We start from the raw sequence: 56,132 nt of genomic DNA on the forward strand, positions 1-56,132 counted from the left end.
CGACAGCGGCTCGATCGCGGTGGGCATCGTCAGTTCGGCCACGTATTTCGCGCCCAAACTGCTCGCGATGTATTCGCATATCTACCCGAAGGTAGACGTGCACTTCTCGGTCGGGAATCGCGACGCGCTATTGCGCCTCCTGCAGGACAACGCGATCGACCTCGCGATCATGGGACGCCCGCCGCCCGAGCTCGACACCACAAGCGAGCCGCTCGCATGGCATCCGCAAGTGGTGATCGCGCCGGTGGATCATCCGCTCGCCGGGGCGCGGCGCTTCGACTTGCAGGAGTTGCGCGGCGACACGTTTCTTCTGCGCGAGCCGGGCTCAGGCACGCGCATGGCCGCCGAGGAGATGTTCCGGCAGCATCTTTTCACGCCCGCGAAAGTGGTCACGCTAGGCAGCAACGAAACGATCAAGCAGGCGGTGATAGCGGGTATGGGTGTAAGCCTCATTTCGCTGCATACGTTGCTGCTTGAATTGCGTACGAAGGAACTCGCACTGCTCGATGTCAACGGCACGCCGATCGAGCGCACCTGGCAGATCGTGCATTTGCGCGCCAAGCAGCTCTCGCCGACCTGCATGATCTTCCGCCAATTTCTGCTCGAAGAGGCCGCTGCTTATCTGGAGCGCGAGTATGCGGTGTTCGTGACGTCGCCCGGCAAGTCCTCCAAGGCTCTGCTGAAGGCGGTCGACGATGCATCCGCGTGAAGCGGTTTTTTCCGGCGGCGCAGCGTGTGCCCGCCATAGGAGATTGCACCGATGGGTTCCAGCGAACAGCTTCAGGACTGGCGTCTGCACGCGCTGCAAGTCGAAGAGGAAGTCGCGAGCGCCGTGATCGGCCAGCAGCAGGTCATCCGGCTCATCACCGTTGCGCTGTTCGCGCGCGGCCATGTGCTGCTCGAAGGCGGCGTGGGCGTCGGCAAGACGACCGTGTTGCGCGCGTTCGCGCGTGTCGTGGGCGGCGAGTTCGAGCGGGTGGAAGGCACCATCGATCTGATGCCGGGCGACCTCGTCTATCACACGTATGTCGACGCGGAAGGCCGGCCGCGTATCGATCCCGGACCGCTCTTGCGGCACGGCGAGCGGCTCACCACGTTCTTCTTCAACGAGATCAACCGTGCGCGTCCGCAGGTTCAGTCGCTGCTCCTGCGCGCGATGGCCGAGCGTTCGGTATGGGCGTTCGACCGCGAATACCGCTTTCCGCACATGACCGTGTTCGCGGATCGCAACAAGGTTGAGAAGGAAGAGACCTTCGAGCTGGCGTCGGCGGCGCGCGATCGCTTTCTGTTCGAACTGGGCATGCCGACACCCGACGACGCCCAGGTGCGCCGAGCGCTCGTTTTCGACGCCGACTATCACGACGTGGACCGGCTGCTTGCGCGGCTGTCTCCCGGCATCGTGCCGTGGGAGCAGTTGAATCAGATCGGCGCTGCCATCCAGCACAGCGTGCAAGCGAGCGGGACGATAGAACGCTATGTGCTGGACATCTGGCAGGCCACTGAAACGCCGCAGCGCTTCGGCATCGCACTCGACGGCGTGGATATGGAGCGGTTCATTCTGGCGGGCGCGAGTCCGCGCGGCATGAGCGCGCTGCTGCGTGCGGCGCGCGTTGTGGCATGGCTCGCGGGCCGCACGCATCTGATTCCCGAGGACATTCATGCAGTGCTGCTGCCCGCGCTCGGGCACCGCGTATTCTTCACGCCGATCTACGAGTTGCGCCGCCAGGAACTGGCCGAGGCGCTGATCGTTCAGATCGTCGGCAGACTGGCCGTGCCCTGAGCCATGAACGTGATAGCGGAGTTTCACTACCGTTTGCCGATGCGTTCGTCGGGGGTCCGGCCCGGTTCGCATCGCGGCTCGAGCTTTGGCTCCGGCCAGGAATTCGCCATGCACGGCCGCCTGTTCGACTATCCGGACCCGCGCCGCCTCGACCTGCGGGCGAGTGTGCGCGCGGCACGTTCCGAATGGCTCGTGCGGGTGCATTTGCAGCGCGCCGCGGTGCCGGTGCAACTGCTTGTCGACGTGTCGGCGTCTATGCGCTTCGGCGCGCGTCGAACGAAACTGGAGGTGGCCGCGGATTTCGTTGAAGCACTGGGCTACAGCGCGTTTCGCGTCGGCGATCCGCTGGGCATGCTCGCGTTCGACGAACGCACGCGCGACGATCTCTTCATGCCGCCGCGCTCCGGACGGGGCATCGGCAATCTTCTGGCGACGATGCTGCGCGAGACCGCCCGTCATAGCGCCAGCGCTGTGTCGAGCAGCGGCAACGGCACGACCGAAGCGCTGCGTCGCGTCGCGTCCAGCATCGCGGGCCGACAGGCGCTGGTGTTTCTCGTCTCCGATTTTCATTGGCCGCTAACGGCGTTACCCGCGGTGCTCGATCCGCTGGTGCATGCGTACGTTGTGCCCATCGTCGTGTGGGATGCTGCCGAAATTGCGCCGCCCGCAGGCGGCCCGCTGCTCTCAGTCAGCGACGCGGAGTCGGGCAAGCGGCGCTCGGTGTGGCTTAGCGCCAGCGTGCGCGAGCGTTGGCGCGAGCGCGTTGCGAGACGCCGCGCCGAACTGTCGCAAGCGTTCGGCAAGCGTGCAATGCAGCCGTTCTTTATGGAAGGCGCTTTCGATCCGGAGGCCATGTCGCGTTACTTTCTGGAGGCGGTGGCATGAGTGCGCAAGGCTCGCTGCGCGGCATACGAGCCGCGATGATGGTCGCTGTCGTGCTGCTGCCTGCGCTATCGCCGTCGACTAACCTCGCGGCGGCAGGCGGCACCATAAGCGGCACCATAAGCGGCACCACCTTTCAGCCGACGGTGCAGGAGCCGCGCGCTTTCGGCTATCTGCTCGGCGACGTCCTCACGCAACGCATTCTGCTGCAAGACGACAGCCGCAATGTCGGATCCGTGACGCCGCCTTCGCCCGGCCGCACCGATGCATGGCTAGAGCGCCGGCGCGTTCGCACCGAGACCGACGCCGACGGCCGCCGCTGGATGGCGATCGACTACCAGGTCGTCAACGTGCCAACCTCCCTCACGCAGATCGCGTTGCCGGCGTTGACGCTGGCGTCGTCATCGGGGGCGACCTTGCGGATTGCCGAGTGGCCGCTCAGCATCGGGCCCGCGACGCCTGCCAATCCGTTCAATGCCGGCGACCTGCAAGCGCTGCGGCCGGACCGGCTGGCTGCGCCGGTATCTACTGCGCCGCTGCGCCGGCAGGCGGGCATCGCTGCCAGTTTGTCGTTGCTGACGCTGTTGTGCTGGGCTGGCTGGTGGTGGTGGCGCAATGCGCACGAGTCGGCGCGCCTGCCGTTCGCGCGCGCATGGCGGCAGATGCGGCGCATGCAGCCTTCCACCGGGCCGCGCGCGCAGGCATCCGCGGATGCGTGGGTCTGCCTGCATCGCGCGCTGAACGAAACGGCGGGGCACGTAGTGCACGCGGGCTCGCTGCCGGGCCTCTTCGTTCGGGCTCCTTATCTGCAACCGTTGCGCGCGCAACTGGAACAGTTCTACCGGCAATCGGCGGAACGGTTCTTTGCGCCCGCCCCGACGGCCGACGTCTATCCGCTGCGCAGCTTGTGCGAGGCGCTGTATCGCGCGGAACAGCGTCATCAGCGATGAACGCGATGAACACTATGGCGCTCGACTTCTCTCACCCCTGGTTGCTCGCACTGCTGCCGCTCGCGTTGCTGCCGCTGCTGCCGCGCCGCGCCGACACGCTGGCGTTTTCATGGATCGCATGGCTGCCGGACGATCGCGCCGGACGCTGGATCGGCGCGATTGCGCAGGGCAGTGCGGTGCTGGCGATGCTCGCGATCGTGGTCGGCCTGGCCGGCCCGGGGCGTTCTCCTCGCGAGGTATTGCGCACGGGCAGCGGCGCACAGATCATCATTCTGATGGACCGCAGTGCGAGCATGGACGAGCCGATCGACAGCAAGGGCGTCGAGGTGAGCGCGGGAGAGTCCAAGAACAAGGTGGCGCGCGCTTCGTTGACGGAGTTCGTCGCGCAGCGGCCCAACGACCGGCTCGCGTTCATGATGTTCGGCACGAGCCCGTTACTGGCGATGCCGTTTACCTACGATCATCGCGCGATCGACGCGGCCATTGCCGGTACGGCCGTGGGCCGCGGCATGCCTGACACGCAGCTCGATCTGGGGCTCCTGACTGCGATCGGCGAGTTCAACGGGCCGCGCTCGTCGAGCCGCCGCGCAATCGTGCTGGTGTCCGACGGCGGCGCGAAACTCAACGCGCGCGTGCGGCAACTGATAGAAGAAGGCCTGCTGCGCAATCAGATCGCGCTGTACTTCATCTATCTTCGCAGCAGCATTTACAGCCCCGATCTGAATGCCGCGATGCCTGCGAACGAGTCGTCGGCGGAAGCAGAATTGCACCGCTATTTTCTTTCGCTTAAGACACCTTATCGTTTGTTCCAGACAGGCAACGCAAAAGCAATGAGGGACGCGATGGCCGAGATCAACCGTCAGCAGAATGTGCAGACTACGTTCGTGGAGCGTTTGCCGCGCGAGGACCTGAGCGTCTATTGCTTCGCGGCCGCACTTGCGGGTTGCGTGCTGCTCATCGCCTTGCGGTTCTTTCAGGTGCGGGTGTGGACATGAAGCGCGCGGCGGTGCATCTCATGTTCGGGACAGTCGCGCTGTGCTGCGCGGCAGTGGCCGCTTACGACTGGGTGCGCTTGCGGCAAGCGGAGCAGGTGAATCAGACGGTTGCGGCTATCGCCGCCAGCAGCAAAGCGGCGGCGAAACAGGCGCCGCGCGAGGCGGGCAGCATGGAAGACGCGCCGCAAGTCAGACTCGCGCGCGCCGTCGCGCTCTCGAAACAGGCCGCTTACGATACGGCTGGTCCATTGTTGGAGTCGCTGATTCGCGAGCAACCCGAGAGCGACACCGGACGTGCAGCGCTGTTCGACCTGGGCAATCTGTATCTGCGCCAGGGCATCGGGCACGGCGCCGCGGGCGCAGTCGAATCGCTCGCGATGGTCGAGGAAGCCAAGGCACGCTACCGCACCCTGTTGCGTATTGCACCGGACGATTGGGATGCGCGCTACAACCTCGAGCGTGCATTGTGGCTCGTGCCCGAAACGCGTTCGGCTTCCAATGCACCCGACGTCAAGGAGCAGCACGACGTGAAGGTTCGCGATCCGGAAAGCAGGGACCTGCCGTGAACCCAGGTACAGGCATGCGAGGCTTTTTCGCGGGACGTCACTGGATGACGGCAGCGGCGCTCATGCTGCTGGTCCTGGCGCTCGTATTGCCGCCCGTCGCTTTGCCGCGCAATACGTCGAGCTACGTCGTCACGTTCGATATCACGCAGAGCATGAACGTGGAGGATGTCGTGCGCAACGGCGCGCCGGTAAGCCGGCTCGTGTTTGCTCGCGCGGCGATGCGCGAGGCGCTCGGACAGTTGCCGTGCGGGACCAGGATCGGCTGGAGCGCGTTTACCGGACAGCGCAGTTTCCTGCTGCTGCCGCCCGTCGAAGTCTGCGCCAACTATGATGCGCTGCTCGCGTCGCTCGACCGGATAGACGGGCATATGCGCTGGACCAACTACAGCCGCATCGCCGAGGGCGGCGTTTATTCGGCGGTTCGCGTGGCGCAGGAGCTTGGCGGCAGCACGGCCGTCGTGTTCGTGACCGATGGACAGGAGGCGCCGCCGCTGCTGCCTTCCGACGCGCTCAAGCAGGACGTCAACCCCGCTCACGTGAAGGGCTGGCTGATCGGAGTGGGCGGCGATCAGCCGGCGCCGATTCCGCGCAGCGACGCACACGGCAACCGTATCGGCTACTGGCAAGCGGACGAGGTGGTGCAGGTTCCGCAGATGCATGCGTCCGCGACTCATGCGGCCAGTCACGAGGAACTGTCCGCGCTGCAGGGGCATTATCTGGCGACTGTGGCCGCGCAAATCGGCTTTGGTTATCGCCGCATGATCGACGCCGAGTCCCTGCGCGACGCGCTGCTGGATGTGCGGCTCAGTCGGCGCGAGACCGTGCCGACCGACTTGCGCTGGTGCCCGGCGCTGTTGGCGTTGCTGCTGCTCGTGTGGCGCTTCATGCCGGAGACCGCTGTTTCTTCTATGTCGATGCGCTTGCGCGCGAAGTCTTCCGCACGGTTGGGCGATTCAGCGCGAGGCGCTCGTCCGGGTCAATCACTGCATGCGGGCAGCGCGCGCCGCTCCGTTGCGCAGAACGGCGAGCTCGTCGAATGAAGGTCATTGACCGGTCAAGTTGGCCGAAACGGCTGCAAAAAGGCCGCTCATGCGGCCGCGCCGCGCAGGTCGCGGATATGCTGGTAGACGGTGGCGCGGCCCATTCCGAGCACGTTCGCAACGTAATTCGCGGCGCTCTTGCCCTTGAACGCGCCCTCGGCCCACAGCGCTTCCACCAGTTCGCGGCGATGGTCGCGCGTCAGCGAGTTCAGCGCGAGTTGACGCTCCTGGAGCCACGAGTGAAGAAACGTGTTGATGCGCTCCTGCCAGTCGTCCCGGAACAGTTCCTCGGGCTGTTTCACCACGCCGGCGCCTGATATAACGCGGTCGATCACATGCTTGATGTCCTCGAACACGGCGATGTTGTAGTTCACGCACATTACGCCGACCGCGTCGCCCGCGTCGTCGAATAGAACGGTGCTCACGCAGCGCATGCGCCTGCCGTCCCAGTTGACCTTTTCATACGGACCGATGGTGCCCGACTCGACAGTGTGATCGATTTCCTCGAGCGCTGATTCGTCGCCAATCTCGCGCTTGGACAGATTGTTCGCGATGTACGCGACCGTCTGACTCTTCAGGTCGTGGATGACGATTTCGACGTAGGGGAAAAAAAGCAGCGCGATGCCGTCGGCGACACGGCTATACCGATCGAGAAGAAGGCGACGCGCGGCCGTTGTCTTGGTCTTTCGCATAAGGACAGGTGGGTTCCAGTTTCGCAAGGGTGCATTTTTCATGCATCACCTCATACCGCATTTTGCCATGAGCAATGCGTGGGTCCGCTACCGCCGTGTTGCCGCATCGCCGCTATTGCGTCGTCAGATGCCTGAACAGCTCGAATGCGATTGCCACGTCTTCCAGCCCCAGCCCGATCGAGCGGAAAAACGCATGCTTCCGATAAGCCGGCTTCGCGGCGGCCCGCGACAGCAGTTCAGGCAGATCGCCCATCAGGTTGCGCGGATGCCAGCCGTGCTGCTCGGCTGCGAGCTTCATTTCGCCGGCGCTTGCAGGAGTGGTCTGCCGGTAGTCGCAGTACACGTCCATATCGGGAATCCATGCGGGCGGAATCTCGTGAGCGTTGGCCACGTTCGTGCTGATCGATGTAATGAGCGCGGGCTTGCCGAGCATTCCGTCTGCGAGCACGGGCGTGCCGGATGACGTGCATAGCGCAATCACGTCGGCATTCGCCACACAGTCTTCGATGCGGGCGCAAGTGCGCACGCGCTGATCGAGCGCCATGACTTGCCTCTGCTTTACTTCGTCATCCTGTAGATCTCGCGAGAAGACCTGGATGGTGGTCCACTGCCTGAGCGCTGCAAGATGACGAATGTGGGCCTGTGCCACTGCGCCGCTACCGACGACCGCAAGCGTGCGCGCGTCGGGCGGCGCCAGTTGTTCAACGGCGAGCGCCGTGGTGCCGGCCGTGCGCTCGGTGGTTAGCAGCCCTGCATCGCACCACATGAGCGGCTGGCCGCTTTGCATAGACATCAATGCGGTCCACGCCGTGATGATCGGTTTCGACCCGGTCACGATATAAGGCGACAACTTCGCGCCGAAAACCTGGGCATGCGCCATTGCGCCGAGATAGGTGATGAAGTCGCCTGCGCCGCCCGGCAACAGCGTGAGCGTTTGCGGCGGCTGCACGGCAGTGTCCTTCGCAAGCGCACGGAACATTTGCGTCAACGCTGCGCGCACGTCCAACTGAGGAAGCGCGTTACGAACCGTTTCCTCGTTGACGATCAGAGGAATTGCCTTATCTGTCTTGCTCATCTGCCTGCTCTCCGCAACGTTTGCCAAATTCGGTGTTGGGTCATTCTAAAGTCAAAAAGTCCAGACTGGACTTTTATTTTTGAAAACCGTTTCCTTTTGGCAAAGTCCAGAATAGACTGTTGTTCCAGAGAGGACGTAGGCGCGGGTTTTCCCCACGCATTGCGTTGACCCCTCAAGGCAGACAGGCGACGCGCGTTCGTGCCGCTGATTCGCGAACCCAGACAGACAGGGAACCATCATGCTTCGTAAGCTCCAACTCTCGCTTTTCATCGCCGCTGCTGTGGTCGGTTCCGTCGGTTCGGTCGGCACCGTCAGCGCGGAAACACAAAACACGTTGCGCTTCGGCATCGAAGCCGCCTATCCGCCGTTCGAAAGCAAGTCTGCAACGGGCCAGTTGCAGGGCTTCGACGTGGACGTCGGCAATGCCGTCTGCGCGAAGATGGCCGTGAAATGCGAGTGGGTCGAAAACGCATTCGACGGTCTGATTCCCGCGTTGCAGGCGCGCAAATTCGACGTCATCAATTCGGCGATGAACATCACCGCAAAGCGCAAGCAGACCATCGACTTCACGCGGCCCATCTATGTCGTGCCGATCGTGATGGTTGCGAAGCGCGGCTCAGGCCTGATGCCGGACGTGAAGAGCATGCAGGGCAAGCGCGTCGGCGTCCTGCAAGGTTCGTCGCAGGAAGATTTTCTGAAGGCACATTGGGCTAATGCCGGTGTATCGGTGGTCTCTTACGCGGATCAGGACCAGGTGTACACGGACCTGGTAGCGGGGCGGCTCGACGCCGCTGTCCAGGAAGCGCAAACGGTTGAAGACGGCTTCCTTAAGAAGCCGGCCGGGCGCGACTATGCGATCGCTGGTCAGCCGCTCAGCGATCCGGCCACGCTCGGTGAAGGGACCGGCTTCGGCTTGCGCAAGGGCGACAAGGCACTCGCGAAGAAAGTTGACGCTGCGCTCGAGGCTCTGAAGAAAGACGGCACGCTGAGCGCGCTCTCGCAAAAGTACTTCAATCGCGACATCATCGCGAAGTAATGTAAAGCAACGCATTGCGGGCTGGCGCGGGCGATTGAGCGCTGGCCGCGCATGCATGTGTCGTTCAATCGGGCAGTGCGGTTTTGGCGGGGCAAACAGAGCGAGCTTATGGATTTCGATGTAATCGTGCTGGGCGCTGGAATAGTCGGTGTGTCAGCCGCGCTGCATTTGCAGGATCGGGGGCGGCGCGTAGCGCTCGTCGACCGGCGCGCGCCTGGTGAGGAAACCAGTTTCGGCAATGCGGGGTTGATCGAGTCCTCGTCTGTCGTGCCTTATGCATTTCCGCGCAGTATCGGAACGCTGATGCGCTATGCGCGCAACCAGTCGACTGATCTTTACTGGGACTATCGCGCGTTGCCGTCTTTCGCGGGCTGGCTCGCGCGCTTCTGGTGGGAGTCGTCGCCCGAGCGGCTCATGAGCGCGGCGCGTGACATGCTGCCGTTGATCCGTCAAAGCGTCGCCGAGCACGATCTGCTGATTGCGCGCGCGGGTCTTTCGGAGCTCGCCGTCAGCAAGGGCTGGACCGAGGCGTTTCGCACGCCGGCGGAATTCGCGCGCAATGTAGCCGCCGCGCAAGCCCACGCGCGGACTTATGGACTGCGTGTCGTCCCGCTCGATGCCGGCGCGTTGGCTGCGCACGAGCCCGGCGTCGCCGACGGATTCTGCGGCGCACTGCACTGGCAGGACCCGAAAAGCATCGTTAATCCGGGCGCGTTGACGAAGGGTTATGCGCGTCTCTTCGAACAGGACGGCGGCACGCTGCTGACCGGTGACGCCACGTCCCTGGAGGCGCAGGCCGGCGCATGGACCGTGCAGACATCTTCGGACCGCATCAGTGCGAAAGACGTTGTGGTCGCGCTCGGTCCATGGTCCGACAAGGTGTTCGAGCCGCTCGGCTATCGCATTCCGCTGCGCGCAAAACGCGGCTATCACATGCATTACCAGCCGACGAAGCCGATGCTCTCCATGCCCTACGTCGACTCTGAGCAAGGCTACGTCGTGGCTCCGATGCAAGGGCGCTTGCGGCTGACAACAGGCGTGGAAATCGCGCGGCGCGATGCGAGGCCTACGGGCATCCAGCTCGAGCGCGCGGAGCGCCTCGCGAAGTCAGTGTTTGGACTCGGCGAGCGGCTGGACGCGAACCCCTGGCTCGGCTTGCGCCCCTGCACGCCGGACATGCGGCCTATCATCGGAGCGGCGCCGCGACATCGGGGTCTGTGGTTCTCGTTCGGCCACAATCATCATGGATTGACGCTCGGCCCGGTCACAGGGCGGCTGCTTGCTGACATGATGACGGGCGCGCAGCCTTTCGTCGATCCACATCCGTTTCGCGTCGAGCGGTTCGGGTAAGAGCTGCCTGGCTCGCGTAAGGCTAGTCCGCCATTATTCCAGCGACTCGCCGCAGCACATTCATTGGACCCAGCTCGCGGATGGTTTGCATCTGCATGTCGTCGCGAACGAAGAGCGACCCTGCGAACCCCAGCGCATTGACTGCGATTCCCTCCGCACGTTCGGCGCGGCGAGGCACGAGCATCATCCATCGCGTGGTGACGAGGAGATTGTAGGGCGCCGATTGCCGTGCTTCGCCGTTCACCACGACGGCGTGCAGGCCGGCCGCGTCGAGCAGAGACAGGTACTTGTCGAATGCGCTGCGGGCCAGTTCCGGCGGCCGGTCCGCAAGCTTCGTATCGAGGCGTGTGAACGCATGCGGAAAGCCGAGGCCAGGCACCGTGCAGACTGCACCATCCGTGCGCGCGGTGGCGAGCAACGACTCGATCGGCACGTGAGGCGCGCTTTCGTCGAGCGGCAGCGGCACGATCTGCAGATGCTTGTGTGGCTGACTCGCGCCGGCGGCCGGCCCGCTGTTGTAAAAACCCAGGCCCTCGAACTGCGTCATGCAATCGAATAGCGCGTAGAAGTCGGCCAGGTTCAGCAGGTTTTCCTGCAACTCGAAGCGTCGCGTCACGACCAGCAGATGGTGGTCGATCACGTTGAACTTGTTGAGCAGCAGGAGATGCGTGTCCGAGATATCGGCGACGAACAGATTCGCGTCGCAGGGCAGGAAAGGGTTGATCGCACAATTGGTGGCCGCGTCTGTCTTGCGTCGCCGTGCGTCCTGCTCCTTGCGTTCGAGGCTCGACACTTGCCGGATCAGAAAGCGCACGCCGCCGTCTTCGATCGTCGTGCGGGTGGTCTGTATGGGGTGCAGCGCGCCGCAAGCGAGCGCGTGCCCGGTCTGGCGCAAGATAGCGGGCCACAAGTGGCCGGACGGTTCGCGAGGAGGCGTGTTCATCGAAATAAGCGGCTTCTGTTCTGCGCGAGGTGCAGCTTTCTTTATACACTCGGCGCGGGAGTCTCGCGCGACGTGTCTTGCAACTCGCAACTCGCAACTCGCAACCGGAGCCGCCGGCGCCGCAGCAACAGCCTAGCGCCGCAATTCGGCGATGATCTTCTCGGCCAGAAAATCGCACGGCGGGCGCTTGGATGCCGTGCTTCTCGCGAGCACCACTTCCAGCGCCGCGATTTCAGGCAAGCCCTGCGTCTGGCCGAGAAGCGCGAAATGCGCGGGCACCGCGCATTTCGCGAGCGGGACCACGGCAAGGCCCGCTTCAGCCATCGAGACAAGCCCCATCAGACTCGGGCTTTCATACGAGGTGCGATAGCTGATTCCCGCGTGTTCGAGGCTGCGGATCGCATTCTCGCGCGCGACGCTGCCCGGCAGAAACACCGCAATCGGCAAAGGCCTTTCTCGCCAGATGTCGTGCGCGCTCGGCGATGCGGCCCATACCATCGGCTCGAGCCGCAAAAATTCTCCAGCCAGGCCCTTGACGCGCGTCGCGCAGACAAGATCGACGGAGCCGTCTTTCACCATGGGCGCAAGCGCGACGCTCGGCAGGCCGACCACCCGAATCTCCACCTTCGGGTAGGTCGCGGAAAATTTCTTGAGGATGGGCGGCAGGAGCGACGACGCGTAGTCGTCCGGCACGCCGATGCTCACGCGGCCAGTCACGTCGGGCCGGACCACGGCCGCCCACGCTTCGTCGCGCAAGGCCAGCATGCGGCGCGCGTAGGCGAGCAGCACTTCGCCGTCCTGGGTGGGCAGCACGCTTCTTGGCTTGCGCACGAACAGCGGCTTGCCGAGCGCGGTTTCGAGCGTCTTGATCTGCATGCTCACCGCCGACTGCGACCGGTGCACGATCTCCGCCGCGCGGCTGATATTTCCGGCGTCGGCCACTGCGACGATCATCGTCATCACGTCGAGGTCAAGGGCTTTCAAGGGTAGTATCAGAAAAATAGATGGATTCCATCAATATTACGCGATTTTCTTAAATGTTGACGTACGGCATAGTGCTGGCAAAGGAGCCAGTGTATGAACGCCCGAACCGATTTCTCCCTGCTTGCCGCGCCCGAACTCTCGTTTGCGACGATTGCGTCGGGCATTTGCGTGCCGTACGTGGAGTGCGGAGAGGGCGAGCCCCTCGTGTTCGTGCACGGCTCGCTGTGCGACTACCGCTACTGGAGCGCGCAGACGGCGGCACTTTCAGCACATTTTCGCTGCATTTCAGTGAGCCTCAGCCACTACTGGCCGGCGGGCGAGGCTTGCATTCAGGGCGAGTTCGGCTGGCAGACCCATGTTGCGGAACTGGCCGAGTTCATCGAGGCGCTCGACATCGCGCCGGTTCATCTGGTCGGGCATTCGCGTGGAGGATCCGTGGCATTTCACGTGGCGCGCGAGTACCCGCGCCTCGTGAAGACGCTCACGCTCGCGGATCCCGGCGGTCCGTTGCAGACGGACAGCATGGCCGAGGCGGCGTTGCCCGCCGCGACCAACGCGCTGCGCGCGCGCGTGGCCGAATTGATTGAAGGCGGCGAGATCGAGGCCGGACTCGAATTGTTCGTCGACTCGGTGAGCGCGCCCGGCTCGTGGCGCAAGAGTTCGGTTGCCTTTCGCACGATGGCCGCCGATAACGCGGCCACATTGCCGAAGCAGCTTCGCGATCCGCTGCCCGCGTATTCGCGAGAGGCGGCGCGCGGCGTGAAATGCAGAACGCTTCTCATTGAAGGGCAGCGCAGCCCCCGCATGTTCCGCAACAACGTCGAAAAGCTCGCGCAGTGGATCGACTACGCGGACCGGCAGACCATCGCGGGGGCATCGCACGGCATGAACGTGTCCAACGCGGGCGCCTTTAACCGGCTCATACATTCGTTCGCGAGCTTTTGAGCGGCGGCTTTGCAACTCTGAGCCGCCCGCCGCAGATGTGGTGCCTGCTGGGCCTGCCGCGGCTCCGGATCCTCAAAGACTTCTCGCACGGGCCGCCGCAGCGCGCGGCCTCGTCGTAAGAAGTCGGCTGCGAATCCAGTCTCTTAACGGAGCGACCAGCCGCTCCTGGAAATACACGGCCGCAATCACAGTGCCGATCAGATAGAGCGGATACGTCGCCATGCCCGGTATGACTTCTTTCGACGCCGCGACGCACTCGGAGAAGTGCGAAGCGCACCACAGCGGCGACTTGCCAATGGAAAGCAGTTTCAGCACTTTCATCAGAACCAGAAAGACCGGGACATGAATCGCGAAGATGGAGAGCGCGGAGTTGCCAAGGCGAGTGGATAGCGCAGCGAATCGCGAGGGAACCGCAAGCCCCGCGAAGACGATGACAAGCAGCACCTCTGCCGGCATCAATGCGCCGTTGTGAACGACGTAGCGCGTGCTGAGCGATCCATGCGACTCAAGCCATGCCGCCACCGCGAACGAGCCTGCAAACACGAGCAATGCGGCGACGATCTTCGCCCGGCTCTCGTATATCGCATTCAACTGCCCCTCGCGAAAGAGTCCATACACGACAATGCCGACGAGAAACTCAGGCAGACGGAGCACCGGGTTGCGCATGACGATGCCGACTGCAATGGGGCTGTACCAGTGCATCAGCGTCGCGACCACGGGCGCCGTGAGGTAAAGCACCCACAGCGCGAATAGAAGCCGATACTTGTTGCTGGCTTTGAGAAGGCGCGGTGCAAAGAACGGAAACGTGAGATAAAAAAAGAACAGGGTTGCAAGCGACCACGACGGCGGATTCACCGACCCATACAACGGATACCATACCTGTAGCAGAAACAGGTTCAGCAGGAAATTGACGGCCGTTTCGGTCGCGCCTAGCGTGACGAAATGCTCATCATCGTCGAGCGACATCAGTGCGAACTGGTTGAATCCGCGCGTGCCTGCCACGGAGACGAGCAGCACCAGGACCAGAGCGATCAGATGCACCGGGTAAAGATTGGACAGGCGCTTCACGAAGAATTCGCGGGTGCCGCCGCGCAATTCCGTCGTCCGTCCAAAGTAGACGTGGGCCAGAATGAAGCCCGACAGAATGAAGAATGAACTGGTGGCAAAGCCGCCGAGATTGGCCAGTTCGACGAGCGGCAGTGTCACGTACTGCGGATACTGATGTATCGAATGAAAGACCATCAGATAAACGGCGAGTGCGAAACGAAGCACGTCCAGGCCAACGAACTTGTTCATCATGAGGTCCACGCGAGATGGGTTGCGCCGAAGGGCATGCGTTCCCCTGGAATGCGACAGCAAGCGGCAAATTGGTTCGGATGACTAAAGGCGACGCCGGGCAAGAGGGTTGGCAATGTAACGAACGGCGAAATCGGAGAGTGCGGAAAAAGGCAAAAGGCAAAGACTCGATAAGGCGAGCGTGCCGATCTTCTTCTTGTAGCTCCAGAACGGGTTGCCGACAATTGAGCGGAAGTAACTGTGCGACTGGCGGCTAACCCACCGCCAGCGCTTGGTAAACGGCGCCTGATAGACGGCAGAGCAGAAGTACGACTTCTCGAGCGAAAAGTCATAGAACGACAGCGGCAGTTCGATACCCAGTCGTGCGCGCGCCATCTGCCGCAAAATCGCCCAACGTATGGTCAACGCCTTCGGCGCTTTGTCGGTGCTTTCCGAGTTCGCGAAATCGATTCCCGAATGTTCGGTGCGATGCACGCGGTATGCGCCGAGCGATTCGGAAATCGTCGCGACGGCTCCTAGCAAGGCAACGCCGTAAATCGCATAGAAGTCCGCGCCGTACCGATTGACGTTGGCTTCGGGCACAGGAAAGATTCTCCGCAATGCGCTTGTCCTATATGCGTTGCCCGAGGCCGGCGGTGAAGGATATAACCAGCCTTGACGCAGCGGACTGCCGCAGTCTTTTGGAGCTGCCGAATGGGGCACGTAGGTGCCGGAAGGCTTGCCTGCGCGATCGATAACGTCGAGCCGGAATTGAACCTTGACGAAGTTGCCGCTCTCGAACACTCGCATGACTTTGGAAACCGCATGCGCATACAACAGATCGTCGGAATCGAGCAGCATCACGAATTCCGTGTCGATCAGATCCACTGCGTCGTTATAAGCGGAGACCTGACCGCCGTTCTGCTTGTAGAGCGACTTGATGCGGGAGCCGTAGCTTTCAATGATGTTGCGGGAGCCGTCTGTCGATCCGTCGTCAATCACGAGTACCTGTGTTGCGGGATAGTCCTGGGCAAGCGCCGAGTCGATTGCCTGGGCGAGAAAGCGGCCATAGTTGTAATTGCAGATAACGATCGTCACGTTTTGCATATGTATTCACCACTGTCGTGAACCGCAACCGCGGCGTAGGGGCGACCATCGCCCGCATCGGCGTATCCGGTTGCGTGGATCTCTGCCGAATTGGCACAAACCAATTTACCTTTCCGTTCGTTGTGTCGCCAACAAACGTAATGCGATATGTGCGGTCGATAACACAGCTTTCGGCGGCTCGGTTGCGCTTCGGTAAAGCAGGGAACAAACGCCCATCCGGCGCGCCGTCGCGCGGCAAACTTGCCGGAAAAATCGGCAAGCCTTACGCAGTGCTTCGCACAGGGGTCGGTAAAGGCGGCCGGGCGGACAGGAAGGCGTCGGGCACGAGTTTGCCCCACTCGTAGTCGACTTTGTCCGGTGTGAACGGCAGCACGCCGGCGCCCGGCGTGAAAGTCAGCTCGCCAAAATAGATCTGGTTGTCCGGCGCGTACAGATCGACGCGAACATAGTCGAAGTCTTCAGATAGTTTTCGTGCGGCGGCAAGAATGAGGTCCAGGTTCTCGGGGCGCGGCGCGGGCTTGGGGCTCGGTTTGTAGGCACCAATGGCCATATCGAGGTGATTCCAGGAGGCGTCGTAAATGTCGCCACGCGTGTTCGTGCCGAATCGGTCGGAAATGACCAGAATATAGATGAGCGGTCGTCCGCTTCTTCCGCCAAAGCAGTGCAGCTTGTAGTCGGCAGGAATCTGGCCGCTGTTGTCCAGCAACAGTTTTTCAAAGAAGATGCGTGGCTTGATCTGCCGGTAGTGTTTTTCCCGCGCAATCTTATAGAAGTCGAGCGTCAGCCAGTAATCAGCGAGTTCCCGTAGTTGTTCGAATGAGCGCGCCGATTTGTCTCTAACCACCTCCACATAGCTGCTGCCGTGGTTGGCCTTCATGACGAAAGAATCCGGCAACGCGTCGAATACTTCTCTCGTGAAGACGTCCGGTGCCGCCAGTAGCGGAATCACATGCTGTTCTCCGAGCTTTCTCGCGACATACGCCCGCACCGTGAGCTTGTCGGTCAGCTCCGCGAACCACGGGTCCGGCCGCAGGCTCTTTTGCAGGATCTTCTCATTGAACGTGGTGGGGCGAAACAGGTTGGGATAGCGGCCTATTTCCTTGTGATGCAGCAAAGTCAGGAACAATGGCGCCGGCAGCAGCGACTTGGCTGCTTCCTTCACTTTGCGCAGGGTCGATTGCCGGCGCGCTGGCGCAGTACTCTCTGCCAATTGAGTCTGTAGCTGCGGCACGGACGTGCCGGCTTCACCCGGAAACTGCACTGAGTTGGTCGTCGTCATTTTTTGAGTCCTGTAGGTTATTCGCGCTACATTCGGGGGCCCAGTCCAGGCTTTCCGATGTATCACAATGCGAGGTTAACGCAGCGGACCTGGTGTAATTGACGGCGTCGCTAAACGAAGGAGTTTTGGCCCAATCCCATGAAACTGGCCGTTTTTGCGGGAGGGTTATCGACCGGTTATGCGTTGCACATCGCAATGGTTTTGAAGCCGGCCATTCGCTTTTGAAACGTTCGGAGTCGAAAGAAATTGGCCGAAGTGGACAGTGTGAAGTGGCTAATCAGCGAATGATCTTTACTTCGCGAATGTTGCGCCTATTGAACTTCGCCTGAGGCGTCGAAGGAAATGCGGTCGATTACTTCGAGCAGATCTGCGGGTCGCAGTGGTTTGACGAAGTGATGGTCGAAGCCGGCTGCGCGGCTGCGTTCGCGGTCCGCGTTCTGACCGTAGCCGGTCAGCGCGACCAGCACGCATTGCCAGTCGCCCGCGCGCGCTCGCAATTGCCGGGCGAGTTCGTAGCCGTCCATCACGGGCAGTCCGATATCGAGCACGGAAAGAGCGGGCCGGAAACTGGCCGCCTCCGCGAGCGCCGCGCTGGGATCGTAGACTGTCTTGACCAAGTGGCCGTAGCTTCTGAGCAGTTCGGCGAGTGCTTCCGCTGCATCGACGTTATCGTCGACGAGCAGAATGCGCCGTTCATGCGCGCCGGTGTCTTGCTCTGGGCGCGGCATGACTAATGATGCGGGCCCAGCAACACGAATGTCTTCTTTGCCGCTGCCGGCCATCGCTCGAGACGGCGCGCGCGGCAGCACGATCGTAAACTGGCTGCCACGGCCAGGCCCGTCGCTCGCTGCTTCGACCTGACCGCCGTGCAGTTTCACGAAGTTCCTGACGAGGGCGAGGCCGATGCCGAGGCCGCCTTGGGTGCGATCGATTGTCTGCTTGCCCTGGTAGAAGGCATCGAAAACGCGAGGCAAGACATCGGGCGCGATACCGATGCCGCTATCGCGCACGCGTATGCGAATGTTCTTCGCGTCAATGCCAGCAGCGTTGACCGTGATTTCGCCGCCCATTTCCGTGTATTTGGCGGCGTTGGTGAGCAGATTGGCGATCACCTGCGCGAGCCGTATCGGATCGGCCAGACATGTCAGCGTTCGATCGACTTCGACATTCAATCGATGAGCGCGCTGTTGCATGAGTACGCTCGTCATCTCCACGGCATTCGCGACTACTTCACCCACGTCGACCAGTTGTTTATTCAGCTCGACATTGCCGCGGATAATGCGCGAAACGTCGAGCAGATCGTCGACGAGGCGCACCAGATGATCGACATGGCGCTGAATGACCGCCCGCTCGCGCGCACTCGAGCCGGTGCCGCGCCGTCCCATCAGTTCGAGCGCGCTGACAATGGGCGCGAGCGGATTGCGCAGCTCATGTCCGAGCATTGCAAGGAACTCGTCTTTTGCGCCATTCGCCTGGCGCAGTTCGCGAAGCAGGACCTCACGGTCCGCACGGGACTTTTCGAGCGTCTCGCGAGCACGGACGTATCCAGTGACTTCCACTGCACTGAGAATGACACCCTCGACCCTGCCCGACGAGGCGCGTAACGGTTCGAAATGCAGCGTATAAGCGCGCGTTGAAAGCGGATCGCGGGCGTCGCGGGTCCGATATTCTTCATGCACGATCGGCACGCCACACGCCGATACCTGCTGGAGCGCAGCGGCAATAGGCCCGCCGCGTTCGTCGGGAAATGCATCGAGATACGCGCGGCCGATCAGGTCGTCGCGATTCACCATGTCGAGATAGCGTGGGTTCGCGAGTTGAAACGTGTGCGTGTCGCCCAGAAGAAGTGCCGACGCGACCGGAGAATTCATCAGCACTGCGTCGCGTTGATGTTCGGCGGTTCTTCGGCGCTTCATTTCATCTTCAAGCGATCTTGCGCGCTGCTCGGCCAATGCGAGCCGCAGATGCAGTTCCTTGTTGCCGGCGTCGCGCAACGGGCTGCCTGGCAGCACGTGATGATGTGCGTGACAGATGTGACGAAAGAGCTGCGTGTGCTCGGCGCCCGGAAACAGGCTGCCAGGATAGCCGCAAAAAAGCGAGAACCTGTGATGCTCGCCAAGGCGATTCCACAGTTCCTCGAGGCGCAGTGCGGCTTCGCCGAGTCCCTGCTCGCAGAGAATTGCGACCATCTCTCCGAATGCATGGAGCGGCTGCCCGCGCTGCACCGCATTCGCGACGAGCGCGCCAACCGTCGAAATGAATAATGTCTCGTCCGGCCAGCCGTCGACCATGAAGCGCTCAAGCGTTGCCTGTGCGTCGAGCAGGATCAGCGCATCGTTCGTATCGCATTCCGTGAGCGCAGCCTGTCTTGCATGCAGCCACGAGGTAAGGGACGCGAGGTGTTGCGCAGTGGCAATCACAATGGCAGTGCCGCCTGCGTTCAGCGCGCGCAGCAGAAAGGCGCCCACATCTTCTGTCAAACCCGCGTCGGATTCGTAGAACTGGACGAAATGACCTGAGTCGTGCGCATCCTCATGAGGCGGCTGTGTGCTAGTGAGCATCTTTGACTGCCATGGCAAGACATGCTCTCTTTCAAAGAACTTTACTCGCCGGTTGTAATGCGGAACATGCGTTGCAAATAGCAACGGTACGGGCTGAACAGGCACAGTCGAGATTTGCAGCGCAACGGTGGGCTGTCCAGACACGAACCAGCTGCCAACCCAACCCGCATCGGTAGCAACGTCTGTGCCTGGACTTGTTCAACGGCGCGAAGCGTTGTTGTGAAAGCGCTGATCGACCTGAGCAAGAAGGTTGCGCGATAGACGCGTTGCGCGGTCCTGAATCACTCGCTCGAAGAACCGGGAGAACCCATACGACATGGCGAGTACCGCGAGCACCGTTGCGATGAAGAGCATGAGAGACGTCTCGCGATCGCTTCGCCCGAACCTGTCCTGAAAGAAGTGCAACGTGGCATAAACGCAGACGAAGTGCCATAGATAGATTCCGTAGCTCTCCCGGCCGAGCGCGCCGGTGCAGCGACGAACGAGCGTGCCGGCGAACTTGCTGCCGCTCTGTATACGGTGTTCGCTAGTGCCTTCTCCGCTGCCTTGGCCACTCCGTGAACAAACAAACAACAGAAATGCGACGGCGCTGCACGCGGCGAAAACCGGGGCAAGTTCATGCGCCTTGGCGAGCCAGACACCTAGCATGGCCGTTACCAGCGAGAAACCCGCAGCGAGCATGAACATCACGCACGCGGTGCGCCGTGTGACGCTCGCCGTGCCGGTGAGATGCGAACGGAACGCGTACCACGCCCACATTCCAATGATGAAGCAGGGCCCCTGCACCGGTGGCCAGAAATAGTTGAACGAGTTGTTGCTGACATGGCAAACGAACCCGTTGTGACAGTCGTTAGTGGACAACGCAACGACCGACAACGCGAGCAGCAATGCCGTTGCGATCAGCAGGCGCATACGGTTCATCGCGATGAAGAACAATAGCGGCGCGATCAGATAGAACAGCATCTCGACGCCGATCGACCATCCGCCCGGCACGACATTATTGATCGCGCTAGGCGAGAGCGCGTGCAGAAACAGCACATTGAGCAGAATGTCTGTCGCGCCATGTGCGCCGAGCACCCACGCGCGCTCGTAACCCGACTGTGCCGCGCCGTAACTGATCAGGCCGTAGATGGCGATTGCCGCGTAGTACATCGGCGCAATGCGAAAGAACCGCTTGATATAGAAGCGCAATGTGACGTGCGGCGCGCCGGTGCAACGCCCGAACTCCGCTTCGAGTGTCATGAAGATCGTGATGGCGCTGATCACGAAGAACAACTGCACGCCGTACTGGCCCATGCGCGCGACTATGGCAACGCCGTGCGGCAGATGAGGGAATTGAAACGACAGGTGCACTGCAACGACACCGACGATCGCGAGCGCTCGACCGAGATCGAGCGCGGCAACACGTCCTTCTTTCATTGGACACATCCTCCTCGATATTCGAGGCCGCCCGACTGGCGGCTCGACGACCGTGGACCTGATGCGTTTTGCGGAAGTTCCCTGTTTTTTGTGCTGAAGACGGGCGTTTTAGCGCGGCGCGCGTCATCCATCTGATGATAGCGTCGCTCGCGGCGCTTCAGCAGTTGTCTGCCGGAAGGAGTTAGCTAATGTGTCGGCGAGCCGTAATCTGCGTCGCGGGACGGTGACAAAGCAAAGGAGCCGCAAGTGCAGTGCCAAGCCCGCGCGAGATGCGAAGTGCATCGTTCCACCACCATCCTTCGCAAGGCAGCGCAGCGCGCGGGCGGCACGCATGAGGTGCTCGCGCCGGTGCCCGCACGTTCGTGTAGTAATTGATAGTTGAGCGCCGCGCCTGGCGTCGACTCCGCAAAGAGTCGGCGCCAGCGCATGTCAATTAACCTTCACGCATAGCCCGCAGCCACTCCGCGATTACCGGATCACTGCTGCTCGTACCACGAATAAGTCGCGAGCGTGCTCACAGCCGGCGTGCCGATCTGCAACGTGATGTCGCGCAGCGAGGTCAACTCGATATTGCGCAGGTCGCCCATGTAGCGGCGCGAATCGCCGTTGTCGTTGATATACGCCACCACGTTTCCGGTGATACCCGCTACGTTCGTACTCGAGAGCGGCTGTCCCCAGATGTCGAAGAACTGGCCGAGCGTGAAGGTCTTGAACGTCGGCGTTTCGATATGGATGATGCCGGTCTGGTCGTGCGTGTGCATCTCGTAGTTGCACTGCGAAAGAATGCCCACGTTGGACGGCAACGCGAGCCACTGGCCGTCCTTGATGATCGCCAGATGCGCATGCACGTGATACAGCTCGGCCATGCCGGCAGCGCACGTCAAACCGTCGACCGCGGCGCCCGTGCCGCCCGTCGACGTGTTGCCGTTCGGCCAGTACGATGTGCCGACCACGCCGCCGTAGGTGAGCGTGATCGGATTCGGGTCGAAGGGCGGCGGATCGGTCCACGTATAAGTGGGAATCTGCGTCAACGGCGTGCCGACCATGATGGTGACTTCGCCATGCGGCGGCAGCACGAGGCTCGCCGGGTCGCCTGTGTATTTGGACAGCGTGCCGCCGTCGTTCACATAGATCGTGATCGACGAGCCGCTCAGGCCGGCCACGTTCGAGGCACTCAGTGTTTCGCCCCAGATCGCAAAGAACTGGCCAAGCGTGTATGACGCGCCGGTGGTCGTATCCATACGGATCTTGCCGCTCGCGTCGACAGTGTGAAGCGGATAGGCGCAACCGGTCTGCGCGGCCATGGTCGGCTCGACGCTGCCGATGTTGGCGGGCAGCGCCAGTTGGCGGCCATTCTGGTAGATGGACAGATGCGTGTATGTGTACGTTTTGCTGCGCAGCGCGCAGTTCAGCCCGCTGACGGGCTGGCCGGTTCCGCCCGACGACGTGGAGCCCGTCGGCCAGTTCGATTCGCCAAGCGTGGTGCCGTCGATCACGGGCGTCGCCGCGGCCAGCGTTGGTGTGGTCGCGCTCGTGCCGGACGCGGCAGGGGCCGGCGCGGCTGCGCCCGCGCCGTTGGCGCCGGGGTTGGAGGCGCCGCCGCCGCCTCCACCGCCGCAGCCTGCAAGAATCAGTAAGGCGCCAATCAGGGCGAACCGCAAATCCAGCCGTTCCAACATCGCGTGCTCCATGCCGTGGTTGAAAATGAATACGTGGAAGCAGACGCCGCGCTCGATGCGCGACACGCCCTCGCTGCGTAGACCGGCTGCAACGGAATGGCGAAGCCGGCGCAGCTGCGCTGCTTCGCACGAAATGGCAGATTCAGGGTAGCAGATGCGTTTGTGGAATAAACCGATTGAATAACAACGTTTTGCGACTTTTTATGTCGCATTCCGGTGGGTCGCTGCAAACCGGAGTGTGGTTCAGCCCGGCTGCATCGTGAAGAGCAGCGGCACTGTAAAATGCCGCTGCCGCCGCAATTTGCCGGCGTCGAACCCTCCCGTCAGCGATGCATGTCGATCTCCTTACCCTCTATCTCCTGATAATCGGAACGCTTCTCGCCAGTTCTGGCATGACGCTGTGGGAGCACCGAAGTCATCCCAGGCGCAGTGTGGAGTTGAGAGTGCTGGCAGCCGGCTATGCGACGCTCGCGATCGGCTGCGCGGCGGCGGTGTTTCGCCGTGACGTGCCCGGCCCGTGGGGCTCTGCGCTCAGCAATCTGGTCATTCTGAGCGGTTATCTGCTGGTCCTGCATGGCGTCGCCTTGTTGAGCGGCCGGCAATATCGTGCCGCGTCGGTTGGGCTGCTCTTTGTCATGGCGCTGACATGGATGGTGGGCGGCGCGCGCTCCGAGAGCACGATATGGGCTTACGTGAGCGCGATTCCCATTGCGCTCGCGAGCGGCATGACGTCCCGAGAACTGCTGCGAGGCGACGACTTCAAAGCGCTGCCGTCGCGGTATATCGCGGTCGCAGTGACCGGCATTCACGCGCTCACTTATGCGACCCGCGCGCTGGCTCTGCCCTGGCTCGCGGCGCGGTATGGGAATGGTCTGTTGCTGACTGCCAGCGCAATCACCATGTATGAGGGCGTGCTCTATTCGGTCGTGCTGCCGATGACCTTGCTCAAGCTCGTCCGCGAGGAAACCCATGGTCAACTCTTGCAGGAATCGCAAACCGATTACCTGACCGGTCTCGGCAATCGCCGATGGTTCTTCGAACAAGGCGAGCGCGTGGTCGGCGAGGGCGGCAAAAACCGGCCCTTGTCGCTGCTGGCGCTCGACCTCGACCACTTCAAGAAGCTCAACGATCGCTATGGTCACAAGACCGGCGACGAAGTACTCAAATCGTTCGCGCAGATTGCGCGCGGCGTGGTGGGCCGCGAGGCGGTGCTGGCGCGCATCGGCGGAGAAGAGTTCGCCGCGCTCCTGCCTTGCCACGACGAAGCGCGCGCGAAAGCCGTGGGCGAAGAGATTGTCACGCGTTTCGCGCAGACCGTCTCGCACCGCGTGGACGGCATGGAGATTCTGGCCACGGTCAGCATCGGCCTCACGCATTCAGCGGATGCGGGGCAGTCGCTTGCAGAACTGCTAGCCGCCGCCGATGAGGCGCTATACCGCGCCAAGTCGCTGGGCGGAAACCGGCTCGAAGGGGCGCAGAAGGCCGCCAGCCTGAAGGTCGTGAGATAGCGCTTTTACGTGCTCGGGGCAGCATCGCACAAGCGGATAGCGTCGGCCGGCGCCCGGCGAGACCCTGATGCCGCCGAGGCGTGTGCGCTTTAGTGCGTCGCTGCAATGGCGAGTTCGGGAGCCGCTGTCCTTGTGCTGATGCTCAGGCTCAGCCTCACGCCCGCGCTCAGCCGTCAGACGGCCGCCGGCTGGCTCCGCAACCATTCGTCGAGACCAATGCGGCCGAGGCGCGCCTCGCCGAGCGGCACGAGCGACTGTTCGTCGACGCGGCCGCCGAAGTAGAGCGCCTCCGGATCGCGCACGACTTCGCGCGGGTCGCCAATCGACTTCAGGTAGCGGGCGATGATTTCGTCGAACGGCGCGCGCTGCGGCCCTGCGATTTCGACGATGCCGTTGCGCGGTGCGGCGAGCGCCACGTCGGCGACGATGGCCGCGACGTCGTCCGCAGCGATCGGCTGGAACAGGCCGGGCGAAAGACGCACCGTGTTGCCCTGCGCGCTGGACGCCGCGATGCCGCCGAGAAATTCCATGAACTGCGTTGAGCGGATGATAGTGTAGGGAATGCCCGAGGCCTCGATCAGTTTCTCCTGCGCGACCTTGGCGCGGAAATAGCCGTTCTCCGGCGTGCGGTCGGTGCCTACGATGGAAAGCGCGACGTGATGCCGGACGCCGGCGGCGGCCTCCGCTGCATGCAGATTGCGCCCCGAGGTTTCGAAGAACTCGAGCACCGCCTTGTCTTCGAACGAGGGCGAATTGGCGAGGTCGATCACCACCTGGGCGCCGTTCAGCGCATCTTCGAGCCCTTCGCCGGTGACGGTGTTGATGCCGTTTCGCGGCGACGCGGCAATCACCTCGTGACCGGCATCGCGCAGAATGGTCAAGGCCTTCGAGCCGATCAGCCCGGTGCCGCCGATAATAACGATCTTCATGATCCAGTCCCCATGTCGTTGGCGGCAGGCGCCGCATGACGTCAATCGTAGGCGCAAGCGCCGCGTCGCGGTAGGCATTTACGCGGGCTCACCGTGTTGCCCTCGCGGCACCAATCGACGGGAACAGGCGCCGGGAACGGGCGCCGCGCGCGGCTACCCAAGCAAGGCGCCTTCACCCGACCATCGATAGCTCCGGCGCCGCCGTCGCCGTGTTGACACATTGCAGGTTCATCGCGCGCGTCTCGTCCGTCATGTAGTCGACGAATACGCGGATGCGGGCCGGCAGGTGCTTGCGGCTCAAGTAACAGATGTAGTGGCCGCTGCCGTCGGGCGCATGCTGGGCGAGACAGCTCACGAGGCGCTGCTCGCGAAGCAGGCCGCGCACCTGATAGGCCGGCAACTGCGCGATGCCGACCCCGTCGAGCACCGCTTGCAGAATCAGATCGGCGTCGTTAAAGGTGTGTTGCGCGGTGGGCTGGTGCCGCTGGATAAGGCCGTCGATCTTGAACTCCCACTCTTTGACGCGCCCCGAGACCGTGCAGAAGTTGATGCAGCGATGCTCCGCGAGCTCATCGACGCGCCGCGGTAAACCATGAACGCGCGCGTAAGCCGGCGACGCGCAAACGACCATCTGCATCGCAATCAGCTGACGCGCGACGATACCGCTGTCTTCCATGCGTCCGTCGCGAAACGACACGTCGACGCGGTCGGTGGTGAAGTCCGCGGGGCGCTCGTTGAGCAGCAATTCGAGTGTGATGCCGGGATAGCGCGCGTGAAAACCGCGCAACAGGGGCGCGACGATCCCGCGTCCGAAACCCGGCGTCGACGCAATCCGCAGATGACCGCGCGGCGGTCCGCTGCGCAGCTCGCGCATGCCGTCGAGCGCCTCCACGATGCGCTCGATGCCTGGCTGGCAGCGCTCATAGAACAGTTCGCCCTCGCGCGTGAGCGAGGTCTTGCGCGTAGTGCGCAGAAAAAGACGCACCTCGAGTTGCGACTCGAGTTTCTGCACGTTGCGGCTCACCGACGAACGGCCAATGCCGAGCCGCTCGCCCGCGCGGGCGAAGCTGCCTTCATTGGCGACGGCGAGAAACGACACGACGCCGGCATATGTGGTCGCGAAGCTGCTTGCGAACGGGTCGTGGCTGCTGCTGACGGGCGGGGGAGTTCGATAATCTGACATGCAGGCCGAGTCGTGAAGTCCAAAACCGGCTAGACGTATCAGTCGCGCGGTTTGTGACATTGCCTGCGAGTTTTCCGGCGAGGGTGAAGGCAAGCGGACCCAACCAGATCTGGCGAGGCCGGAGCTCGCCGTTTAGTCATCCAGCCATTTGCCATACAACCATTCCGCGCTGCGCGAAGCGTACGGCCTCAATCGCTTGCGAAGGCTGCTGCAAGGCGAGCGAGCTTGTCCGGATTGCGCTGCACCAGGATGCGGACGATCCGCTCGCTGTCCGTTTCGAACGATAGCGCCGATTCGAGCTTGCCCTGAATAAAGCGCAGCAGCGCCCACTCGCCGTTGAGCACCACGGGCCTGACGCTGACTTCGCTGCCGTAACGCCGCGAACCCGCATAGAAGAGCTGCGCGATTCGCCGGCCGCCGAGCATCGGCTTGACCACGCTCGGCACTTTGCCGCCGCCGTCGCCGATCAAAAGAGCGTCTTCGGCGAGCAGCGCGTTGATTGCCGGGAAGTCGCCGCGCTCCACAGCGTGCGCGAACATCCGCAGCAGCCGATGGTGTGTCTCGCGCGGCACGACATGGCGCGCCCGTTCGTCGCGCAGTTGTGCTTTTGCGCGGCTCACCAGCTGGCGGCAGGCTGCCTCGGTCTTGCCGATTGCCGCCGCCAGTTCGTCGTAATCCGCATCGAATACTTCGCGCAACAGGAAGGCCGCGCGCGCTTCGGGCGTGAGCCGCTCGAGCAGCATCAGGAACGCAACGGAAACGTCGTCGCTGCGCTCGACGGCTTCCTCCGGAGTGGCAGGCGAGCCGCTCAGTTGCGGTTCGGGCAGCCAGGTGCCCGTGTAGTGTTCGCGCTGGGTTTTGGCGGCGCGCAAACGGTCGATCGACACGCGTGTCGTCACCGCGACGAGCCATGCCTCGGCGTTGTCGATCTCTTCACGCGACGCCGCGTGCCAGCGCAGCCAGACGTCCTGCACGATGTCTTCGGCTTCAGCCACGGAGCCGAGCATGCGATAAGCGATCTTCTGTAAACGCGGGCGCAGACTGTTGAAGGCGCGGGCGTCTTCGTCCATGGACAGGCTTCCGGTTGCGTTAAGACAGGCCCCGCACAAAGGCGAGGCCGACACGCGCATATTGCCATGGACTGCGGCGGTTTCTGCCTACGCCGTTCGCTCGCGCCTGACAACGGCGGCCGGCGTGGCCGCCGTCGCCAGCTCGTCATCGTTTTGTGGATCGCCGCGGTTTGGCGAACACGCTCAGGCAAGCGCGACTACCGCGATCTCGACCAGCAGCTCCGGCGCGGCGAGCCGGGCTTGTACTGTCGCGCGCGTGGGCGCGCAGCCTTGCGGAACCCACGCGTCCCACACTTCGTTCATGCCGGCGAAATCGCGTGCGATGTCCGCGAGCCAGACCTGCGCGGACACAAGTCTCGTCTTGTCGATGCCGGCCTTGTGCAGAAAGCCGTCGATTTTCTCGAGTACTTTGGCGGTCTGAAGCTTGACATCCGGCGCGTGATCGGACGAAGTCTGGCCGCCGACGAACACAAGGCCGCCCGCCTTGACGACGCGGCTCATACGTTGATTGGTTTCGATACGAACGATATCGGTCATGAGAATCTCTCGGGTTGAGGTCGAACGAAGCCGCCGCGCGCGCTCAGTGAAAACGCGCGGCAAAGCAGGAAACAGTGCAATGGCTCAATGCGTCGTGACGAGGTGCGTGGCGCGCGCGTCGCAAGAGGCCGCATTGCTTGTGAAACGGTCGATTGCAAATGCATCGAGCGAAAGGGACGGTGTGCCGTCGAGCATCAGTTCGGACACCAGCTTTCCGCAGCCGGGCCCGAGCTGAAAACCGCTGCCGCAATAGCCAAACGAGTAATACAGATCCGACGCCTTGCGGCTCGCGGAAATGACGGGAAGTTCATCTTCTGTGAACGCTTCGACGCCTGCCCAGGCGCGGTTCACCCCAAGGTTACGCAGATGCGGAAACAGGTCGGTCACGGTTCGCGCGCTGCGTACGAGCCGCACGAAATCGACCTCGCCGTGACGGTTGGCCAGATCGGCAATGCCGATCAGCTTTCCGCCGATCACCACCGTGCCGTTGTCGAACTGCTTGAACGACAGCGGCCTGCCGGTTGCGCCCAGCGTCGCCCGGCAGAACGGCGCGACTCGATGCGTGACCATCAGCATCAGACCTTCGGGATGCACCGGCACCGGTTCGCCGACCTGCTTCGCGAGTTCGCCGGACCACGCGCCAGCGGTCACCAGCAGTTTTTGCGCGCTGAACGTGCCGCCCGGCGTGTGCGCGAGCCAGCGCGTGCCGCGCTGCTCGATGCGGCGCACGGCGGTGCCTTCCAGAAAACGCGTGCCGAGCCGCTCGGCGGCGCGCCGGAACGCTGTCGTTGTCCGGTAGGGCAGCGCGTAGCCGTCGCGCTCGACCCAGATTCCGCCGGTGACATGGCGCGCGAGCGCGGGTTCGAGTTCGAGCACGGTTTCCCGGTCGATCACGTTTTCGTGCGTGAAGCCGTGCGATTGCAGCAGTGCAACGCGCTCGCGGCAGGCGGCGAGTTCGTCGTCGGTTTCGGCGATCTTCAACTGGCCGGACGCGACGAAGCCGCCGTCTTCCCCGAGCAGATCGGCCATGCCGTGCCAGATTTCACGCGACATCAATGCGAGCGGAATTTCGGGCAGCGGGCGCCCCAGCGTGCGCACGCCGCCCGCGTTCACGCCCGACGAATGACGCGCGACGTAATCGGCTTCGAGCACGATCGCCTTTGCGCCGCGTCGTGCAAGATGAAACGCGCTGCTCGTGCCGTGCAGCCCGCCGCCGACTACGAGGACATCGGCTTCCTCGAGAACAGTCGCGTCACTCACCGGCAAGTTCTCCGAGCGTAAGCGGCTTGATTGGCGGACGGATGCGGTAGTAGCCGACTTCGGCGGGCGACACGCGCCGCGCGTCGGCGATCACTTCCGTCACCGTGAGACCGCACATGCGACCCTGGCATGGTCCCATGCCGCAGCGTCCGAACGACTTGGCCTGATTCGGCCCGACACAGCCGAGTCCGACGAACTTGCGCAACTCGCCGGCGGTAACTTCCTCGCAACGGCAAACAATGGTCTCGTCGCGCGGAATGCGGTTGATGTCGCGCGGACGATAGAGGCTGTCGAGAAACGGCCGGATGCGCATGACGCCCGCCAACGCGCGGCGATGCACAGCGGCTTTTGCATCGCGGTCCGCCGCGCTGATCGCGCCAAGCTGCGCGGCCACCGCGAGTGCCGCAAGCTCGCCCTGCAGGGCAGCCGCCTGCGCACCGCCAATGCCCGCGCCGTCGCCCGCGACGAAAATGCCGGGCACGTCCAGCTCGCCCCACGCATCGAGTTCCGGCGTGAAGCATAGCTGCGCGTCGTCCCAGCGGTGCGATGCGCGCAACGCCTGGGTGAACTGCGTGTTCGGCACGACGCCCTGGTGCAGCAGGATCACGTCGGCTTCAATACGATGCGCCGCGCCTTTCGTCGTGAAGTGAAGAGCGGCGGCGCGTTCGACCTGATCATGGCCGATGCGCGCCTCGACGCGCAGATCGTCGGCCGCTTCGAAGATCGGCACGCCTGCATCGCGCAGCGTGCGAATCAGTTGCAAGCCCTTGCTGAGGAAAGGCCATGCGCGCAACGCCGAGAGCATGTGACGCTTGGCGCGCCAGCGGTCTTCGTGACGCGTGGTGTCGACCAGCGCGCGAATCGGCACGCCGGCGCGCACGTACTGCCAGCCGAGCAGATAAAGTAGCGGTCCACAGCCCGCGAGCACGGGCGGCGCGGCGGGCACTTCGCCGGCGCTCTTCAGGAGAATTTGCGCGGCGCCCGCCGTCAGCACGCCGGGCAGCGTCCAGCCGGGAATTGGAAACGGCCGCTCGAGCGCGCCGCTTGCGAGAATCACGCGTTGCGCGTCGAAGCTGCCGATCTTGCCGTCCTTCAGATAATTGACGCCGCGCTCGCGCGTGACCTGCCACACCGTTGCGTTGGTCAGATGGCGCGCGCCGGACGCGGCGAAGGCGTCGGCAATGGCGGCCCCGGCCGCGTAATCGGGGCCGAGAATCTCCTTGCGGCGCGCATCGGCGCGACCGATCGCGCGATAAATCTGGCCGCCCACGGCGTCCTGTTCGTCGATCAATACGGTCGCAAGGCCCGCGCGCGCTGCGCGCGTCGCCGCGCTCAGGCCTGCGGGACCGGCGCCCACCACGACCACGTCGACGGCCTGGGTTGCGAAATCAGCGGCCATGGGCGTTCTCCAGCGATGCATCGGCGCGATTCGCGGGAGGCAGGTCGCGCGCGCCTTCCTGCGAGCGGATGCGCATGCCGGCTTTCACCTCGACCATGCAGGCCTGGCGGCTCGGCACGCCGTCAATCTCGACGAGGCACTCGAAGCACGCGCCCATCATGCAGAACGGCCCGCGCGGTGCGCCCGAGACAGGCGTCGCGCGAAAGCGCGCTACGCCCGCGGCGAGCAGCGCCGCCGCAACGGAGCGGCCACTCGGCACCGTCAACGGCTGCTCGTTGAACCAGATCGCAATGTTGGTCGCGGCGGCATCTGCGCCCGGCAACGGTCTGAACAGCGTGGGTGCCGGCGTTTGAATGCGCGCCGGGTCGGGCGTTTGAGTCGATCGAGTAGTCATGTCGGATTCAATGAGCAGGAGTCAGTTGCGTTGCGTGCTCGAAGCGTCGCGCGGAGAAGGTGGGCAGTTCGTCGGGCAGCGGCGCGCCCATGATCCACGGTGCGACGCGCAGCGCGTGCGCGGCGGCGAGCGTCACGCCGCTATGGCAGGTGACCACGAACGCGCCCGGGTGTGCTTCCGACTGGTCGTAGATGGGAAAGCCGTCGGGGCTGTAGACGCGCAGCGCCGCCCACATGCGCACGAGCCGCACATGCTTGAGCATCGGAAAAGCGCGCACGCCGCGACGGGCGATGTCGGCAAGCACGGGCGTCGTCGTGAAATCGTCGAAGCCCACTTCTTCCATCGAATCGCCGAACTGCACGCTGCCCTCATCGGTCTGCCGCACGTTGAGCGTCGGATAGTGGAGAAACGGCGCGACGCGCTCGCTCACCAGCACCTGCCCGCGATTCGGCGCGACCGGTGCCTCGAGCTGGACGAACGGTGCAAGCGTGCGATTGCCGAGTCCCGCGGCGAGGACCACCTTCGCGGCACGATAAGTGCCGCGTTTGCCATGCACCACGAAGCCTTGCCCTTGCGGCTCGATGCGCTGCGCCCGTTCCGCCGATACGAGCCGCACGCCGCGCGCCTGCATCGCCGTGTGCAGTGCGCGCAGCAGCTTGAGCGGATTCACGTGGCCGTCCATCGGCGAGTAGCTGGCGCCGATCACCGCGCTGCCGATCTGCGGAATGCGCGCGCGTACTTCTGCGGCATCGAGCATCTGGTAGGGGTAATCGCCGAGTTCGGCGCGCAGCGTCGAAAGGCGCTTGTCGCGCTCGGCGAGTTCTCCGTCGGTGAAGCAGAAGTGAAAGCCGCCGGGCTGTTTCAACGCCACATCCACGCCCGATTCCTGCAGCAGTGCCTGCGCAAGTTGCGGCCAGCGCGTGGCGGAACTGCGGGACCAGCGCGCATACGGAGACAGGCCGTAGCCCTTGCCCTGAATCCAGACGAGGCCGAAATTGCCGCGCGAGGCGCGTAGGCCGCCGTCGTCCTCGTCGAGCACGGTCACGCGCGCGCCTTCGCGGGCGAGTCCGTATGCGACGGCGGAGCCGACGAGGCCGCCGCCCACCACGATCACATCCGCGAGCGCGCCGGAACCGGCGGTGCCTGAAGACGTCATTGAGCTTCTCCGATCAGAATGCGGTCCAGTCCGACCATGCGGTCGAGCAGCACCATCAGCAGGACCGTGCCGACAATCAGCACCGCCGACACAGAAGCGACGAGCGGGTCGATCGTCTGCGCGATCTGGTTGTACATGGCGACGGGCAGCGTGGTGGTGCCGGGCGTCGCGACGAAAATGGTCATCGTCAGTTCGTCGAAACTCTGGATGAACGAGAGCACCCAGCCGCCCGCCACGCCGGTGCGGATCATCGGCAGCACCACGCGGCGGAAGGCGGTGAAGCGGCTCGCGCCGCACGAGAGGGCGGCGCGTTGCGCATCGCGATCGAGCCCGACTGCCGACGAGAGCGCAAGACGCAGCGCATACGGCAGCACGATCACCACGTGCGCGCAGACCAGCGACCAGAACGAGCCGGACAGATGCAGCAGGGAAAGAAAGCGCAGGAACGCGATGCCGAGCACGACGGCGGGGATCATCATCGGCGAGAGGAAGAAGCTCGTGAGCGCCGCGCGGCCGGGAAAGCGATAGCGCGCAATGGCGAGCGCGGCGGGCACCGCGAGCAGCACACCGATGGTCGCCGCCGCGAACGCAAGCCGGACCGACAGCCAGAAAGCCGCGACGATGTCGCCGTTCTCGATGATCGCGCGGAACCAGCGCAGCGACGCGCCATCGAAGGGCATCGAAATGAAGCCCTTGTCGGTAAACGCCACGAGCATCACCACCACGAGCGGCGCGAGAATGAAGCTCAGAAAGAACGCGTTATAGATGAGGCCGGCCATGCCGTTCTGTTTCATGATCGCTCTCCTTAGCTCAGTCGAAGATGTGCTTGAAGCGGCGCTCGGCGAGGCGGCTGCAGCCCATTACGATCGCCACATTGGCGATCAGCAGCAGCACGGCGATGCTCGCGCCGAGCGGCCAGTTCAGCGTGCCGAGGAACTCGTCGTAAGCGGCGGTGGCGACCACTTTCAGGCGCCGTCCGCCGATCAGCGCGGGCGTGGCGAATGCCGACGCCGACAACGCGAACACGATGATCGAGCCCGACAGCACGCCCGGCATGATCTGTGGCAGCACCACACGGCGGAATACCGCGAACGGCGAGCCGCCGAGCGAGCGGCCGGCCCATTCCACTTGCGGGTCGAGCTTTTGCATCGTCGCCCACACGGACATCACCATGAAGGGCACCAGCACATGCGTGAGCGCGATGATCATGCCGGTCATCGTGAAGACGAGGCGAATGGGCTCGTCGGTGATGTGCAGCGATTGCAGCGCGTTGTTGAGCACGCCGTTGTTGCCGAGCAGAATCTGCCAACCGAGCGTGCGCACCACGACCGAGATCAGCAGCGGTCCGAGTACGATCAGCAGACATAGCGACTGCCATGGGCGCTTCATCCGCGCGAGCACGATCGTTTCGGGCACGCCGAGCACGATGGACAACAGCGTGACGGCGAAGGCGAGCCCCGCGGTGCGCAGAAAGATCGCGCCATAGTAAGGATCGCTTACCACTTGCCAGTAGTTCGTGAGCGTATAGGCGGAGGTGACGCCGGCGGTGTCGCTGAATACGCGGAACGACAGCATCAGCGTGAGCACGAGCGGCACCAGCAAGAGGCCGACGAAAAGCAGCAACGCGGGCCCCGACAGCAGCCACGGCGCGGCGCCGGCGCGGTCGTCGTCAAGCGTGGCCATGAGCGGTCTCCGGGCCGTCTTGCGTCAGCACGCGCAGGTCGTCGTCGGTCCATGCGAGGCCCACTTCGTGGCCTTCGCCGGGCGGCGGTGCGCCGAGATTCGGCTGCGCGACGCGCAGTTTGCCGAGCGCGGTGTCCACTTCGAGCAGCCATTGATTGCCGACGAAAACCCGCGTCGTGATGCGCCCGCGCACGCGGGCATCGCCATTGGCAAGATGCACTTTCTCCGGGCGGATATAGACATGCACGGCGCCGTCGACGTGCCGGCCTTCGTGCGGCACATGCAGCGTAGCGCCCGCCACGGCGACGATCGCGCAGCGCGGATTGCGGCGCAACACTTCGCCGGACAGCGTGTTGGTGCGGCCAAGAAACGTCGAGGCGAACGGCGTGGCGGGGCGCTCGTACGCGTCGTAGGGCGTACTCAGTTGCGCAATCACGCCGCGATGCATGACGGCGATGCGGTCGCTCATCGTCATCGCCTCCACCTGATCGTGCGTGACGAGAATCGTCGTGATGCCGAGGCGCTTCTGGATCGCGCGAAGCTCGATGTGCATCTCCTCGCGCAGCTTGGCGTCGAGGTTCGACATCGGCTCGTCGAGCAGCAGCAGTTCGGGCTCCATCGCGATGGCGCGCGCAATCGCCACGCGCTGCCGCTGGCCGCCCGACAATTCCTTCGGGTAACGATGCCCGAGACCGTTCAGGCGCACGAGCGCCAGCGCTTCGGCCACCCGCTCCTCGCGCTCGCGGCGCCTGACCTTGCGCATTTCCAGCCCGAAGCCGACGTTGCCCGCCACGCTCATGTGCGGAAACAGCGCGTAACTTTGAAACACTACGCCGATGCCCCGTTTCTCCGGACGCTCGTTCGTGATGTCGCGGCCGTCGAGCAGAACGCGGCCGGTGGTCGGCGAGACGAAACCGGCCACCATTTGCAGCGTGGTGGTCTTGCCGCAGCCGGACGGGCCGAGCAGCGCGAGCAGCTCGCCGCGTTCGACATCCAGGTCAAGCTTTTCTATTGCCGTGAAATCGCCGTAGCGTTTCGAGATGCCTTGCAGAGTCAGGAAGGCCATGCGCCTTGCTCCTTCATCGGTTCGCGCGCCGCGCGAGGGACTGGCCGGTGCCGCACGTCAGCGCTCGACAGAGCGATTCCAGCGCTCGGTCCATTCGGTGCGATGCTGGTTGATGGTCGCCCAGTCCATTGCGGTGAGCTTCGCGATCTGGTCGGGACCATACGGCACGCGTGCGGCGATTTCGGGCGTGAGCTTCACTGTCCGGTTCACCGGACCAAGACCGATGTTTTGTGCCTGCAGCACCTGTACTTCCGGGCTCAACAGGTACTGAACGAACTGCTGCGATAGCTGCGGCTGCGCGTTTTCCGCGACCACGCACGCCGCCACCTGCAGCGCGACCGCGCCTTCCTTCGGGTAGATGAACTTCAGCGGAAAGCCGGTGTTCTGCAATGCCACCGCGCGGCCGCTGCCATACGGCGCGAGGATCACGTCGCCGGCCTGCATCTGGCCGTCCATCTCGCCGGGCGTCGGCGCCCACGAGAGCACGTTGGGCGCGACCTGCTTCGTCATCGCGGTAAAGCCCGGGTCGATGTTCTTCTCGCCGCCGCCGGACAGACGCGCGAGCATCACGAGCGTATGCAGGCCGTAGGTGTTGGTGATCGGCGGGACGCCGAGCTTGCCCTTGATGCGGCTATCCATGAGCGACTTCCACGAATCGGGCGGCGGCAGGCCGGCCTTCCTGAAGGCCTCCTCGTTGTAGCCGATACCGGTGGCCACCATGCCGACGCCGATCGCGCCAGGCCCGAGTTTCGCGAGCGGGTAGACGTCTTTCATCACGGGCGCGTCGTCGAGCTTCGCGCAGAGGTTCAATTGCATTGCCTGATACATGGGACCGTCGTCCATCACCGCGACGTTGATCTGCTGGTGGCCCTTCTGCGCCTGGAGCTTGGCGAGCGTATCGCTCGAATTGCCCGCGACGTAGACAATCTTCACGTTGTGCGCCTTCTCGAACGGCGGAATGATTTTCTGCCGGTAAAGCTGCTCGTTCGAGCCGCCCACGTTGGCGACATACAGCGTGGTCTCGGCCTGTGCGACGAGCGGCGCGGCGAGGCTCAAGGCGAGGGATATGACGGCGAGCGAGGTGAAGGACGAGGCAGACGGGGCGAACAGGCGGCGATGCAGCGCTCTTTTCATGACGACGATCTCCAGTTCCGATGTGTGGGGCGGGCTTCACGGCCCGTCGGTGGAATGCAGTGTCGCGCCGGCTGACCATGTCGTCCAATACGAATAAAATACCTACCTATGCATGGATGATATGGACTAGCCGGCCACTGCCTGGGGAAAACACGCATGAACCTGAAGCATATCGAGGCGTTTCGCGCGGTGATGGTGTCGGGGTCGATGACCGCGGCGGCGAGGGCGCTGTTCACTTCGCAGCCGAACGTGAGCCGCCTCATCGCGCAACTGGAGCGCGACACGGGGCTACAGCTTTTTCAGCGCAGCGGCGTGCGGCTGATTCCGACTAGCGAGGGACAGGCGTTTTTCCGCGAGGTCGAACGGGCTTTCGTCGGTCTACAGGGCCTCGCCAACGCGGCCGCGCAGATCCGCAACCTGGGCAGCGGGCGCTTGCGCATCGCGGCCATGCCGTCGGCGGGCATGACGCTGGTGCCGCATGCGATCAAGCGGTTCGTCGAACAATTTCCCGATGTGACCGTGTCGCTTCATGTGAACACGTCGGCCACCGTTAATCATTGGACGGCTTCTCAGTTCTGCGACCTTGGCGTGGCCGTCTACGTGAGCGAGGCATCCGATTGCGAGGTCGAGCAACTCTCGGACGTGGCAGCCGTGTGCGTGATGCCGGCCGCGCATCGGCTCGCGGCCAGGCGCAGCATCAAGCCCGAAGATCTTGAAGGCGAGTCGTTCATTTCGCTATGTCACGGCGACGGGACGCGCGCGCTGATGGACGAAGTGTTCCAGCGTGCGGGCGTGCAGCGCGTGCTCGCCATCGAGGCGCAATACACAGCCATGTGCTGCGAGATGGTGCGGCACGGCATGGGCGTGACGCTCGCGCACCCGATCGTCGCGCGCGATTATGCGGGGCCCGACATTGCGATTCGTCCATTCATGCCGGCCACGCGCTTTCAGACCTATTTGCTGTTCCCGCCGCACCGGCCGCGCGAGCGACTGGCGTCCGCGTTCGTCGAGGTATTGCGCGATTTGCACGATGAATTGCTCACGGAGATCGTGCCGCCGGCGCACAACGCGGCCAGTCGCGGGCGGGCGAGGGCGCGGGTTCGGACGTGGACACAACGTTAACCGTTGGCTCAGGCAACTCGTGCTGTCGATATGCGGCCGGCAGACTCCGGTGCGTTCGCGAATCGCCCCGGCGTACGGCGTCAACACCATCTCGCGACCCACGCGAACCTTCCATTCGAGGCCGCTGCAAATCTGCCAGCTTGTCGTGCACCGCATTCTCTGCCGCGGCCAACGCGTAGCGCCTGACCCATTCGCTATAACCCGCGACGAGAAACTCTCCTGAGCGTTCAATGTACTGCTCGCGCGACGCTTCATAAACGGTCCGCAACCCGAACCATGGCAAATGCGGCAAGTCGTGGTGGACCAGATGAAAGTTGTTATTCAAGTACAGCAGCCGCCAGAACAGACCTGCTTCATTGATAACCGTACGGTGCCCGCAGTCGTGCGCTGCGCGATGCTCGCGAAATGAGCGAAGTGAGCCGAGCGACAGCGACCCATACCCGACGCCGACAACGAACGTCCATGCCGGAATCGAGCAAACGTACTGCAGCCATGCAATGAGCACGGCCAATGCGGCGAAGTGCGCGAGCCATGCGGGTACGTCTCGCCGATCGCCGCGCCTGATTTTGCGCAGCGCCTCGGCTGCCGTTGCCGCAATGGCAAACGCCGGTCCCACCAGCAAGCGGCCGACTAACGTGTTGCGAAAATTGAGCAGCGCGCGCATCGCCCATCCAGCCCGCTCCCATGTCTCACTGTCCACGAAGTAGCTTTCCGGATCGCGTCCCGGCTCCGTCAGGTGTGCATCGTCGTGATGCTGAAGATGCGATTCACGATAGACGCGGTAAGGAAACCACACCGCGAGAGGCGCAAAACCAAGCAACGCATTCAAGCGCGGCCAGCGGGTGGGGTGACCATGAAGCAGTTCATGTTGCAACGACATGTACCAGGCGCTGAACCCTGCGAGCAGGGCGGTGGCAAGCGGCACGCCGAGCTCGCGAGCATGCAGGGCGAGACCGAACCAACCGCCGTAGATCGCGACGATCAGTATCCATGTCGGCCATTGCGTGCGCCATGTGAGGCTTTTTGCGAGCGTGGCGATTGCGTTGCGCTGCGTGTCGTCGAGGTAAATCGCCATCGGCTGAATCGGTCGGATGATATTTAGACCGATCCTACGGGCCAATGCGCGGCGCCAGAACCAATTTGTTCTGGATTGCATTGCGCCAAAAGGGCAAAGACTGCAGCCGGATCAAACGCACGTCACGCAGGTACAGAGCCCGCCACGAGCATGGCGACCCGATATGACGCGATCAGGTTTTTCCCGCTGGGTGTCATCGTCCGGTTGAGTCAGCGGTGCCATGCATGCAGCAGTTCGCTTTCCGGACGCGACGACAAATGTGTCCTGCCGCACAGAGTGGAACTGATGGACGGCTATTCTGGAAAGGGGACACGTGTGCAGTGCTTGTAGCGTGGAAGTATCGGCATCCAGGCAGACTAACACGAGGTAATGATGGCTCAAGCGAGCGTACCCCTTTGCGTGGACCTTGACGGCACGCTGACAAGTACCGATCTTCTTGTCGAATCATTCCTGGTACTTGTGAAGCGCAATCCACTGTATGCCTTGTTCTGTATTGGCTGGCTGTTTCGCGGCAAAGCCTATCTGAAAGAGCAGATCGCCCAGCGCGTGGCAATCGACGTGACCTTGCTGCCCTATAACGCGCGCCTCGTCGAATTCCTGCGCGAAGAACGCTCCTACGGCAGAGACCTCTATTTATGCACCGCTGCAAACCGAAGGTTTGCAGAACAAATAGCCTTACATTTTGGTTTCTTCAAAGGGATTCTCGCGAGCAATGAGGCGCTGAATCTGTCTGGCGATCACAAGGCGTCAGCATTGTCGGACGAATTCGGCTCTCACGGTTTCGACTATTGCGGCAACGCGCTGGCCGACGTGCCGGTCTGGAAAGAGTGCAGGCGGGCGATCGTGGTAGGAACCCGCCATACCGCCGAGGCGGCCGAGATGGTTAACCATACGGTCGTCTTCTTCGAAGAGCGGCGCTCGCTCATCGGCCTTACCGTCAGGGAAATGCGTATCTACCAGTGGGTCAAGAACCTTCTGATTTTCGTGCCGTTGCTCGCGTCGCATCGTTTTACCGAAGCTGACACTGTGAGAGACGAGAGCATCGCCTTTTTCGCCTTCTGCTTTTGCGCGTCGGCCGTATATCTGCTCAATGACATGCTCGATCTCGACGCGGACCGACGTCACGCACACAAGCGCAATCGGCCTTTCGCATCCGGACAGTTATCTCTCGCTTTCGGCATGTTGCTGGGGTTTGCGCTGATCGTCGCCTCTGCGGGCTTTGCGCTACTACTGCATCCCACGTTTCAACTGGTACTGGCTGGCTATTTCGCCACTACGCTCGCGTATTCGCTCAGCCTGAAAAGGTTCATGCTTATCGATGTCTTTGTCCTCGCGGCGCTCTACACCGCCCGCGTCGTGGCCGGCGGTACAGCGGGGGACATTCCGCTGTCGGATTGGTTGATCATGTTTTCGATCCTCATATTTCTTAGTCTCGCCATGGTGAAGCGCTACGCCGAACTCGACGCGCTGTTGCGTGAGGCGAAAGTCTGTGCAGTGGGACGCGGCTATGTAACGCAAGACATGGCTATTCTGCGTTCATTCGGCACGGCTTCCGGCTATGTCGCAGTACTGGTTCTCGCGCTCTATATGAATTCCTCCGACGTACGCCTGCTCTATCGGCACCCTCACGCACTGTGGTTGCTATTCGGCCTGCTGCTCTTCTGGATCAGCCGCGTATGGATGCTGGCTTTTCGCGGCGAAATGCACGACGACCCGATCGTATTCACCATCAGGAATCGCCTCAGTCTGCTCGTGGTCTGCCTTTGCGTGGCTACGGTAGTCGCCGCAAGCTGACTTTCTCCTGCCTACTATGCAATTTTTCTTCCTGTTTATGAGCGGCACGTGCAGTGCCCTGGCGAGTGTTCTTTTGCGGCTCGCGGGGCGCGTCGACAATAGCGCGTTGCTGTTCGGCATGACCGGTCGGCCTTTCCTGTATCGACTGGCGGCGATAGCGGCCTACGGTGCGGGCTTCGCGCTCTATGCGCTCGCACTCAGGCGAGTCGAACTGAGCGTGGCTTATCCGCTGATGGTTGCGGTGACGATTCTGGAAATCCTCCTCTTTGGCGTCGTATCGGGCGAAGCCGTTTCGCTGCGCATCGTCCTCGGCGCGGCACTGCTGCTCGTCAGCGTGCTGTTGCTCTATCTGCCAGCCAAGGCAGGGGCGTGAATACCGGCTAGCCTGTCCTTTCTCTCAGAGCGCAGCGACTCATCAGCTTTCGAAAAGGAAAGTCGTGAATGTGCTCAACTCGTCCACGGGTTTTAGGGTGTCGACATCGCGCGCGGAGGTCTCGCGAGCCACGGTATCCGCGTTCCGTCATTCGCACGGGCCAACCTGGCAGCATTCCACTGTATCGGCCAAAGGGGCAATCTTCCTGACGCGCAGCGTGCGCAAGCGCACGTTCCGCAGTTGATGCAGGGCGTGTGACGATGGCAAATCACATAATCTGGGTGTATGGCGAGTCGGTCATATGGCTCGTTGGCAGAGCGTACTTCGCGAGGTGATTTACACCGTCCTTTCCCAGCACAAACCTTATTGTCTACGCAAAAAAATGAACGGCTTCGATACCAGCATCGAGACTTTCTTTAGCGGATTCAATGCCTGCACGCTCTGTAACCACGCGGTGCAAGCCATCGCGAATATGTACACCTTCAAGGGGCTCGTGCTGATCCCGGTCTTGTGGTGGATATGGTTTCACTCGGCGGAGCGTCGGCAATGGAGACGCGAGGTTGTCATCGCGACGGCCGTGAGCGGGCTGCTGGCTCTTTCCGTGGGGAGGCTTCTAGCGCATTTTCTGCCTTTCCGGACGCGCCCCGCCTTTTCGCCGGAACTGCACCTTCACTTTCCATTTGTCCCGGAACGCGAAAGCATGCTGGCAGCGTGGAGCTCCTTTCCAAGCGATCATGCAATGCTGTGGATGTCCGTGGCGGTAGGCATTTTTATCATTTCCCGCCGGGTCGGTACGCTTGCGCTCTTATACGTTGCAATCTTTATTTGCCTTCCGCGCGCCTACCTCGGCTTCCATTATCCGACTGACTTGCTGGCAGGTGCTGCGATTGGCATTGTCATCACTTACATCATGACTCGCGACGCCGTGAGAAGTCGTTACGCGACGCATGTGCTGCGTTGGATCGAACGCTATCCCGGACTATCTGCGATGGTTGGATTTGTGCTCTGTCTGGAACTTGTGACTCAGTTCGACGAAATAAGAACCTTCGCTACCTCTGTGCTCAAGGTCGTCTGACTCGTTTGACTTCCGTAACGTTGATCGATCCATTGACGCGGCAGCGGCGGCGGAAGACCGCTGGCGGACACGAGGATGTAGCGCTTTGAATGGCCTCGGGAGGGGCTTCGATGACTGCTAGAAACGGAATCGCCGATAACGGCAAGCCTTTGCATCTGTGGGGCGTCTGGTTCATTGCCACTCTCGTAGCTTTGTCGCCGCTCTTCGTCACGTCGATTCCACCATTGGGCCAGCATTTTTATAACATCGTCCGAATAGACATTCTGTCCCATCCAGGTTCCTACTCCGGCAACTTCGTCATTCACTGGGACGCCTTGCCGGATCTTGCAATGGACCTGACAGTCCCATGGATCGCAAAGCTGATGCCAGTCGAGTGGGCTGCGTGGCTCTTTATCGTTGTCGAGCTTGCGCTGCTAACCTCGGGCTGCCTCGTCCTCAGTCGTGCGATAAACGGCCGTTGGTCCTGGTTCCCGCTAGTCAGTTTCCTGCTGCTTTACAACTGGATCCTGATACGCGGTTACGACAATTTCCTCTTCGGCCTCGGCCTTTGCTTGTGGGCTATTGCCTTGCACGTGGCACTTCGCCGGGCGTGGGTGGTGCGGATCGTAGTCTCATCATGCAGCGCGCTGCTCATATATTTTTGCCATCTTTTTCCGTTGGCGGTTTTCGCGCTCGTGACGGGAACGTGGGAACTGGGCTGTCTACTGCAGGAGCGCAAGCTGACTGGCAGAGGGCTCTTCAGGCATGCGAGCGCAAGCCTCGTTCCGTTGGTCATACCCGTACTATTGCTCGCGCACAGCAGTACTGGCGGACTTCGCGGGTCTATCGACTTTGGTTTCCTTCACATATTCGCCAAGGTCAGTCGTTGGCTCGATGTGTTCGCCGTAGGCAATCCGAAGGCCGACGTGGCGGTTCTGGCGAGTCTGGGCGTGACATTAGCCGCCGGCTTTCTACTGAGATGGTGGACGTGTAAGCCCGAGTGCCGGATAACGCTTATTGCGCTCCCGCTCGTCGCGCTATTTGCGCCGTTTACGGCATTTGCGTCTTATGGCGTTGTCGAGCGATGCGCGTTGAGCTTCGCATTCCTGCTGACAGCACTGGTGGATGTGCGCGCGTCGGCACCGCGCCTGCAACATGTCGGCGCTTTTGCGCTGGCGATTGTCTTTCTCTTCCGCATTGCGACGGTCACTTCCGATTGGCGTTCGGTAAAGCCGGGGATTCAGGCATACAGGGATACCTTCGCGTCGTTGAAGTCAGGTTCAGTCCTGCTCCAATACAAACAGGATACGACTTACCCGTCACCAAGAACGGCCCCGGAACGCTGGAATCCCTACCTGGATAAAGTCGTCGCACTCGCCACGCTCGATGGTGTTCTGGTGCCGGACCTCTATTTGAAGGCCGGCCAGCAGCCGGTGCTTTATCGCAGCGAGAATGCCGCATTGAGGAAGTTCCAGGACGATATCGAGAACGGCGAGACAGCTTTCCGCGCAGATGATCGCATGTTGCGCGCATGGGCTGCCGAGTTGCAGGACAGATTTCCGGATCTCCACAGCCGGTTCTCTGAAGTCTACCTGGCCGTATTCGATCCGCGCCGGCGCCTTTCCGAAACGCTCGCCGGCTGGCAACTCGTTGCGACTTTGCCGGAGCATCGGCTCTATCGGATGCTTCCATGATGAAGGGAATGACTCTGCCATTGCAGGATCGCGTCAGCGAATGCGCATTGAACTCGCTCAAGTACGCGTAATCGAAGCGCCGCCGTGGACGATAGCAGCAGTGTCACGTCGCGATACATTTCCGTGTCGAGCGCGCCGGGCAGAATCGCGTTGACGCGCACGCCTTGAGGTCCATATTCGGCCGCGAGTCAGTTTTCCTGAATGACGGGCGAGGGATCGCGTTCGGTGATTCAGCGATCCCTGCAAAACGATCAGAGCCTGGGGTGTGCGCGGCTAGTGCGTCGAGAACATTGATATGCCGCCGTTCGGAAAGCCTGCCGCGCCGGCCTGGAACGGCACATACACCTGTCCGAGCGTGCTGTCGATGGCGACAGAGTGCGCGCCTGTGCCAACCGGAATCTTGAATAGTAGTTGCCGTGACGCGCCATCGATAACCGCCATTTGCGGACTAAAGCCGGACGCTGCAGCAGTACCGCTTGTCACGTAATGCCGCGCCGGCAGGAAATAGCGGTTGGAAACCGGATCGTAGCCAACCTGATCCACGCCGCCAAATGGCAGGCTTGCGCGGATTGCGCCGCTCGTGCGATCCAGAATGAGCGTAATGAGCGGATCGCCCGGTGACGGATCGCATCCAACCAGCACATCGTTATTCGGTCCGAGCACGATGCCCGCGGGCGCGCATTTGCCAAGCGGAAACGACTTGCTGACCGATGGATTTCCGGCCGCCGCCGAACTCGCGGTGATGACATCCAGTTCGCCGTCGGGATTGGTCGCTGTCCCGTCGTTGTTGATGAGAAAGCTCTTCGAGGCCGGATCGTAGGTGCACGCTTCGAGCTCTGACGAACCGTTAAAAGGCAGTTTGCCCACGACTTGTTGAGTCTGCGTCGAAATGAAGGTGACGAAAGGCGGTGACTCTCCCGGACTTGCGTACATGACGAGATGATCGTCCGGATCGTAGCAGCCCTCATCGACGCGCGAACCGGAACTGCTAATGGCAATTGTGTTGACTGTCTTTCGCGTAGCTGTATTGATGACCTTCACAGAGTCGACGTCGCCGACATACAGAGTGTTCGTTCCGGTAATACCCACGATTCCGTCGGGACCCGACTCATTTGTGGTTGCGCCCGCACCGGTGAACGGTCCAGGGATCTGCGCGACGAGCGTGTTGGACTTCGTGTCCACGACATCTATGGCTTTGTTGTTGCGGTCGGCCAGAAAGTAGGAGCCAGCCTCCACATAGCCGATATCGAAACTGAACGAAGGACTCGACGCATTCGGAACAAGAATATTGGTCACTAGCTTCGGCGGCGTCGGGCCGCTCACGTTGTCTCCTCCTCCACAACCGGCCAACGCGGCCACACCGAGCAGCATCAAGGTAATCAGGCGCTTTTCCATCGACTCGTCTCCTTTCCGTTTATTTGACTAGGAACTCATTCCTTAAGGAATCTTAAGAAATGGTATTTAGGGACCGGCAGTACGGTTCACACAATGGGCGCGTGAAGGAGAATCGGAAAGTAAAAGTTATTTATGGTGTGCATTGGCCGAACGCTATACCTGTAACCGATTTGAAGCTTGGCCGCGCGTACCGAAACTGATCGATTGCTGCGGTCAGCATGGACTTCCTCTAAGGAAATCGGCTCGCCATGAAAGCGGAAAGTCAATCATGATGCGAAGCCTGCGCGCACGGCTGCTCGCGTGGCTATTGGTTGCCGGTCGCCTCGCGAGTTGTAAGGCTGGTGCAACGTCAGAAAACCGAAAGCACCAATTCATCGGGAAGACTTAAATTCACTGCACATTCATGCCCGTATTACCGAATCTTTCGCGACCATGCCAAAAGGACAGGACATGAAAAGGATCAGGAGATGGATGCGGGTGCAGGCTGCAATTAGCGCCGGCGTTGTGCTGGGTGGGCTCTATTCGCAGGCTGCCGTTGCGCGCAGCGGCGAGGATGATGAGCATCGGCATGATGCGGTAAAGCATGTATTGCTGATAAGCTTCGACGGCTTGCATGAGCAGGATGTGGCGCGTTGCATTGGTTCGAATGCCTGTCCCAATCTCGCTTTGCTTGCCAAAGCCGGGACCACCTATACGAACGCATACACGCCTGGTCTTTCAGACTCGTTTCCAGGGCTCGCTGCCTTGGTGACCGGCGGCTCGCCGAAAACAGCGGGACTTTTCTACGACGTGTCGTACGACCGAACGCTCTACGCTCCTTCCGATGTCAACTGCACGGGCAAGCAGGGTTGGAACGTTGTATTCGACGAGACTACCGGCATTGACGCAGAAAACGGCGGCGCGCTGACGCATCTGAACGGCGGAGGCGCATTCAATCCCCAGGCGATTCCGCACGCACTGGTCAACGGCGTGTGCCAGTCTGTTTATCCCCACAATTATGTGCAAACCAACACGCTATTCGAGGTGGTCAAGCAGAACATGACGGGCGCGCGCACCGCGTGGGCGGATAAGCACGCTTGGGGCTATGACTGGTTGAATGGGCCTTCGGGCACGGGTGTTGACGACCTGTCGCGCACGGAAATCAACTCGATCGATCCTGCAACCAACACCGACTATACCGACCTTTACACGCACACCGAAACATTCGACAACCTCCATGTGCAGTCGCTCATCGACGAGATCGACGGAAAGGATTCGACGGGGCAGTCCCGCGCGAGTGTGCCCGCCGTGTTCGGCGCGAACTTCCAGACGCTGAGCGTGGCGCAAAAGGCGCCGGTCGCGAAGGGCGGCGGCTATCTGGATGCGAGCTTTACACCGGGACCGCAGGTCAGCGCGGCAATTTCCTATCTCGATGGCGCGCTGGGCCGGATTGTGTCCGAACTCAAGCAGCATAATCTTTATTCGTCGACGGCGATCATCGTGACCGCCAAGCACGGTCAGTCGCCGACCGATCATTCGAAGTTGGTCAAGAACGGTGACACGCTCACCAAGTTGCTCGAAGCCAACAACTATCTCGATCCGAACGGCAACTTCGGGCAGGCCAATACCACGAGTGGGAACCTCAACGACGGCACAGGCCTCGTGGATACCGGCATGGTGCAAACCGACGATGTCGGCTTGATATGGTTGCGCGACCAGCGTCAGGTGCAAGCAGTGGTCAAAACGCTGAAGAGCAATCTCGGCTGCAATGCGCCGGGTATCTGCGCCGATGGCCGCGACGCATATATCCTCTACGGATCCGAGTTGGCCGCAAAATTCGGTGACCCGGCTCGCGGACGCACGCCCGATATCGTGGTGCAGCCGAATCCCGGCGTTATCTACACGTCGAGCACGTCGAAGGACGAGGAGCACGGCGGTAATGCGCCTGACGACAGCCATCTCGGCCTTGTCGTCTACACGCCTCATGCACGCAACGCGGGGCAAGTCGTCGACGAACGTGTGCTGACGACTCAGGTCGCACCCACGATCCTGCGCATGCTCGGTCTCGCTCCTGAGTTGCTGCATTCCGTTGCACGTGAAGGAACGCATACGCTGCCAGGTCTCGAACGCGAGCACTTCTAGGGCGGCACGTTACGCGCGGCTTTGCCGGATCTGCGGCGATCGCAACACGGTTTGCGATAATCACGCCCGCGCCGCAGATCCGCTGCGCCGCGCTCAGTTGCGGGTGATGACGGCCCACCTGTCAGTAATAGTCACTCGACCAGATTTTCGCTACTGTGTAAATTCGAGCGCAGGCAACGTACGTGTTCCACACGCATGCCGGCGTGCGATCCAATACGGCGAACCGGCAAGGCGATCCTTCAGAAGAATGCGCCGGGGACACGCGGGGACAGCGTGCATGACGGGGCACTGATGGGGGCGACATCATGTGGGGCGAATGGAAGGGCCGCGTCAGGCTGTTTGTGCAGCGTTTCTGGCAGCCGACCAGCGCGTGCATGACCTGCATGCCGGGCAGTTGGGGCAATGTCCTGAGCCTGGCCCACTGGGCCATTGCACTCCAGACCGGGCTTTTCACCGGCATTCTGGCTGTCCTTCTGACTTTCACGCCCGCGAGAAAGCTCTATGCGCATCGATACGGCAACGCGCTGATAGTAGGCTGCCTGACAACGTTAGGCGATGCATATTCGCATCCCAGCCACTATCGCGTGCCCATTGTTGAGCACCTGCTGACAGGTGTTATCTCGGGGTTGATCGCGCTGGCCGCTTCATATCTTCTCGAAGATCGCGGGCGCCGGATCCGGGCCGCCTGGGCTCGAGTCTTCGGATAGCTCGTTCATTACCGTGGGATTCGACGAGCCGTATAAAGGGACCTGCCGCCCTAACGAAAATCGCCGACAATGTTCAGCAGCATAACCGACGAATCGTTCTCCGCCGCGCTGCGGCACTACTCAAAATAAAGCCGATATGAAACGACTCTTTATTGCCGCACTGACCACCGCCTTTTTCGCGACTTTGGTTCAGGCGCAAAGCAACGATGCGGGTCCGCTCGATACAGCCGCGGGCCCACTGCAATTCGCGCGCGACAGCCACGGCTTCACTGCGTTGCTCGAGAAGGACGCATTCGATCGCTTTAGTGCCCCCACGCTGACCCATTTCGACGACGTGAACAGCGCGAACGGTACCGTCGCGCGCACGCTCGTGCAAACTGATTCCGGTCCGGTGCTGTACGACTTTCGGCACCGCCCGCCACTCGTGCAGCGCGTAAGTGCCCGCATGACGATCAAGCGCGTGTTCTGGCAAGGCGATGAGGTTGTGATGCAAGGCTCGCAAGGCTGGTTCCGCTTTCAGCACGGCGTATTGACCAAGCTGCAGTCGTCCAGAACTATCTACCATTGATTGCCGCTCAGGCGGGCGGCCATGGTGAGCATCCTTGTTGCGATGCCGGCAAGGCGCCTGCACGCAGAGCGGCGCATGTCGCGCGTGCTTGAGCGAGCGCTCGCGACAGCACGAGCGCTTGCGCCCAGCCCTGCTACGAAGCGTCGGCCACATGGCACGCATGATCGAGCAGCCCCTCCGCTGAACCGCTGCCGTTGTCCGCATCGAGACCGCTATTCACGACCAGCCAGCCGTCTTTTTCCGCTGACGGCCCAGCACCCGTCACCAGAATGGTTTGCATTGCCATTGCATCGGCGTTCGGGTTGTCGCGCGCAACGATGCGGAACGGATCGCTCGCGCCGCCAATCGAGGTCACGCGCATGATCCGGTAACGGCTGCCGTTGAGGGTGTCCCAATGCCATGTGCCGGGCGCGTCTTTCGCGTGCTGTGCGAGTGCTTCGCTGATGTCGCCGCGCATGCAGTCGATATGAATATGCAGCTGGTTCTGCGTGCGGCGAAATTGCGAATTGATCTCCAGACCTAACTGGTTGTCAGCAAGCGTCCGTTTGACCGAGCGAGTTACATAGCTGCGTGAGGTCCATGCGTCGGACCAATAGTTCGGTGCATGCGGTGCGAGCACGAGCGGACTTTCAATGCCACTTACGCGGTCGGTCGGAATCAGCAGATATTGCGAGCGCCCGACAATATCCTTCAGGATTGCATAGCGTTTATCGAGGTCCACCACGGTACATTGACCCGGCGTGCCGGTCGCCCGTTGCGAAGGGACGCAGCGAAGATCGACGATCTTCCATAGCGCGTTCGAATCGACGGCCGCGAGGCGTGCGCAGCCGGCAACGGCAAGCGCCATGCCGAGCGCGGCGGCGACTCGCTTGAGGCAGCGCGCGCCGCGCTGCATCGGTTTCGGGTCTGCAGATCTGGAAAGGACGTGTGAGCTGGCAAGTGTCGTGGTTGGCGTGTGAGACAAGGCTTTTTGTAGCGGCATCTTTTGTCGGGATCTTTTATCGCTTTAGAGCACGGGCGGCGGCACTTCGCCGAGCAACTGTTCGACGGCCACGCCGATTGCGAGCAGGCGCCGGTCGCTGCCGAGCGGCCCGTCCAGTTCGAGGCCGACCGGCAAGCCCTGCGCACTCATTCCCGCGGGCAGGGACAAACCGGGAATGCCCGACGTGCTGGCCGGGTCCGTATTGCGCAGGAACGCTTCCATCGTGTCGATGGGCGGCCCGCCGTCGATCGACACCGTCGACGAACCGTTGATCTCGTCGATCGGCACTGCGGCGAGCCGGGTGGTCGGAAACAGCAGCGCGTCGAGACGCTCGTCGGCGAAAGTTGCGGCGATATAAGCCTGCAATAGCGGCCGCCAGTGATTGAGCGCCGCCTCATAGCGCGAGTCGAGTGTGCCTGCCAGCACTTCATCATAGATGGCACGCACGTCGGGACTCGCGATCCGCGCTGCGAGTTCGGCAACGGTCTGCACCGGCGCGCGGTTGGCAGCGAGCCACGCTTCTACATCCGCGCGCGCTTCGTGGATTGCAAGCGGACCGCTGACCATGCCATTGAGATCTTCCAGTTCGCTCATTTCAACAGGCACGAAAACAACGCCGGCCGCTTCGAGCTTTTTCAGCGCGGCACGCGCGACGTTTTCGACATCTTGCGCGAGACCCGCCCACAGCGGCGCCGGCAAGCCGATGCGCAAGCCGTTCAGCGCGACGCCGGGCAACGGACCATGGCCGGTGATCACGCCGTCGAGCAGCGCGATGTCGGCTGCACTGCGCGCCATCGGTCCGACGGTATCGCGTGTGTGGCTGATCGGCACGACGGCGTCCGGGTCGTGATAGCGCCGCTCGGCGCCGCCATTGCCGACCGACGGACGAAAGCCTGCGGTGCCGGTCAACGCGGCGGGAATGCGCGTTGAGCCGCCGGTGTCGGTGCCGAGTCCCGCCGGCGCGATGCGCGCGGCAATCGCCACCGCCGTGCCGCCCGACGAGCCGCCCGGCATCAGCGCGGGGTCATACGGATTGCGCACGGGGCCCGCATGCGCCGCGAGGTTCGTGCTCGTGATGCCGAACGCGAGCTCGTGCATGTTGGCCTTGCCGAGAATGATCGCGCCCGCGTCGAGCAGCCGTTGCACCGAACGCGCATTGACGTCCGGCACGAAGCCTTCCAGAGCCGGCGTGCCCGCGGAGGTTGGCAGACCAACGGTGTTGATGTTTTCCTTCACGACGATCGGCAGACCGGCAAGCGGCAGTCGGGCCCTGGCGTCAGCGGACAGCGCGTCGATGCGCCGCGCCGCGGCGAGCGCGCCGTCCAGGTCGATCACGGTCAGCGCGTTGAGTGTCTCGAGTGCGGCCGCGCGCGCGAGCAGGGTCGCGACGTAATCCGTTGCATTGAGCCGGCCCGACTGGATCGCGGCGACGGCTTCCGTTGCGCTCAGCGCTAGCTGTTCATCGACGGTCCATGTCATGGCCGTGCTCCTTATCGTTCAGTGTCCGGGCCGCGCGAACGCCGCATGAAGCGCAGCGCGAAGCGCGCGAACGTCGGAACGAGCCGCGGGCGCAGCAGGCGCGCGTCGTAGCCGCTCATGCGGCGATCGTTTTCCGCGAGGCATAGTTCGATGAGCTCGGGCGTTTCCAGCCCCTTGCCGATCACACTGCTGTTCGCGGGCAGAAAGTTCGAGTCGTGCGCGACGCCGTTTGCATCGATGCCCTTGGCTATCGCCACGCGCTCCCAGATCAGCACGGCCCAGATTGCGGCCACGCGCAACGCGTGCCAGGGCCTGCGCCATAGCGGCATGTTACGTCGATGCCAGGCGGCCCAGTTAATGAAGAACAGAATGTGACGGGCTTCTTCCTGAATTACGGGCTCGAAAGTCTCCACCAGCGCTTCAGGAAAATAGCCCGATTGCTGCGCGGCGCGAAACAGGCCGAACGCAAAGAAACTGTCGATGCACTCGCTATAGCCCGTACGCATCCAGGCCCATTCGGGATCGCGCGGCGCCGGGTAGTGCGGCTCGGGTGCGATCTCGATGCCGTAGGCGGCGATCAGCCTGGCAAGAACGCGCTTGTGGCGGGCCTCTTCGTCGCCGTCCATCTTGATGGCTTCGCGCAGCAGCGGGTCGTTCAATTGCGCGGCGTAGGTGTGAACGTTGATCGACGCGCGGCCTTCCGTTTGCACCGCGATGTCCCAGATCGGCAGCGAACAGAGCCGCTCGAGCGCGTCGGGCGACAGCGCGGGCCAGTCGATCACGGCGGGTTTGTACGGATCATGAGTCTCAAGCAGCATGGTGCAGAACATCTGCTTGTGCGCCTCGGAGCCGATCTTCACGCGGGCTGTGCCGGTAAAGGTCCAGTGGCGCAGGCTGTGGTCTTCGGCTACATCTGTCAATGTGTCGGACATGGCAAGCGTGCAGAGAGCGAACTCGATGTGTCGCCTATTCTGTCACATTGCCCCGAAACGCGGCGCGGACGGTGCATGGCCGCCCGTGCTCGTCAGCGTGAATGGTGCGTTACTCGTGATTATCGACCCACATGCGCCCCCAGCGGAATGCGTAGGCGAGCGCAAGTTCTTCGTCGAAGAAATAGTCAAGCGCGTCGAAGCAATATGCCTGAGCGCGGTTTGCGCTGGTTTTCTCGATGGTCAGGTTCGCGGCGAATAGTCCATTGGGCAAACGTTGCGCGGCCGGCGCGACTTCGTAACCCTTATAGCGGATATGTGAATTCATGATCGTGGCGGTGAATAAGCCCGCATGTTTTGCAAGAAGCCGCTGCATATGACGCGTGGCGTTCGCGTTGGCGTCGGCATCAGGCGGCGGATGAGTCGGCGGGCAGGCTCAAGCGTAGGCCGCACTGAAGGGCCCGTGAACCAATCATTCTTCGCAAGCAAATCAGCGGGAATCCGGAACGCTTTTCAGAGGACCGCGTAACGGCTTGTTTGGCGGGTTCGCAGACACTATCGCGCCTAACTCGCGATGAGTCTGTTATGTGCCGCACGGTACGCCGCGCACGAGCGCCCCGTTCGCGGATGCAAGGCGAGGGCGCTATTGCGGCAGTCTCGAACGGAGGCGTTGAGCGAGGGCTTTACACCGCGTGCAGCAGACGCGCGGGCTGCGCTTGCTGGATCGGACCAGGCGTGGCGTTCGAGGCCGGCGGCCGGTGCGTGGTGAACGCAAGCGCGAATTGTGCGGCTTGCTGGCCGACGGTGGCGAGCTGGTCGACGACCTTGGCGTCGGAACAGGTATCGACACTGTCAAAGCGCGTTTCCAGCGTGTTGATGCCGGCGCCGAAGGGCGTCGGCCAGCCGCGCAACGCGTGAACGATCGAGCGCAGCGAAGTGAGCACGGAACCCGCCGCCTGCCAGCCATAAGCCGTGACGATGCAGCCAACCGCCCGGCCGTCCAGATACGGACGTTCGTCGGCGCGCAGTTCCTCGAGCGTGTCGAGCGCGTTTTTCACGAGACCGGAGACGCCGCCGTGATAACCGGGCGTCGCGATGATCAGCGCGTCGGCGTGGCGCACGGCTTCGATCAGTTCTAGCTGTTCGTCGGTGCGCTCGCTGTGTTCGGGCGCATAGTGCGGCAGGCTATGCAGGAAAGCGCCGCCGAACAGCCGCGTCTTCGCGCCCGCAGCCTCGGCGCCGCGCAACGCGAAGCCGAGCGCGCGCTCGGTCGACGAGGCCGCGCGTGTCGTGCCGCCAATGCCGACCACGAGCGGGCGGCGGTGATGATCGAAACTGGTCAACGAAATGCTCCTTCGGTAGCGGCTCACGTCGCTCGCGGGCGGGTTGCGCGTGAGCGGGCCGGGGCGAACCGGACTTTGAAGCATCATCTTAATCAGCGCGGCAGGCGGTACGAAGCGACTTTTTGTTCTAACCATATAACCGCGAGCAGGCTGCGAGGGGCACGCGTATGGATTTGCTGTCGACGCCCCGCCGATAAGCATATGGCGATCCATTGTTTGGGCGCGAGCGCGGGCGCCGCTATGATCGAAGCGTCTCCTCCATGACACTCCTTGACATGGGACTCGGCCTCGCCAGCTTGCTGGCGGGGCTTTTTTTTCGCCGATGTTTCAACGATTTGGCGCCGGTTTTTCCGCGATCCAGAATCGGACACGCACGCGCCGCTTCATGATTCAGCCGTTTATCGCGTGCTACGATGGTCCGCGACACGACTCCGGCAAGCTCGAGCAGGCAAATGGCAACTCTCTATGACACGCTTGGCGTGCCCATGCACGCCACTGAAGAAGAAATAAAGCGCGCCTACCGCAAGGCGGCGATGAAGTGGCATCCGGACCGCAATGCGGGCGCCGAAGAAGTTGCGCGCGCGACCTTCCAGGAGATCAGGGACGCCTACGCGATTCTCTCGGACGCCGGGCAGCGCAAGGTGTACGACGCCGTCTACGCCGAACAGATGCGGCAGTGGGAAGCGCAGCGCGCGCGCCATGACGAGGCTCAGGCGCAGCGCGAGGCGGCGGAGCGTGCGGCCGACGAGGCCGCCTACGCCGAGATGGTTTCGCACGCCATGCGTTTTGCCGACGAGGGCCACAATCGCGATGTGCTGTTCGGCGTGCTGCTCGGGCGCCAATGCGAGCCGGGACGTGCCGCGCAGATCGCCGACAGCGTGGCGGCATTGCAGGCTTCGCGGCGCGAAGCCGCGGCCAACAGGGCTTCGCCGGAGGCGGCAGAGGCCACCTCCCAGGGGAGTGCCGGTGCGTCCACAGGCGAGCCCGAGCCCGCAACGACAAACGCCGGAGCCGAACCCACGGCGGGTCATGACACTTACGACGCTCACGCCGCTCACGCCCAGTCCGGCAAGCGCGACGAAGCCCCGAGAGAAGCCCATGCCGCCGGCGGCTTTTCCAGCCTCTGGTTCCAGTTTCTCAACGGCCTGCGGTTCTAGATAGCGGGTTGCCTCGCGGGTTGCCTCTTTTCCCGCCGGGACGTTACAGAGGCAAATTTCTGTAGCGCGCGGAATAAAGACATCGTAGTGTCACGGGGGCGCAAGACTCTGCGAGCACAATCGCACATACAAGAGACCAAAAACACGGTACGGGGTAAGCGTGACCAAGAAATATAAAGTGCTGTTTCTCTGCCGCGAGAATTCAGCACGCAGCATCATGGCCGAAGCTTTACTGCGAGAGCTGGCTGGACACCGGTTCGAGGCTTTCAGCGCGGGGCCGGAACCGGCCATGCGAATTCATCCGTTGACGGTGGCGCAATTGCGGCCCGGCGTTTCCGATCTGGGCGTGCTTTGCCCTAAAAGCTGGCTGGAATTCACCGGCGAATGGGCGCCGCGCATGGACCTCGTGGTTGCGCTGGACGAGAGCGTTGCCGCTTCGCATGCACCTGTTTTTCCGGGCAACCCCGCGCTTTGCGAGTGGAACCTCGCCAATCCGCTCGCGGATGATCTTTCCGAGCCGGAACGGCTGCGTCTATTCGACAAGGTGTTCTGGCAAACCGTGCGTCAATTGAGCGCCTTTATAGAGGCGCCGCAATTTGATGCAATGCCGGGCGTGAGCGATGCCGCTGCGCAGTGCAAGCAGACGTGCACTGGCCAGTTTGCCAACCTGTGATGTGCCGCGATAGCGCGGCGCTTGCCGCTTACTGACATCCTGGCGGTCGTCTTAGTGGTCGTTCGTGCGTGCGAGCCGGCTGCCTGCGAACGGGTCGTTTTTCCAGTCGACGCGCTTTTTGGGCTGCGGGGCGGGCGCGGGTGGCGCCGATAATTCGAAGTGGTCGATTGATTGGCCGGCACTGATTGCCTGCTTGAGCCATTGAGGCATTTCGCCCTGGCCGTCCCAACTGTCTCCCGTCGCGCTACGGTAGCGAGCGTTCTTTTCCGCGGCCGGTTCGGCTGCCAGCACGGCGGCAAGGTCTTCCGGTTTGATGCCAAACTCTTCCATGCGATGGCGGAGATACGCAATCATGCTATCTCGCTTCCTTTCGTCCATAAGATATTCGTCCTTCTAAAGCGTCCAGCGTTCTGTCAAATGCAGATTGCGAGGAAAACCCGCGAAAGCTTGGAGTCCATTTAAATGGCGCCGGTCCGCGGTGAGGTTATTAATCGAAATTGGAAAAACGATGGTGGCGATGCACTGACTTTGGGCGGCTGGTCTCACGTCCACGCTCCGTCTCTCGACGGAGTTTGTGCGGGGCCCTTCTTGTGGTTATGTCGTCATCATAACGCACTGCGAGCGCAATGCACGCACCGTTTCAACTGATTTTGACGGATTTGAAGGCCGTGCGAAGTTTCGCCGCCTGGCTCAGGCACGGTTCAATGGTTCGGGTTCGCCGGTTGAATTCCGCAGCGCCCGAACTATAAAAGAAATTGCGGAAAGGACAATCCGTGTTTTCCAGCCTGAGGCGCCAATCCGCAATCGTAGTACGCGCATGCGGTGCCGGCACGGTGCGGGCGACTCGTTGTCCGTTGCACTCGACGAGTCGATGCAGCAGGCCCGCGTCTATGTGGTTTTTTCCGTCGGCCCTACACGGGCCAGCTGGTTTTTACACGGACCGATTCTCGAAGAGGGAGGACACTGCTGCGCCGGATTCAAGGAGTCTGGACATGAAACTACGTTTATTGATGGCGGTGGTGAGCGCCTTTCTTTTTCTCGCGCCGCGTGCCGCGAGTGCCGATGATCTCGCGACGCAACCGGGCGCGGGCACAGCGACCGGCACTTCAGCCGGTCACAGGCTGATGCAGCATGCCAACGAGTCGGCCCAGGCCACCACGGACATGCAATTGAGCGAACCCGCGGGAGCAGCTTCGCAGTCAGTGCAAAACGTCTCTTACGGAGGCGTAGCGGCAGGGCGGTCGGAAGCGGGTGGCCGGCAAAATATCCCTTGTTCCACTGGGCCGCAATGCAGGATTTACTTTGGCCAGTGAGGTCGCGGCATGTTTCGAGGCGGTGCGTCGGAGGCGCACTGCCTCAGGGTTATTTCATGCGAGCGCGGTATTCGTGGCGGGGCCTTCGGTACTTTCGACAATGCGGCTCACCACTGCGGCCATGCCCGGTCCCTGCATGGCCGCGCGCTCACCGAAACGGCGAAACTCGTTGAGCAGCGAGCGCCACGACGCATGCCAGCGCGTTTCCTTGATGAGATTGCCCGATGGGTCGGCGATTCGCAGAATGCCGTTGTCCGGATAGAAAGTCAGAGTGACCGGCATGCCGTCGATCACGCAGGTCGCGGTGCAGGGACGCGTGCTAACCATATTCAATGTCCTTTGATTTCAGCGATGAGTGCATCAGATGCTATCGGCCCATTCAGCAAGGGTCATGCCTGGCGCACTTGGCACAGTGCTCAGTGGATCGACTCAATGGCTGAAATAACCCCACCCGCAACCGCAATTTTCCGCAGTCG

The 56,132-nt window shown here is 62.4% G+C and carries 54 protein-coding genes and 1 pseudogene (1 of these 55 cut by a window edge); 22 read left to right on the forward strand and 33 right to left on the reverse strand.

Features of this window, described 5'->3' with window-relative positions:
* The 7 genes in view from A3AC_RS0102880 to A3AC_RS0102910 are tightly spaced (at most 51 nt apart) and all read left to right on the forward strand, a layout consistent with a single transcriptional unit that may run on beyond the window.
* Positions 1-709, forward strand: partial view of a LysR family transcriptional regulator gene (locus A3AC_RS0102880; protein ID WP_025597119.1) — the 3' portion only. 281 nt of this gene lie to the left of the window's left edge; only the last 709 of its 990 coding nucleotides appear in the window; its start codon lies beyond the left edge, outside the window; the stop codon is at positions 707-709.
* Between the two features lie 51 nt (positions 710-760).
* On the forward strand, positions 761-1,780 hold the full coding sequence (locus tag A3AC_RS0102885; RefSeq protein ID WP_025597121.1) for an AAA family ATPase: 1,020 nt from the start codon (positions 761-763) through the stop codon (positions 1,778-1,780).
* A 3-nt stretch (positions 1,781-1,783) separates the two neighbouring features.
* A complete protein-coding gene (locus A3AC_RS0102890; protein ID WP_025597123.1) occupies positions 1,784-2,665 on the forward strand; it encodes a DUF58 domain-containing protein in 882 nt (293 codons plus the stop codon).
* Positions 2,662-3,612: a hypothetical protein gene (locus A3AC_RS0102895; protein ID WP_025597125.1), complete on the forward strand. Its 951-nt coding sequence runs from the start codon at positions 2,662-2,664 to the stop codon at positions 3,610-3,612. The genes A3AC_RS0102890 and A3AC_RS0102895 overlap by 4 nt, the downstream gene beginning before the upstream one ends.
* A 5-nt stretch (positions 3,613-3,617) precedes the next feature.
* Positions 3,618-4,607 (forward strand): vWA domain-containing protein, encoded by a 990-nt coding sequence (locus tag A3AC_RS0102900; protein ID WP_025597127.1) that lies wholly within the window; start codon positions 3,618-3,620, stop codon positions 4,605-4,607.
* Positions 4,604-5,173 (forward strand): hypothetical protein, encoded by a 570-nt coding sequence (locus tag A3AC_RS0102905; RefSeq protein WP_025597129.1) that lies wholly within the window; start codon positions 4,604-4,606, stop codon positions 5,171-5,173. The genes A3AC_RS0102900 and A3AC_RS0102905 overlap by 4 nt, the downstream gene beginning before the upstream one ends.
* Before the next feature lie 44 nt (positions 5,174-5,217).
* Positions 5,218-6,213: an MxaL protein gene (locus A3AC_RS0102910; protein WP_051361555.1), complete on the forward strand. Its 996-nt coding sequence runs from the start codon at positions 5,218-5,220 to the stop codon at positions 6,211-6,213.
* Between the two features lie 47 nt (positions 6,214-6,260).
* Here A3AC_RS0102910 and A3AC_RS0102915 read toward each other — a convergent pair whose 3' ends face one another.
* Both A3AC_RS0102915 and A3AC_RS0102920 read right to left on the reverse strand, forming a co-directional pair.
* Positions 6,261-6,905, reverse strand: a complete 645-nt coding sequence (locus tag A3AC_RS0102915) for a helix-turn-helix transcriptional regulator (protein ID WP_025597133.1) — start codon at positions 6,903-6,905, stop codon at positions 6,261-6,263.
* 112 nt (positions 6,906-7,017) lie between these two features.
* Positions 7,018-7,980, reverse strand: coding sequence for an ornithine cyclodeaminase family protein (locus A3AC_RS0102920; protein WP_025597135.1), 963 nt, complete (start codon positions 7,978-7,980; stop codon positions 7,018-7,020).
* A gap of 238 nt (positions 7,981-8,218) precedes the next feature.
* On the opposite strand from A3AC_RS0102920, the gene A3AC_RS0102925 reads away from it, so the two are divergent.
* A complete protein-coding gene (locus A3AC_RS0102925; RefSeq protein WP_025597136.1) occupies positions 8,219-9,016 on the forward strand; it encodes an ABC transporter substrate-binding protein in 798 nt (265 codons plus the stop codon).
* Positions 9,017-9,124: 108 nt separating this feature from the next.
* The gene (locus A3AC_RS0102930) at positions 9,125-10,366 is read left to right on the forward strand and encodes an NAD(P)/FAD-dependent oxidoreductase (protein WP_025597138.1); all 1,242 of its coding nucleotides are present in this window, start codon (positions 9,125-9,127) and stop codon (positions 10,364-10,366) included.
* A 22-nt stretch (positions 10,367-10,388) separates the two neighbouring features.
* Here the strand turns inward: A3AC_RS0102930 and A3AC_RS0102935 are convergent, their stop codons facing one another.
* Both A3AC_RS0102935 and A3AC_RS0102940 read right to left on the reverse strand, forming a co-directional pair.
* On the reverse strand, positions 10,389-11,309 hold the full coding sequence (locus A3AC_RS0102935; RefSeq protein WP_025597140.1) for an ATP adenylyltransferase family protein: 921 nt from the start codon (positions 11,307-11,309) through the stop codon (positions 10,389-10,391).
* Between the two features lie 132 nt (positions 11,310-11,441).
* Positions 11,442-12,263, reverse strand: a complete 822-nt coding sequence (locus A3AC_RS0102940; protein ID WP_198017971.1) for a LysR substrate-binding domain-containing protein — start codon at positions 12,261-12,263, stop codon at positions 11,442-11,444.
* A 123-nt stretch (positions 12,264-12,386) separates the two neighbouring features.
* Here A3AC_RS0102940 and A3AC_RS0102945 point away from each other — a divergent pair, with 123 nt between their 5' ends.
* Positions 12,387-13,238 carry an alpha/beta fold hydrolase gene (locus A3AC_RS0102945; protein ID WP_025597144.1) on the forward strand — a complete coding sequence of 284 codons (852 nt, stop codon included), beginning with the start codon at positions 12,387-12,389 and terminating at the stop codon, positions 13,236-13,238.
* Positions 13,239-13,310: 72 nt separating this feature from the next.
* Here A3AC_RS0102945 and A3AC_RS0102950 read toward each other — a convergent pair whose 3' ends face one another.
* The 6 genes from A3AC_RS0102950 to A3AC_RS28970 all read right to left on the reverse strand — a co-directional run bounded on the left by A3AC_RS0102950 (position 13,311) and on the right by A3AC_RS28970 (position 22,558).
* Positions 13,311-14,534, reverse strand: coding sequence for an acyltransferase family protein (locus tag A3AC_RS0102950; protein WP_035474687.1), 1,224 nt, complete (start codon positions 14,532-14,534; stop codon positions 13,311-13,313).
* A gap of 84 nt (positions 14,535-14,618) precedes the next feature.
* Complete coding sequence (locus tag A3AC_RS0102955) at positions 14,619-15,620, reverse strand: glycosyltransferase family A protein (RefSeq protein ID WP_025597148.1); 1,002 nt, start codon at positions 15,618-15,620, stop codon at positions 14,619-14,621.
* Positions 15,621-15,882: 262 nt separating this feature from the next.
* Positions 15,883-16,899, reverse strand: coding sequence for an ATP-grasp fold amidoligase family protein (locus A3AC_RS0102960; RefSeq protein ID WP_025597150.1), 1,017 nt, complete (start codon positions 16,897-16,899; stop codon positions 15,883-15,885).
* Between the two features lie 311 nt (positions 16,900-17,210).
* Positions 17,211-19,460, reverse strand: a complete 2,250-nt coding sequence (locus A3AC_RS0102965; RefSeq protein ID WP_025597153.1) for an ATP-binding protein — start codon at positions 19,458-19,460, stop codon at positions 17,211-17,213.
* Between the two features lie 198 nt (positions 19,461-19,658).
* A complete protein-coding gene (locus A3AC_RS0102970) occupies positions 19,659-20,879 on the reverse strand; it encodes an acyltransferase family protein (RefSeq protein ID WP_025597155.1) in 1,221 nt (406 codons plus the stop codon).
* Between the two features lie 476 nt (positions 20,880-21,355).
* The gene (locus A3AC_RS28970) at positions 21,356-22,558 is read right to left on the reverse strand and encodes a hypothetical protein (RefSeq protein WP_025597157.1); all 1,203 of its coding nucleotides are present in this window, start codon (positions 22,556-22,558) and stop codon (positions 21,356-21,358) included.
* A 329-nt stretch (positions 22,559-22,887) separates the two neighbouring features.
* Between A3AC_RS28970 and A3AC_RS0102980 the strand changes: the two genes are divergently transcribed.
* Entirely contained in the window at positions 22,888-24,066 is a 1,179-nt protein-coding gene (locus A3AC_RS0102980) for a GGDEF domain-containing protein (protein ID WP_025597159.1), read from the forward strand.
* A 173-nt stretch (positions 24,067-24,239) separates the two neighbouring features.
* On the opposite strand, the gene A3AC_RS0102985 is transcribed toward A3AC_RS0102980, so the two are convergent.
* From A3AC_RS0102985 to A3AC_RS0103040, 12 genes are all read right to left on the reverse strand, one after another.
* Positions 24,240-24,995, reverse strand: a complete 756-nt coding sequence (locus tag A3AC_RS0102985) for an SDR family oxidoreductase (protein ID WP_025597161.1) — start codon at positions 24,993-24,995, stop codon at positions 24,240-24,242.
* A gap of 172 nt (positions 24,996-25,167) precedes the next feature.
* On the reverse strand, positions 25,168-26,178 hold the full coding sequence (locus A3AC_RS0102990) for a LysR family transcriptional regulator (protein WP_025597163.1): 1,011 nt from the start codon (positions 26,176-26,178) through the stop codon (positions 25,168-25,170).
* A gap of 188 nt (positions 26,179-26,366) precedes the next feature.
* A complete protein-coding gene (locus A3AC_RS0102995; RefSeq protein WP_025597165.1) occupies positions 26,367-27,248 on the reverse strand; it encodes an RNA polymerase sigma-70 factor in 882 nt (293 codons plus the stop codon).
* Positions 27,249-27,431: 183 nt separating this feature from the next.
* Positions 27,432-27,785: a RidA family protein gene (locus A3AC_RS0103000; RefSeq protein WP_025597167.1), complete on the reverse strand. Its 354-nt coding sequence runs from the start codon at positions 27,783-27,785 to the stop codon at positions 27,432-27,434.
* An 84-nt stretch (positions 27,786-27,869) separates the two neighbouring features.
* Entirely contained in the window at positions 27,870-29,045 is a 1,176-nt protein-coding gene (locus tag A3AC_RS0103005) for an NAD(P)/FAD-dependent oxidoreductase (RefSeq protein ID WP_025597169.1), read from the reverse strand.
* Positions 29,038-30,444 carry an FAD/NAD(P)-dependent oxidoreductase gene (locus A3AC_RS0103010; protein ID WP_025597171.1) on the reverse strand — a complete coding sequence of 469 codons (1,407 nt, stop codon included), beginning with the start codon at positions 30,442-30,444 and terminating at the stop codon, positions 29,038-29,040. Before A3AC_RS0103010 ends, A3AC_RS0103005 begins: the two co-directional genes overlap by 8 nt.
* Positions 30,434-30,838 (reverse strand): (2Fe-2S)-binding protein, encoded by a 405-nt coding sequence (locus A3AC_RS0103015; protein ID WP_025597172.1) that lies wholly within the window; start codon positions 30,836-30,838, stop codon positions 30,434-30,436. Before A3AC_RS0103015 ends, A3AC_RS0103010 begins: the two co-directional genes overlap by 11 nt.
* Before the next feature lie 7 nt (positions 30,839-30,845).
* Complete coding sequence (locus tag A3AC_RS0103020) at positions 30,846-31,994, reverse strand: NAD(P)/FAD-dependent oxidoreductase (protein WP_025597173.1); 1,149 nt, start codon at positions 31,992-31,994, stop codon at positions 30,846-30,848.
* Complete coding sequence (locus tag A3AC_RS0103025) at positions 31,991-32,788, reverse strand: ABC transporter permease (protein WP_025597175.1); 798 nt, start codon at positions 32,786-32,788, stop codon at positions 31,991-31,993. The genes A3AC_RS0103020 and A3AC_RS0103025 overlap by 4 nt, the downstream gene beginning before the upstream one ends.
* A gap of 16 nt (positions 32,789-32,804) precedes the next feature.
* Positions 32,805-33,677 carry an ABC transporter permease gene (locus tag A3AC_RS0103030; protein WP_025597178.1) on the reverse strand — a complete coding sequence of 291 codons (873 nt, stop codon included), beginning with the start codon at positions 33,675-33,677 and terminating at the stop codon, positions 32,805-32,807.
* Complete coding sequence (locus A3AC_RS0103035) at positions 33,664-34,743, reverse strand: ABC transporter ATP-binding protein (RefSeq protein WP_025597180.1); 1,080 nt, start codon at positions 34,741-34,743, stop codon at positions 33,664-33,666. The genes A3AC_RS0103030 and A3AC_RS0103035 overlap by 14 nt, the downstream gene beginning before the upstream one ends.
* A gap of 57 nt (positions 34,744-34,800) precedes the next feature.
* The gene (locus A3AC_RS0103040; protein ID WP_025597182.1) at positions 34,801-35,877 is read right to left on the reverse strand and encodes an ABC transporter substrate-binding protein; all 1,077 of its coding nucleotides are present in this window, start codon (positions 35,875-35,877) and stop codon (positions 34,801-34,803) included.
* Between the two features lie 156 nt (positions 35,878-36,033).
* Between A3AC_RS0103040 and A3AC_RS0103045 the strand changes: the two genes are divergently transcribed.
* Positions 36,034-36,999 carry a LysR substrate-binding domain-containing protein gene (locus A3AC_RS0103045; protein ID WP_025597184.1) on the forward strand — a complete coding sequence of 322 codons (966 nt, stop codon included), beginning with the start codon at positions 36,034-36,036 and terminating at the stop codon, positions 36,997-36,999.
* Here A3AC_RS0103045 and A3AC_RS28975 read toward each other — a convergent pair.
* The gene (locus A3AC_RS28975) at positions 36,917-38,074 is read right to left on the reverse strand and encodes a fatty acid desaturase (protein WP_025597186.1); all 1,158 of its coding nucleotides are present in this window, start codon (positions 38,072-38,074) and stop codon (positions 36,917-36,919) included. The two genes, A3AC_RS0103045 and A3AC_RS28975, sit on opposite strands and share 83 nt — an antisense overlap.
* A gap of 372 nt (positions 38,075-38,446) precedes the next feature.
* Between A3AC_RS28975 and A3AC_RS0103055 the strand changes: the two genes are divergently transcribed.
* From A3AC_RS0103055 to A3AC_RS0103070, 4 genes are all read left to right on the forward strand, one after another.
* The gene (locus A3AC_RS0103055; RefSeq protein ID WP_025597189.1) at positions 38,447-39,868 is read left to right on the forward strand and encodes a UbiA family prenyltransferase; all 1,422 of its coding nucleotides are present in this window, start codon (positions 38,447-38,449) and stop codon (positions 39,866-39,868) included.
* A 16-nt stretch (positions 39,869-39,884) separates the two neighbouring features.
* Positions 39,885-40,241, forward strand: coding sequence for a ligand-binding protein SH3 (locus A3AC_RS0103060; protein WP_025597191.1), 357 nt, complete (start codon positions 39,885-39,887; stop codon positions 40,239-40,241).
* Between the two features lie 382 nt (positions 40,242-40,623).
* A complete protein-coding gene (locus tag A3AC_RS0103065; RefSeq protein WP_025597193.1) occupies positions 40,624-41,316 on the forward strand; it encodes a phosphatase PAP2 family protein in 693 nt (230 codons plus the stop codon).
* Positions 41,317-41,426: 110 nt separating this feature from the next.
* Positions 41,427-42,989, forward strand: coding sequence for a hypothetical protein (locus A3AC_RS0103070; RefSeq protein WP_025597195.1), 1,563 nt, complete (start codon positions 41,427-41,429; stop codon positions 42,987-42,989).
* On the opposite strand, the pseudogene A3AC_RS31255 reads toward A3AC_RS0103070, so the two are convergent.
* The 3 genes and pseudogenes from A3AC_RS31255 to A3AC_RS30865 form a co-directional block, all read right to left on the reverse strand.
* Positions 42,971-43,177: pseudogene (locus A3AC_RS31255) on the reverse strand (SDR family oxidoreductase); the annotation flags it as partial. The gene A3AC_RS0103070 and the pseudogene A3AC_RS31255 overlap by 19 nt on opposite strands.
* A gap of 85 nt (positions 43,178-43,262) precedes the next feature.
* Entirely contained in the window at positions 43,263-44,384 is a 1,122-nt protein-coding gene (locus A3AC_RS0103075; protein ID WP_025597196.1) for a hypothetical protein, read from the reverse strand.
* Positions 44,385-44,774: 390 nt separating this feature from the next.
* Positions 44,775-44,999 carry a hypothetical protein gene (locus A3AC_RS30865; protein ID WP_232231909.1) on the reverse strand — a complete coding sequence of 75 codons (225 nt, stop codon included), beginning with the start codon at positions 44,997-44,999 and terminating at the stop codon, positions 44,775-44,777.
* Between A3AC_RS30865 and A3AC_RS0103080 the strand changes: the two genes are divergently transcribed.
* The 3 genes from A3AC_RS0103080 to A3AC_RS0103090 all read left to right on the forward strand — a co-directional run bounded on the left by A3AC_RS0103080 (position 44,892) and on the right by A3AC_RS0103090 (position 47,780).
* Complete coding sequence (locus A3AC_RS0103080) at positions 44,892-46,505, forward strand: alkaline phosphatase family protein (RefSeq protein ID WP_232231904.1); 1,614 nt, start codon at positions 44,892-44,894, stop codon at positions 46,503-46,505. The genes A3AC_RS30865 and A3AC_RS0103080 overlap by 108 nt on opposite strands.
* A 305-nt stretch (positions 46,506-46,810) precedes the next feature.
* Positions 46,811-47,212, forward strand: coding sequence for a hypothetical protein (locus A3AC_RS0103085; protein ID WP_025597200.1), 402 nt, complete (start codon positions 46,811-46,813; stop codon positions 47,210-47,212).
* Between the two features lie 136 nt (positions 47,213-47,348).
* Entirely contained in the window at positions 47,349-47,780 is a 432-nt protein-coding gene (locus A3AC_RS0103090; RefSeq protein WP_025597202.1) for a hypothetical protein, read from the forward strand.
* A gap of 133 nt (positions 47,781-47,913) precedes the next feature.
* Here the strand turns inward: A3AC_RS0103090 and A3AC_RS0103095 are convergent, their stop codons facing one another.
* From A3AC_RS0103095 to A3AC_RS0103115, 5 genes are all read right to left on the reverse strand, one after another.
* Positions 47,914-48,675: a CDP-diacylglycerol diphosphatase gene (locus tag A3AC_RS0103095; RefSeq protein ID WP_035474495.1), complete on the reverse strand. Its 762-nt coding sequence runs from the start codon at positions 48,673-48,675 to the stop codon at positions 47,914-47,916.
* Positions 48,676-48,786: 111 nt separating this feature from the next.
* Positions 48,787-50,241 (reverse strand): indoleacetamide hydrolase, encoded by a 1,455-nt coding sequence (iaaH, locus tag A3AC_RS0103100; RefSeq protein WP_025597205.1) that lies wholly within the window; start codon positions 50,239-50,241, stop codon positions 48,787-48,789.
* Between the two features lie 11 nt (positions 50,242-50,252).
* The gene (locus A3AC_RS28980) at positions 50,253-51,173 is read right to left on the reverse strand and encodes a hypothetical protein (RefSeq protein WP_035474499.1); all 921 of its coding nucleotides are present in this window, start codon (positions 51,171-51,173) and stop codon (positions 50,253-50,255) included.
* 109 nt (positions 51,174-51,282) lie between these two features.
* A complete protein-coding gene (locus tag A3AC_RS0103110; RefSeq protein WP_025597207.1) occupies positions 51,283-51,498 on the reverse strand; it encodes a hypothetical protein in 216 nt (71 codons plus the stop codon).
* 355 nt (positions 51,499-51,853) lie between these two features.
* The gene (locus tag A3AC_RS0103115; protein WP_025597209.1) at positions 51,854-52,513 is read right to left on the reverse strand and encodes an NADPH-dependent FMN reductase; all 660 of its coding nucleotides are present in this window, start codon (positions 52,511-52,513) and stop codon (positions 51,854-51,856) included.
* A 452-nt stretch (positions 52,514-52,965) separates the two neighbouring features.
* Between A3AC_RS0103115 and A3AC_RS0103120 the strand changes: the two genes are divergently transcribed.
* Both A3AC_RS0103120 and A3AC_RS0103125 read left to right on the forward strand, forming a co-directional pair.
* The gene (locus tag A3AC_RS0103120) at positions 52,966-53,670 is read left to right on the forward strand and encodes a J domain-containing protein (RefSeq protein ID WP_025597211.1); all 705 of its coding nucleotides are present in this window, start codon (positions 52,966-52,968) and stop codon (positions 53,668-53,670) included.
* Between the two features lie 217 nt (positions 53,671-53,887).
* On the forward strand, positions 53,888-54,343 hold the full coding sequence (locus A3AC_RS0103125) for an arsenate reductase/protein-tyrosine-phosphatase family protein (protein ID WP_232231882.1): 456 nt from the start codon (positions 53,888-53,890) through the stop codon (positions 54,341-54,343).
* 51 nt (positions 54,344-54,394) lie between these two features.
* Here the strand turns inward: A3AC_RS0103125 and A3AC_RS0103130 are convergent, their stop codons facing one another.
* The gene (locus tag A3AC_RS0103130; protein ID WP_025597216.1) at positions 54,395-54,721 is read right to left on the reverse strand and encodes an H-NS family nucleoid-associated regulatory protein; all 327 of its coding nucleotides are present in this window, start codon (positions 54,719-54,721) and stop codon (positions 54,395-54,397) included.
* A 614-nt stretch (positions 54,722-55,335) separates the two neighbouring features.
* On the opposite strand from A3AC_RS0103130, the gene A3AC_RS30870 reads away from it, so the two are divergent.
* The gene (locus A3AC_RS30870; protein WP_025597218.1) at positions 55,336-55,656 is read left to right on the forward strand and encodes a hypothetical protein; all 321 of its coding nucleotides are present in this window, start codon (positions 55,336-55,338) and stop codon (positions 55,654-55,656) included.
* Between the two features lie 54 nt (positions 55,657-55,710).
* Here A3AC_RS30870 and A3AC_RS0103140 read toward each other — a convergent pair whose 3' ends face one another.
* Positions 55,711-55,983: a hypothetical protein gene (locus A3AC_RS0103140; protein WP_025597220.1), complete on the reverse strand. Its 273-nt coding sequence runs from the start codon at positions 55,981-55,983 to the stop codon at positions 55,711-55,713.
* Positions 55,984-56,132: the final 149 nt, after the last annotated feature.

It is taken from the genome of Burkholderia sp. WSM2230, assembly GCF_000472445.1.
Classification (GTDB): Bacteria; Pseudomonadota; Gammaproteobacteria; order Burkholderiales; family Burkholderiaceae; genus Paraburkholderia.

Coding starts and splice junctions, on each gene's coding strand:
- A3AC_RS0102960 (WP_025597150.1), bottom strand. CDS start 16,899: ATGACGACGACCAACTCAGTGCAGTTTCCGGGTGAAGCCGGCACGTCC.
- A3AC_RS0103025 (WP_025597175.1), bottom strand. CDS start 32,788: ATGAAACAGAACGGCATGGCCGGCCTCATCTATAACGCGTTCTTTCTG.
- A3AC_RS0103110 (WP_025597207.1), bottom strand. CDS start 51,498: ATGAATTCACATATCCGCTATAAGGGTTACGAAGTCGCGCCGGCCGCG.
- A3AC_RS0103015 (WP_025597172.1), bottom strand. CDS start 30,838: ATGACTACTCGATCGACTCAAACGCCCGACCCGGCGCGCATTCAAACG.
- A3AC_RS0103095 (WP_035474495.1), bottom strand. CDS start 48,675: ATGCAGCGCGGCGCGCGCTGCCTCAAGCGAGTCGCCGCCGCGCTCGGC.
- A3AC_RS0102895 (WP_025597125.1), top strand. CDS start 2,662: ATGAGTGCGCAAGGCTCGCTGCGCGGCATACGAGCCGCGATGATGGTC.
- A3AC_RS0102985 (WP_025597161.1), bottom strand. CDS start 24,995: ATGAAGATCGTTATTATCGGCGGCACCGGGCTGATCGGCTCGAAGGCC.
- A3AC_RS0102955 (WP_025597148.1), bottom strand. CDS start 15,620: ATGCAAAACGTGACGATCGTTATCTGCAATTACAACTATGGCCGCTTT.
- iaaH (WP_025597205.1), bottom strand. CDS start 50,241: ATGACATGGACCGTCGATGAACAGCTAGCGCTGAGCGCAACGGAAGCC.
- A3AC_RS30870 (WP_025597218.1), top strand. CDS start 55,336: ATGAAACTACGTTTATTGATGGCGGTGGTGAGCGCCTTTCTTTTTCTC.
- A3AC_RS0102995 (WP_025597165.1), bottom strand. CDS start 27,248: ATGGACGAAGACGCCCGCGCCTTCAACAGTCTGCGCCCGCGTTTACAG.
- A3AC_RS0102890 (WP_025597123.1), top strand. CDS start 1,784: ATGAACGTGATAGCGGAGTTTCACTACCGTTTGCCGATGCGTTCGTCG.
- A3AC_RS0103070 (WP_025597195.1), top strand. CDS start 41,427: ATGACTGCTAGAAACGGAATCGCCGATAACGGCAAGCCTTTGCATCTG.
- A3AC_RS0102970 (WP_025597155.1), bottom strand. CDS start 20,879: ATGAAAGAAGGACGTGTTGCCGCGCTCGATCTCGGTCGAGCGCTCGCG.
- A3AC_RS0102915 (WP_025597133.1), bottom strand. CDS start 6,905: ATGCGAAAGACCAAGACAACGGCCGCGCGTCGCCTTCTTCTCGATCGG.
- A3AC_RS0103010 (WP_025597171.1), bottom strand. CDS start 30,444: ATGGCCGCTGATTTCGCAACCCAGGCCGTCGACGTGGTCGTGGTGGGC.
- A3AC_RS0102950 (WP_035474687.1), bottom strand. CDS start 14,534: ATGAACAAGTTCGTTGGCCTGGACGTGCTTCGTTTCGCACTCGCCGTT.
- A3AC_RS0102920 (WP_025597135.1), bottom strand. CDS start 7,980: ATGAGCAAGACAGATAAGGCAATTCCTCTGATCGTCAACGAGGAAACG.
- A3AC_RS0103045 (WP_025597184.1), top strand. CDS start 36,034: ATGAACCTGAAGCATATCGAGGCGTTTCGCGCGGTGATGGTGTCGGGG.
- A3AC_RS0102945 (WP_025597144.1), top strand. CDS start 12,387: ATGAACGCCCGAACCGATTTCTCCCTGCTTGCCGCGCCCGAACTCTCG.
- A3AC_RS0103030 (WP_025597178.1), bottom strand. CDS start 33,677: ATGGCCACGCTTGACGACGACCGCGCCGGCGCCGCGCCGTGGCTGCTG.
- A3AC_RS0102980 (WP_025597159.1), top strand. CDS start 22,888: ATGCATGTCGATCTCCTTACCCTCTATCTCCTGATAATCGGAACGCTT.
- A3AC_RS0103065 (WP_025597193.1), top strand. CDS start 40,624: ATGAACGGCTTCGATACCAGCATCGAGACTTTCTTTAGCGGATTCAAT.
- A3AC_RS0102925 (WP_025597136.1), top strand. CDS start 8,219: ATGCTTCGTAAGCTCCAACTCTCGCTTTTCATCGCCGCTGCTGTGGTC.
- A3AC_RS0103125 (WP_232231882.1), top strand. CDS start 53,888: ATGGCCGAAGCTTTACTGCGAGAGCTGGCTGGACACCGGTTCGAGGCT.
- A3AC_RS0102905 (WP_025597129.1), top strand. CDS start 4,604: ATGAAGCGCGCGGCGGTGCATCTCATGTTCGGGACAGTCGCGCTGTGC.
- A3AC_RS28970 (WP_025597157.1), bottom strand. CDS start 22,558: ATGTTGGAACGGCTGGATTTGCGGTTCGCCCTGATTGGCGCCTTACTG.
- A3AC_RS0103035 (WP_025597180.1), bottom strand. CDS start 34,743: ATGGCCTTCCTGACTCTGCAAGGCATCTCGAAACGCTACGGCGATTTC.
- A3AC_RS0102910 (WP_051361555.1), top strand. CDS start 5,218: ATGACGGCAGCGGCGCTCATGCTGCTGGTCCTGGCGCTCGTATTGCCG.
- A3AC_RS0102935 (WP_025597140.1), bottom strand. CDS start 11,309: ATGAACACGCCTCCTCGCGAACCGTCCGGCCACTTGTGGCCCGCTATC.
- A3AC_RS0102940 (WP_198017971.1), bottom strand. CDS start 12,263: ATGATCGTCGCAGTGGCCGACGCCGGAAATATCAGCCGCGCGGCGGAG.
- A3AC_RS0103060 (WP_025597191.1), top strand. CDS start 39,885: ATGCAATTTTTCTTCCTGTTTATGAGCGGCACGTGCAGTGCCCTGGCG.
- A3AC_RS0103130 (WP_025597216.1), bottom strand. CDS start 54,721: ATGGACGAAAGGAAGCGAGATAGCATGATTGCGTATCTCCGCCATCGC.
- A3AC_RS0102965 (WP_025597153.1), bottom strand. CDS start 19,460: ATGCTCACTAGCACACAGCCGCCTCATGAGGATGCGCACGACTCAGGT.
- A3AC_RS0103085 (WP_025597200.1), top strand. CDS start 46,811: ATGTGGGGCGAATGGAAGGGCCGCGTCAGGCTGTTTGTGCAGCGTTTC.
- A3AC_RS0103020 (WP_025597173.1), bottom strand. CDS start 31,994: ATGACGTCTTCAGGCACCGCCGGTTCCGGCGCGCTCGCGGATGTGATC.
- A3AC_RS0103000 (WP_025597167.1), bottom strand. CDS start 27,785: ATGACCGATATCGTTCGTATCGAAACCAATCAACGTATGAGCCGCGTC.
- A3AC_RS0102885 (WP_025597121.1), top strand. CDS start 761: ATGGGTTCCAGCGAACAGCTTCAGGACTGGCGTCTGCACGCGCTGCAA.
- A3AC_RS0102930 (WP_025597138.1), top strand. CDS start 9,125: ATGGATTTCGATGTAATCGTGCTGGGCGCTGGAATAGTCGGTGTGTCA.
- A3AC_RS0102990 (WP_025597163.1), bottom strand. CDS start 26,178: ATGTCAGATTATCGAACTCCCCCGCCCGTCAGCAGCAGCCACGACCCG.
- A3AC_RS28980 (WP_035474499.1), bottom strand. CDS start 51,173: ATGTCCGACACATTGACAGATGTAGCCGAAGACCACAGCCTGCGCCAC.
- A3AC_RS0103055 (WP_025597189.1), top strand. CDS start 38,447: ATGGCTCAAGCGAGCGTACCCCTTTGCGTGGACCTTGACGGCACGCTG.
- A3AC_RS0103090 (WP_025597202.1), top strand. CDS start 47,349: ATGAAACGACTCTTTATTGCCGCACTGACCACCGCCTTTTTCGCGACT.
- A3AC_RS0103040 (WP_025597182.1), bottom strand. CDS start 35,877: ATGAAAAGAGCGCTGCATCGCCGCCTGTTCGCCCCGTCTGCCTCGTCC.
- A3AC_RS0103075 (WP_025597196.1), bottom strand. CDS start 44,384: ATGGAAAAGCGCCTGATTACCTTGATGCTGCTCGGTGTGGCCGCGTTG.
- A3AC_RS0103140 (WP_025597220.1), bottom strand. CDS start 55,983: ATGGTTAGCACGCGTCCCTGCACCGCGACCTGCGTGATCGACGGCATG.
- A3AC_RS0102900 (WP_025597127.1), top strand. CDS start 3,618: ATGAACACTATGGCGCTCGACTTCTCTCACCCCTGGTTGCTCGCACTG.
- A3AC_RS28975 (WP_025597186.1), bottom strand. CDS start 38,074: ATGGCGATTTACCTCGACGACACGCAGCGCAACGCAATCGCCACGCTC.
- A3AC_RS30865 (WP_232231909.1), bottom strand. CDS start 44,999: ATGCAAGCCGTCGAAGCTTATCAGCAATACATGCTTTACCGCATCATG.
- A3AC_RS0103120 (WP_025597211.1), top strand. CDS start 52,966: ATGGCAACTCTCTATGACACGCTTGGCGTGCCCATGCACGCCACTGAA.